This window comes from Amycolatopsis saalfeldensis, assembly GCF_900110575.1.
GTDB lineage: Bacteria > Actinomycetota > Actinomycetes > Mycobacteriales > Pseudonocardiaceae > Amycolatopsis > Amycolatopsis saalfeldensis.
Genome location: NZ_FOEF01000003.1, coordinates 113101 through 170771, shown reverse-complemented (window position 1 = coordinate 170771; position 57671 = coordinate 113101). Strand labels below are relative to the sequence as shown.

Below are 57671 nucleotides of genomic sequence, written 5' to 3'. Positions count from 1 at the left end.
ACCAATGCACCCGGCAGGCGGCGGGGCGGTACCGGATCGTCTACAACAAGCTGCCGCGGGCGGCGGACGGGCAGCGCGAGCAGATGGTGCGGCGGCTCGCCGCGGGGGACGACTCCATGGACGTGCTCGGGCTGGACGTCACCTGGGTGCCCGAGTTCGCCGAGGCCGGCTGGATCGAGCCGTGGACCGGGGCGGACCGCGCCGCGGCCACCAAGGACGTGCTGCCCGGGCCGCTCGCGACCGCCCAGTGGAACGGGAAGCTCTACGGCGCCACCAAGAACACCAACATCCAGCTGCTCTGGTACGACGACCGCCTCACCCCGGCGCCGCCGCGGACGTTCGACGAGATGATGGCGCAGTCCCAGCGGCTCAAGGCCGCCGGCAAGCCGTACGAGGTGGTCTTCACCGGCGCGCAGTACGAAGGGCTGGTCGTCTTCTACAACACCCTCGTCGCCTCCGAAGGCGGGCACATCCTCTCCGACGACGGCAAGTCCGTGGTGATGGACGACGGCGCCGTCCGGGCACTGCAACTGCTGAAAACCTTGGCCGGCACCGGAATCACCGACCCGTCGCTGACCAACCAGAAGGAGGACGAGGTGCGCCAGGCCTTCCAGCGCGGGCAGGCGGCGTTCCAGCTGAACTGGCCGTTCGTCTACGCGGCCTACGCGCAGGAGAAGCCCCAGGACGTCGGCCACATCAAGTGGGCGCCGTACCCGGCCGCCGCGCCCGGGCGCGAGGCGCACGGGACGATCGGCGGCTACAACCTCGCCGTCAGCACCTACTCCCCGCACAAACGCGAGGCGTTCGAGGCCGCGCTCTGCCTCCGTAACGAGGAAAGCCAGAAGTACCAAGCACTTCTCGACGGCGAGCCGCCCAGCCTCGCCTCGATCTACACCGACACCACACCGCTGGACCCGGCGAAGCCCGCCAACGCGACCGAGAATCCCACGATGGCGCAACAGTTCCCGATGAAGGACGACATCCGCACGGCGCTCGGCGACGCCGCCGTGCGCCCGCTCACCCCCGCGTACCAGAACCTCTCGACGGTGATCTCGAAAGTCCTTTCGCCACCGGCCGAAATCGACCCGCCGGCCACCGCCCAGGAACTGCGCGAACGCCTGGCCGACGCGCTCGAGTCACGCGGCATCATCCCCTGAGCGGCCGCCCTCAGATCTCGGCCAGCACCAGCCCGCCGAGGGGTTTCGGGGTGAAATAGGTGGCCTTGCGCGGCAGGCGCCGCCCCGCCGCGTGGACCTTCAGCACCGTCTCGAACGGCACGGGCGCGAGCTGGACCAACGCACCCGGCGGCACCGGGCGGCCCGCGGGCAGCGGCCGCACCGCGGGCCCGTCCGGGTCCACCCCCAGCGCCTGCGCGAACAGCAGCCGTTCGACCGCCTCGTGATCGATCATCAGGGAATCGACCACGGGCAGGGTGACGCGCAGGGCCTCGGCGCCGGCCAGGACCACCACCGTGCCGGGGCACGACGGCGGTGTCCGGTCCGCCGTCGCCTCGACTTCCAGGCCCGCCGCGCGCCAGGCGCTCGCCAGCTCGGCCGCGGAGAACCCGGTGAGGACGCGGTTGATCGCGCCGATCTCCAGCCGCGGCCCGGCCGTGACCAGTGCGAGGAGGGCGCCCTGCCCCGTGGCCGCGGCGGCCGCGACCCGGTGGTTGCCGTCCGCGACCAGCAGGTCCGACCGGGCCACGGCGGTGAGCAGGCGCCCCTGCACGGTCCCGGACGGCACCACCCACAGCTCGTGCCGGCGGCCCGCGAGGTCCACAGTGGACACATCCGGTCCGCCGAGCCCCGCGCACGCCGATTCGACGGTCTCGGTCAGCAGCGCCCCGCCCTCGGCCGGGACCAGCAGCGCCGCGCTCGTCGCGCAACCGAGGCCGGACAGCACGGCGGCGCGCTCGGCGACCACCTGCGGGTACACCTCCTCCGTGTGCCGCACGTGGGCGCCGCCCGAGTTCAGCTCGCGAAGGTCGACCAGGCACAGCACCCCGGAAGCCGCCCCGTCCGGGCCGTCGATGCGGTACGCCGCGACGAAGCCGGTCAGCGAGCGGTAGTGCAGCGCCCGGATGCGGGCCAGGGCGGCGCGCGCCGACGGCAGCGCCGTGTTCAGGTCCAGCCCGCGGGCGAGCGCGGCCGGCGTCCGAGCCGGATGCTGCACGGCCAGCAGCGTGTCCCCCGCCGCCTCCGGGGACGCCAGCGCGGCGACGACGGCGTCCGGCTCCGCGAACTCGTCGACATCCGGCCCCGGCACGCGATCGCGCACCACCCATCCGCGGCGGATCGGCCGCACCCACGTGTCCATCCCCCCATCATGTCGGGCCGGGCGTCCGCGAAAACCCTTCACTCGTTCGTGGAATGCTTGCGGAGGCGAAAGAGTTGAAGCCAGCCATGGGCACCCCGAGGAGCAGACCACCGATGAACCAGCCTGCCGACGTCACCGGGCTGGGCGCATGAGCACGGCGGTCCCGGCCACGACGGCCAAGAAGGGCGTCGGGCTGCGGTCCGAGCGCGGACCGGTTCTCGCGGCGGTCATGCTGAGCACCGGGCTGGTCGCGCTGGACAGCACGATCATCGCCACCGCCGTCCCGTCCGTCGTCCGCGATCTCGGCGGGTTTTCGCAGTTCCCCTGGCTGTTCTCGATCTACCTGCTGACGCAGGCCGTCACCGTCCCGCTGTACGGGAAGTTCGCCGACGTGCTCGGCCGCCGCCCGGTGATGTTCTTCGGCATCGCGGCCTTCCTGGCCGGCTCCGTGCTGTGCGGCGCGGCCTGGAGCATGCCGGTGCTGATCGCGGCGCGCGCGGTGCAGGGCATCGGCGCCGGCGCGGTGCAGCCGATCAGCATGACCATGGTCGGCGACCTGTACACGGTCGAGGAGCGCGCCCGGGTCCAGGGCTACCTGGCCGGCGTCTGGGCCATCGCGTCAGTGGTCGGCCCGACGCTCGGCGGCGTGTTCTCCGAGTACCTGAGCTGGCGCTGGATCTTCTTCGTCAACCTGCCGCTGGGCGCGATCGCCGCCTGGATGCTCTACCGCAAGTTCACCGAGCGCGTGGAGCGCAGCCGCCACCGCATCGACTACACCGGCGCCGCGCTGCTCACTTTCGGCTGCACGGCGTTGATCCTCGCGCTGCTGGAAGGCGGAGTCGCGTGGGGCTGGGCTTCGGCGCCGAGCCTGCTGATCTTCGCGGCCGGCGTGCTGGCGCTGATCGCGTTCGTGCTGGTGGAGCAGCGGGCGAAGGAGCCGGTGCTGCCGCTGTGGGTGTTCACCCGGCGCACGCTGGTGGGTGGCAGCCTGGTCGCGCTGGTGGTCGGCGCGGTGATGATGGGGCTGAGCTCATACCTGCCGACGTACGCCCAGGGCGTGCTCGGCACCGGCGCGCTCACCGCCGGGTTCGCCCTCGCCGCGCTGACGATCGGCTGGCCGCTCGCCGCTTCGCTGTCCGGCCGGGTCTACATGAAGATCGGGTTCCGCGACACGGCGCTGATCGGCTCCGCGTTCATCATCGCCGGTGGGGTGCTGACCACGACGCTCGGACCGGACTCGTCGATCTGGGCGGCGGCCGGCTCGTCGTTCGTGCTCGGCATCGGGCTGGGCCTGGCCGCGAGCCCGACGGTGGTGGCCGTGCAGTCGACCGTCGGCTGGGAGCGCCGGGGCGTGGTGACGGCGACCAACATGTTCAGCCGCTCCCTCGGCAGCGCGGTCGGCGCGGCGCTGTTCGGCGCGATCGCCAACGCCACCCTGGCCGGCCGGTTCGCCCATCCGCCCGCGGAGCTGGCCGGCAAGCTGCCGGACAGCGTGGACGCCACCAGCCTGGTGCTCGGCGGCCACGCCGACCATTCCGCCGCCGCCGGGTTCGTGCGCGGCGCCCTCGCGGACGCCACGCACAACGTGTTCCTCGCGCTGGTCGGGGTCGCCGTGCTCAGCGTCGTCGCGCTGGTCCTGATGCCCCGCAAGACCGTCCAGCTCGAGTTCTTGGACTGATCAGTTCTGCAACGGCAGCAGCTCGCGCTGGAAGCCGTCGAGGAACCGCTGGTAGTCGCCCGAGTGCCCGGGCCGCAGGACGAACTTCGACAGCCCCGCGTCGATGTGCTGCTCCAGCAGGCGCCGGGCCTCGGCCCAGCTCGTCGCGACGAGTTCGGTGATCGGCGTGCCCGGCTGCCGTTGCGCCGCGGCGGCGAGCATCCGTTCCGGCATGCCCTCGGTGGCCACGAGCAGGCTCAGGCCGAAGTGGTCGGCCTCGATCTCGCGGCCGGCTTCGGCGGCGGCGTCCTGGATGGCGACGCGGGCGGCCCGCGCCTGCTCGGGCGAGTGGAAGCTGCCGAGCCAGCCGTCGGACAGCCGTCCCGCGCGGCGCAGCGCGGCCGGGGCGCTGCCGCCGAGCCACACGTCCAGGCGCTTGGCCGGGCGCGGGCCGATGGTGATGCCGTCGACCTGGAAGAACTCGCCGTCGAACGACACGTCGTCCTGTTCCAGCAGCAGCCGCAGCAGGGTCAGGGACTCGTCGAACACCTTGGCGCGCTTGCCTTCCGGCACCGGGAACAGGGTGTGCTCGGCCGGATTCGCCGGGCGCAGGCCGAACACCGGCAGCACCCGTTTCGGCGCCAGCCCGGCGAGCGTGACCAGCTGCTTCGCGACGAGCACGGGGTTGCGGCCGGGCAGGATGGCGACGCCGGTGCCCACCTTCAGCTTGCTCGTGCGGGCGAGCGCGTGCGTCATGCCGATCAGCGGCTCGACCTCCGGCGCGTAGACCAGCTCGGACAGCCACAGCGAGTCGATCCCCGCCGCCTCCAGCGTCTCGGCCAGCCCCGCGAACTCCGCGGGACCCGTGCCCGGCGCCGGCGCGACCCCCAGCCGGACCTTCAGTTCCTCGCCCACACTCGCTCCTTCCGCCCGGTGCCCGTCTCACTGGCGCAACGCCGCGGAGGCCGCCGGTACTCCCGGCAAAACGAAAGCCCCCTCCCGGATGGGGGCCGGAAGGAGGCCTTCGGATCGCGGGACGCCCTCGCCGCTGCGGCGGCGCCCGCCCGCTCATCCTGGAAGATCGCCGTACAAGAGCCGTACACGAACGTTTATGCGGTCGCCGCGATCACCCGGCCCAGCGCGGTGTGCAGGGCCTCCAGCTCGGACAGCTCCATGCCGAGCGTTTCGACCACGCGGTACGGGATCTTCTCCGCCTCCGCGCGCAGCGCCCGGCCCTTCGCGGTCAGCTCGACGGTCAGCTGCCGCTCGTCGGAGCGGCTGCGGCCCCGCGTCACGTAGTCCATCGCTTCCAGCCGTTTGAGCAGCGGGGACAGCGTCGCCGGCTCGTGGCGCAGCGCCGCGCCGAGGTCCTTCACCGACCTCGGCGCCTTCTCCCACAGCGCGAGCATCACGAGGTATTGCGGGTGCGTCAGCCCGTGCGGTTCGAGCAGGGGCCGGTAGATCGCGATCACGCTGCGCGAAGCGACCGACAGCGCGAAGCACACCTGACGGTCGAGCTTCAACGGGTCCTCGCCCAGGTCGATCTCGGCCACGGTTCCTCCTTCTCGCGTCGCGCCACTTTAGCGGAGTGGCCTGGCCTACACTAATCGTTAGTGCACTAATCATTAGTGTACTCTGCAAGCGATAGGGGAACTCGGCGATGGAGGACGAGATGACACGTCCGGGAGTGCTCCGCTGGTTCTGGTACGCCGTGGGCGGCCGGCTGCCCGAGCGGTACCGCGACTGGATCCTGCACGACACCACGTCGAAGCACTGGAAAGCGCGGCACGTGCTGCGCAGTTCCGTCGGCATCGCGCCGCTCTGCCTGGTCTGGCTGCTGCTGCCCGGCCCGATCCAGCTCCGGCTGGCGATCGTGCTGATGGCCGCGCTGGTGGCGTACTTCTACTCCTGCGCGTACATGGAGGAGAGCATCGACCACCGGCTCTCGCGCAACGGCTTCGCGCCGGGCACCGGCAAGCGCATCCGCAAGGAGGCGTTCGACGCCGCCGACGCCGAAGCGAAGGCCCGCTACATCGCGATCTACCGGCAGCACAGCGGCGACTAGACTCGGCGTCCGATGAGACGCAAGCTCCCGGCCCCGCTGCCGCCACGCCACGGGCTCGACCCGGCGCGGCTGCGGCTGCCCGACGAAGGCCCGTGGGGCACACTGCTGGAGCACCTGGTCGAACGGCTGCCCCGCGTCGCGCCCGCGCGGATCGAAGAGATGCTGCGCGAGGAGCGGATCTTCGGCCCGGACGGCCCGCTCGGCGTCGGGACGGCGTTCGAGCCCGGCACGTTCATCTGGTTCCACCGCGACCTGCCCGACGAGGTGCCGGTGCCGTTCGACATCGCGGTCGTGCACCGCGACGAGCACCTCCTCGTGGTCGACAAACCGCACTTCCTCGCGACCATCCCGCGTGGGCAGCACATCCTCGAGACGGCGCTGGTCCGGCTGCGCCGCGACCTCGGCCTGCCGGCGCTGTCGCCCGCCCACCGGCTCGACCGCGTCACGGCCGGGCTGGTGATGTTCGTGATCACCCCGTCCGCGCGCGGGGCGTACCAGACGATGTTCCGCGATCGCCTGGTGCACAAGGAATACGAGGCGATCGCGCCGTACGACGCGGCACTGGGGCTGCCGCGCACGGTCCGGAGCCGGATCGTCAAGGAACGCGGAGTGCTGGCCGCCCAAGAGGTTCCGGGCGAGGTGAACGCCGAGACGTACGTGGAGCTGCTGGAGCACCGCGACGGGCTGGGCCGCTACCGGCTGGTGCCCGCCACCGGCCGCACGCACCAGCTGCGCGTGCACCTCAACGGGCTCGGCATCCCCATCCTCGGCGACGGCTTCTACCCCGTGGTCACCGAAACCCCGCTCGACGACTTCACGAAACCGTTGCAGCTGCTGGCGAAGACGCTCGAGTTCGACGATCCGCTGACCGGCGCGCCGCGACGGTTCACCAGCGGCCTGCGACTGTCCTCATGGGACTCACCGGCCGAGTGGGCGGCGCCCCCGGCGGGCACCGGGGACGCCGCCCGCGGGGTCACTTCGTCCAGAACTTGACGCCGCTCCACTGCACGGTGATCGGGCCGGCCCCGCTGGAGGTCCGGTACGAGCCGAACTTGTCGTAGTAGCTGCCGCTCGGGCTGTCGATGGTCTGCTTGAGCGAGCCGTTGATGTAGACCTTGTGCGTGCTGCCGACCTGGTTGATCGTGTTGACCCGCACGGAGGTCCCGACGGTGGCGCCGCCGGCGAGCGTCTGCCCGCCCTCCACCGCGTACATCCGCCCGCCCTTTTCGACCGCCAGCAGGAAATACGGGCCCGCGTTCGAGCCGTCGCGGAAGGTCTGCTTCACGCTGATGCGCGTGCCGCTCATGCTGGTGATCTTGAACGAGCCCTCGAACTGGTGCGTGCCGCCGGTGTAGGTGTCGTACCGCCGCTCGGCGCGCTGGTCGCCGCTGCCGGTGGAGCAGGTGAGCTGGAACGTGAGGCCGCTGATCTGGCCGCACCCGCGCTCCTGCTCCGAATAGCCCGGCGACCAGGGGTTCCACGGTCCGGTGCCCACCTGCGCACTCGCGACCGGGGTCACCACCGCCAGGCCGAACAGGGCCCCGCCAAGCACTGCACCGAGCCGTAATCTTCTGCGCACTAGCCAACCTCCAGGAACATCAGGGCGGCGGTAGCAGACAGGTCCAGACCACTGCCGGACCTGCGTGCTGACTGTACGAGCACGGGCGGAAACAGACAAGCACCCGTTCCGGGGCCCCTTGACGACTTTGTTTGTCACTGCTTGGCTCAGTGCATGTTCGACGTCGAGGTGATCGAGGACCCGGCCGCGGCGGCCGCCGCGCTGGACCCGGTCCGGGCGCGGCTGCTGGCGGCCCTGACCGAACCGGCTTCCGCCGCCGCGCTCGCCGCGCGCCTCGGGCTGTCGAGGCAGAAAGTGCACTACCACCTGCGCGCGCTGGAGACGCACGGCCTGGTCGAGCCCGCGGGCTCGCGGCGGTGGGGCGGGCTGACCGAGCGGCTCTTCACCGCCACCGCCGCGTCGTACCTCGTCTCCCCCGCCGCCCTCGGCGAGGCCGGGCGGAGCGCGGTCGAGCCGGACCGCCTTTCGGCGGCCTACCAGCTCGCCGTCGCCGGACGCACGGTGCAGGAGGTCGCCGGACTCGTCCGCCGCGCCGCGCGCGCGGAACAACCGTTGCCGACGCTGACGCTCGACACGGAGATCGCGTTCGGCTCGGCGCGCGACCGCGCGGCGTTCACCGAAGAGCTGACCGCACTCGTCGCCGGCCTCGTCTCGCGCTACCACGACGAAGCAGCCCCGGGGGCGCGCACGCACCGGCTGGTGGTGACGGCGCATCCGAAACCGGCTGCGCCCGCGGAAGAACTCAGCCCGTAGCGAGGCCCAGCGCGGCCACCACGAGCGCGGTGACGGCGGCGCGATGCTCCTCGGTGTCCCGCCAGCGCAGCCGGCGCCCGGCTTCGACCACCACACCGAAGCCCGCGTGCACCAGTACCCGGGCCTGGCGCGGGTCGAGGTCGGGCCGGGCCAGCCGCAATTGCTGTTCCCACACCGCGATGTGCTCACGCTGGGCGCGCACGACGGGCCCCTGCAACGCGGCCGGCATGCCGATGATCTCGGCCTCGGCGACGCTGGTGAGCGCGGTGTGGGCGAAGCTGTACGCGACGTACGTCGCCGCCAGCGCGATCACGGCCGCGCGCGGATCGGCCACACCCTCGAGGTTCCGGTCCACGGCCTGCGCCAGCAGCTCCGCGGCTTGCAGGCAGGCCGCGGCCAGGATGTCGGCCTTGCCGGGGTAATGGCGGTAGATCGCGGACGTCGTGACCCCCACCGCCTCCGCGATCCGGCCGTTGGTCACGGCGGCGAACCCGTCCCGTTCGAACAGCGGGATGGCGGCGGCCAGGATCTCCGCGCGCCGGGTCCGGGGCACCGGCAGCGCGGGCAGCTCGACCCGGCGCGCGCTGCCGGCCACGGCTCCGGTGGTGGCGGCCCGCACGGCGGAGGTCAGCAGCAGGCTTTCCACCCGGCGGTGCGCGATCGAGGTGTGGTGCATGGTGATCGACCCGATCACGCCGAGGGCGGCCACCGCGCGCAGATCGTCGCCAGGCATCGGGTGGTCGCGCCGCAGCACGTCGGCGACCCGGCCGACGACGTAAGCGAACTTCGCCTTGAGCCGCTGCCGGTCCTCGCGGTCGAGATACCGCGCCTCCCAGCGGTACACCCCGCCGGAGGCGCGATGGGCGACGGTGACCCGGGTGACGACGTCCAGCGTCTCCGCCAGCGCGGACTCGGGCGCCACCTCGTCGAGTGCGGCGACGAGCCGGTCCGCCATCACGTTCGCGCACTCGGTGAACAGCGCGTACTTGTTCGGGAAGTGCCGATACAGGGCCGCGGCGGTGATCCCGACGGCGGCGGCGATCTCCTCCATGGACGCGGCGTGGTAACCGCGCGTGCTGAACACCCGGCCGGCCGCTTCGACGATGAGCTGCCGCCGGTTGCGCGGCCGGACGGCCGGCTCGGAGGTCACCACGGCGCCCTGGCCGGCGCGGGAGCGGACAAGGCCATGCGCGCCAGTCAATCACGAGCCGGGCTTGCCGAGCCGCGCCACCGGTCGCTATGTTAATGAAGAATCACATTGCATGACGAACCCGCAACACCCTCGCATCAGCCTAAACGGCGTGATGTTCAGGCAACGTGGCCTCAGGGAAGCAGGTAAGTAAATGGAAGATCTCAGCAGGAGGAGGGTCCTCACCCTCGGTGCCGCACTGGGCCTCGCCGGTGCCGCGAGCGTCACGCCGGCGTGGGCGTGGGCGTCGTCGGGATCGGTGGCCGGAACCGGCACGGGCACCGATCCGTGGTCGGTCTGGGACGACGAGGCCGACCCGCTGCTGGCCGCGCTCCTCGACAACGGCCAGGTTCCGGCGGTCAACGCCGCGCTGCATTCGTGGCTGAACAACGGTGATCCGCTGCCGGCCGGACTGCCCGCGGACCTCGCCACCCACCTCGGCCGGGCCAACCGCCTGCCGTCCTGGGCCGACCCCGCCAAGCTGCGCCTGGCCGCCGATTTCAACCGCCGCAAGGACACTTACCTGTTCATGCTGTACGGCCTCGGCAGCGGCATCATGAGCACGGTGATCCCGCGGGAGGCCAGGTCGGTCTACTGGTCCGCGGGCGGCGCGAACATGAAGGACCGCGCGGCCAAGACTTTCACCTTCGGCTACGACCTGAGCGAGCTGACCGCCTTCGAGCCCGGCGGCCAGTTCGTGGTCACGGCCAACAAAACGCGCCTGGTGCACGCCGGGGTGCGGCACCTGCTGCCGCAGTCCGCGCACTGGCGGGCGGTCGCCGAGGAGAAGACCCCGATCAGCAACGGCGACATCCTGGTCACCTTCCACAGCCTGGGCACCTTCGTGCACCGGAAGCTGCTCGAATGGCAGGTCCCGATGACGGCCGCGGAGGAGGACGCGTTCCTGCACCTGTGGCAGGTCGCCATCCACCTGCTCGGCGTGCGGGACGAGTTCATCCCGCGGAGCTGGGCCGCCGCGGACGCGCAGTCGGCGCAGGTCCTCACCCCGATCCTCACTCCGACCACCGAAGGCAAGGAGCTCGCCCAGGAGCTGCTCGGGCTGACCGCGCAGCTCGATCTGGGCGTCACCCGCGGCTTCCTGAACGAGTTCGTGCGCTACGTGCTCAACGACCGGATCGCCGACTGGCTCGAACTGCCCCGCGACTACCTGGCCGCGGCCGCGGTCCGCACCGGCTGGCCGGCCTACATCGCCTTCCGGGAGGGACTGCTGCCCGTCGCGCCCGCCGGGTTCTACGCGTTCGACCAGTTCGTGCGGGCCATCGCGATGCTGTTCCTCGACAACGGCACCTCACCGACGCAGACGCCGATCGTGATCCCGGTCGCGAACCGCCCCGGGGCCTGAATCACGCACGGTCAGTGGGCACAATCAACGCATGACAACGACCCCGAACGTCGCCGTGGTCGGCCCGGGAGCGATCGGCACGACCGTCGCGGCGGCGCTGCACCAAGCCGGGCGCGCGCCCAGGCTGTACGGCCGCACCGCCCGTGCCCAGCTCGAGCTGCGTGCCGCGGCGGACCGCATCGTGGTGCCCGGCCCGGTCCGGGTCGACGCGGCCCAGGGCGCGGCCCCGGCCGACCTGGTTTTCCTGGCCGTGAAAGCCACTCAGGTCGAGGCGGCCGCGCCCTGGCTGGCCGCGCTGTGCCGGCCGGACACCGTGGTCTGCGTGCTGCAGAACGGGGTGGAGCAGGAAACCGTTGTCGCCCCTCATGTCCCCCATGGCCGGGTGCTGCCCAGCATCGTCTGGTTCCCGGCCCAGACCCAGCCCGACGGCTCGGTCTGGCTGCGCGACGAGGCCCGCCTGACCGTGCCGGACACCGAGCCGGGCCGCGCCGTTTCCGAAGCGCTGTCCGGAAGCCTGTGCACGGTCGAGCCGGCCGCCGACTTCACGTCGCTGGCGTGGCGCAAGCTCCTGCAGAACGCGATCGCGGGCCTGATGGCCCTCACCGGCAGGCGCGCGGGCGTGTTCGCCCGCGACGACATCGCCGGGCTCGGCCTCGCGTACCTGCGGGAGTGCCTCGCCGTGGCCCGGGCCGAGGGCGCCGAACTCGGCGACGAGCTGCCCCAGGAGATGATCGACGCCTTCCGGTCCTACCCGGCCGACATGGGCACGTCGATCCTGACCGACCGCGAGGCGGGCCGGCCGCTCGAATGGGACGTCCGGAACGGGGTCGTGTTGCGGCGCGGGCGGCAGCACGGCATCCCGACCCCCATCAGCGAGCTGGTGGTCCCGCTGCTCGCCGCGACCAGCGACGGTCCCGGCTGACGCGCTCGGTGCCGGTCAACGGCGGCGGGCGGGCGGGCCGCCGGATTGCGGAACCAGTCGGGATCCCTTGGCGTGCCACGGTTCAAGGCGAACACCACCAGGTCCGCACCGTCGGCCACGTCGGACAACGGAGTCGTCCTGGCTTCGCCGCCGCGCGCGCCGGTCGTGGTGAGCAGCAACAGGGGCCGGGCAGTCAGGTGACCGCCCACCGCGCCGTGCCCGACTTGGCCGGGTCGATGATCGTGGCGACCGCAGCGGAAATCACGAACAGGACCGCGCCGGCGACGGCGATGAGAGCGAGCCACATCGCGTCCGGGCGGATGTTCAGGTGAAATCGGGTCACGGCCACCGCGGCCACCGCGATCGGGAGGATCGTGCCGAGCAGGCCGGCCCGCAGGTAGCCGAAACGGACGTACAGCGGGTACTGAATGGAGATGTTGAGCGCGAACGCCGCCCAGGAGATCGCCAGCACCTCCGCGACGGCCGGGCCGGCGAAGGCGATGTTCTGCACGTGCGCCGATACCAGCGACGCGGCCATGCCGACGACTGAGTAGCAGACGAAGATCGCCAGCGACCACAGGTAACGCCCGAGCAGCAGGGACCGGCGGGTGACCGGCAGAACCGCGTACAGCGTCTCCAGCTTCGCCTTGTCGGAGACCTGGAACGGGTAGCTGGCCGTCCAGGACGCGGACAGGATGATCAGCGCCGGCAGGATGACCTCCGGCCGGTCGAAGAGCATGACCAGGACTATCCCGGTGGTGATGAGGGCTTGGCGGCGATAGGGCGCGATGACCCGCAGGTCCAGCACCAGCAGCCGGGCGAGAGTGGTCACTTGGTCGCCCTGCTTGAGATCGAACGGGCCGCCCGAGGCTCGGCATCACCCGGCGATTCGGCTCCCGGGCCGTGACCGGTCGCGGGCGCTCCGAGATGGACGGCGAGCTCCTCCAAGGTCGGAGCCTCGATGACCACCCGCGCGCCCAGCAGTCCGGCATCCTCGGCAGGTACCAGCGCCTGTGCCCCGATCGCGGTGCGGCGGGCGCCGATGAGCCGGACGCCGGGGGTGTCCGCCAAATCGTCCGGGCCGCCCCGCACGACGCGGTAACTGTCCAGGACCTCCTCCTTGGTGCCGGTGCAGATGATCCGCCCGCCGTGGATGAGCGTCAGGTAGTCGCCGATGCGCTCGAGGTCGGAGGTGATGTGCGTCGAGAACAGCACGCTGTGCCCTTCGTCGAGGAGGAAGTCCCCGAGGATCCCGACGAGTTCGTCCCGGGCCACCGGGTCCAGGCCGCTGGTCGGCTCGTCGAAGACGAGCAGCCGTGCTTGATGGGACAGCGCCAGCGTGATCATCAGCTTCACGGCCATGCCGCGGGACAGGTCCTTGACCCGGGCCCGCGGACTCAGCCCGAAGGCCCCGAGCAGCTGGTGGTACCGGTCGGTGTCCCAACGGTCGTAGAAGGGGCGGACCGCCCGCTCCACCTCGGTCAGCCGCCAGTCACCGACGAGATAGGTGTGGTCCAGGACGACCCCGAGGTCTTGTCGCTGTGCGACCGGACCGGGCACCGGGTGACCGAGCACCTCGATCTCGCCCTGCTGGATCTGCTGCATGCCCAGCAGACATCGGATGGTCGTCGTCTTTCCCGCGCCATTGGCTCCGATAAAACCCATGACGTAGCCCAGCGGAAGCGAGAAACTGATGTCGCGCAATGCGAATGAGCCGACTGTGGAGCTCACTCCACGAAGGGCGAACGCAAGGTCTGAATCCACGGACTGGCCCCTTCCTCCATCGTGTTGTCCGGTCGCGTTACTCAAGGCTGTTCGCCTTCTCGGCCTGGATCAGCGCATCGAGGATCTCGATGAGATCGCCACGGCTCAAGCCGGCCGGGCGGGCGGCATCCAGTGCGGCTTGCAGGCCTTCTTCCACTTGGCGGACCCGCTGCTCCCGCACGAGTTCCGTGTCCAATGGCTGAACGAAGGCGCCCTTGCCCGGGACGGTCGTGATGAATCCCTCGGCAGCCAGCTCCGAATACGCCCGCGTCGTCGTGATGACACTGATCCGCAGATCGCGGGCCAGGGCGCGGACCGACGGCAACGGAGTGCCCTCCGCGAGCTCGCCCGCCAGGATGGCCGCGCCCACCTGTTCCTTGATCTGTTCGTACAGCGGCGTGCCGGCACTGTTCGACAAAACGACCCGCACGACCCTCCTTCCCTCACTGAATATGTACAGTATATACAGAAAGGACAGCAGTGAGGCAAGTCCCGCCGTATGTTCGAATGATCGTGTAGGGTGGCCGCCATGACGCAGGCACTGCAGGGCTCGCTGTTCGGCGACTCCGGGCCGGCCGAGCTGGGCCCGCTCGGCGACGCCCGGCGCACGGAGCTGGGTGAAGGCGCGTGGGTCGACGTGCTGCCCGGCTGGCTGTCCGGGTCCGGGGAGCTGTTCACCCGGCTCGCCGCGGAGGTCCCGTGGCAGGAGGAGCGGCGGCAGATGTACGACCGCGTCGTGGCGGTGCCGCGGCTGTTGTGCTTCTACGGCGAGGAAGCGCCGCTGCCCGATCCGGTGCTGGCCTCGGCGCGGGAGGCACTGAGCACGCACTACGGCCCCGAACTGGGCGAGCCGTTCCGCACCGCGGGCCTCTGCTACTACCGCGACGGCCGCGACAGCGTCGCCTGGCACGGCGACAATCTGGGCCGCGGCCGCCGCGAGGACACCATGGTCGCGATCCTCTCGGTCGGCTCCCCCCGGGTTTTGGCCCTGCGCCCCCGCGGCGGCGGCGAATCCCACCGTTACCCCCTGGGCCACGGCGACCTGATCGTGATGGGCGGCTCCTGCCAGCGCACCTGGGAACACGCGATCCCCAAGACGGCCAAGGGGGTGGGGCCGCGGATCAGCATCCAGTTCCGGCCTCGCGGGGTCCGCTGAGCCCGCGGTGGTCCCGGGCGCCGCGATGCCACCGGCTCACGCGCGGCCGACCCGGTCGCGGCCACGCTCACCGCTGAGGAAGGCTCGCCCGTCGCAGGAGCCGCTGAACCTCCACCGGCCCGGACACCACCGACCCACACGCGGCCCGAGAACGGCCGCGCTCACCGCCGGAGAAGGCTCGCCCCTCCGCTGGGGCCGCCGAACCTCCACCGACCCCGGACACCGCGACAGCACAGCGGCCCGCACGCGGAAGGCTCGACTGCGGCCACGCTCACCGCCAGAAAAGGCTCGCCCCTCGCAAGGGCCGCCGAGCCTGTGGTGGTCCCGGACAACGCGCCGGCTCGTGTGGTCACAGCTTTCGGCAGCAGCACAGGCCCGCGCGGCCGAACGACCGAGCCCCGAGCCACCAAAGCCGAGCCACCGAGCCGCGGGTGACCGAGTCACCGAACCGGCGGTCAGTCCACCAGCACGGGCAGTGAATCGAGCCCGTAGACGATCGACACCTTGCGGAACGTCAGCTCCTCCGGTTCCACCGCCAGGCGCAGCTTCGGGAAGCGCCGGACCAGGGCCGGGTAGGCGGTGCGCAGTTCCATGCGGGCCAGTTCCGCGCCGATGCAGCGGTGGGCGCCGTAGCCGAACGCCAGGTGGGAGGTGGGCTCGCGGGTCGGGTCGAAGCTCTCCATGTCCGCGCCCAGGACCGCGTCGCGGTTGGCGCCGGAGAGCGAAGCCAGCACGATGTCGCCCTCGCCGATGCGGACGCCTTCGATCTCGATGTCCTGCTTGGCGAAACGCGGGAACGCCATCTGCACCACGGCCAGGTACCGCAGCAGCTCCTCGACGAACCGGTGCACCGCGTCGTCGTCGCCGTTGGCGGCGTCGAAGGCCGCCGGGTCGCGCAGCACGACCAGGGCGCCGAGGGCGAGCATGCTCGCCGTGGTCTCCAGGCCGCCGGTCAGCACGCCGTCGGCGAGGCCCGCCAGCTCCTGGTCGCTGATCTCGTCGCCGTGGTCCTTGATCAGCATGCCGAGCAGGCCGTCGCCCGGCTCCTCGCGCTGCTTGCGGACGACTTCCAGCAGGTACTCCAGCGATTCCGACATCGCGCCGAGCGAGGCGCCCGCCCCGCCGAACAGGTCGAAGCGCGCGGTGCTCAGCCGCTGGACGTCTGCGCGGTCCTCATAGGACACGCCGAGCAGCTCGCAGATCACCAGCGACGGGATCGGCAGCGCGAACTGCTCCCACAGGTCGACCGGGCCCTCGGTGGCGGCCATCGCGTCGAGCTGCTCGTTCACGATCGCGTCGATCCGCGGGGTCAGCCTGCTGAGCCGGCGCATGGTGAACTCCGCGGTCAGCAGCTTGCGCAGCCGCGTGTGCACCGGCGGGTCGGCGAAGCCCAGGCCGCCCGGGTTCTGGTCCTCGGTGACCCCGGCGTTGCCGACCAGGTTGGTGAAGTCGTTGCTGAACTCCGACACCTTGCCGAGGACGGCCTTGGCTTCCTCGTACCCGGTGACGAGCCAGGCGTTCAGCCCGAACGGCATGTCCAGCTTCCGGATCGGCGCCTCGTCCCGCGCGGCGCCCAGCTCGGCGACCGGGTCGAGGCCCTCACGGCGCAGCGGCATGAGCGCGGTGTCCGGCAGGAAGGCCATCTTTTCGAGGTCGAAACCCCGCTTCTGCTGCCGCGCCAGGTACCGGCGGCCGACCCAGGCGAGGGCACGCGAACGGAGACTCCCCATGGCGGCGAGACTACCCCACTGCCCCGAACGAGTGAGGACGGCGGAGACGGCCGTCACCCGTGGTTCGGCATCCCGACATCCGCCGTGACCAGGCCGTGATCAGTCGTGATGGCGTGCCAGTACGGCCGGCCGCGGTCGTCCACGCCCGCGTACGTGGTGCGGGAGCTGCCGTCGGACTCCGTGTTGACGCCGTTCGTGCGCGCCAGCACCCCGGACGAGCCGAGCCACTCGCGTGACGCCGAGACCGGGCGCCACGACCGCCCGTCACCGGCGAGGTCCGACAGCTGCATCGTCATGTCGACCGCGCCGGTGAGCCGGAAGTTCTGGTCGTCGACGTAGTTCGCCGCCGAGGCGTCCACCGTGAGCGGGTACGACCAGTCGTGCCGCGCCGCGGAGCGCGCCTTTCCGTCCACTGTGGACACCGAGGTCTGCTTTCCGGCGTCGGACTGCACCACGTGCTGGGTCAGGCCGGCGGCCGTCACGTCGTCGCTGTTGCGGTAGTCCCGCGTCCGCTCCACCCGCGTGTAGACGCGGCCAGCGGAGGTGTCGACGTAGCCCGCCGTCACGTCGTCGCGGCGCGCGGTCACGGTGGCGTTCACCCCGCCGGTGATGTCCTTCACCGCCGTCTGCTTCGCCGCTACCGGGGCGACGTCGTCCTGTGTCAGCGCGCCGGACGTGCGCGCGGCGTGCTGGTCGGTGTCGAGCAGCAGGGTCGCCACCACGCTCCAGGAGCCGCCGATGTCCGGCACGGTGAACGAAAGGTCGTGCGCGCCGCCGTCCACGAGCCGCCCGGCGAACGGTGTGAGGTCGAGCGTTTCGGCGTGCAGGCTGAACGTGCCGATGGCGACCACCGGCCGCCACAGAGTGGGCACGATGCCGCCGGAGTAGATGTGCGGGAACGTCTGCACGCCGCCGACCGGGGCGCCGTCGAGGGCCGCGTTCGCCTCGCGGAACGGGCCGTGCCCGCACATGTTCGCGGCCGGGTACTTCGCCGCGACCTCGTCGGGCACGTCGTCGAACCACTGCTCGTCGCAGGCGCCGCCCTCCAGCGTCACCTCGAGCCGGGCGCGGGTGATGTTGCGCGGCAGGTCTTTCGCGGCGAAGTGGACGGTCGCGGCGCCGGGCTGCGCGTCGGCGTGCGGGAAGCCGACGACGCGGTCGGCGGTCTCGGGCGCCGGGTGCGCGTGGTCGGCGCGGTAGTAGGTGAGCGTGACGGTCTGCGCGTACACGCCGGTGTAGACATCGGAGGTGTAGTTGCCGATGCCGCCGGTGAAGGGCTGCGGGGTGCGGAGCAGCGCGGTGTAGGGCGTCAGGTCCTTGGCGAGGTGGTACGTGATCGCGCGGTGGCCCTCGCCGCTGGGCTCCTCCGTGGTGCCCCACCACACCTCGGTGCCGCCGATCAGGAGGTCGCCGATCCGGTCGTACTGGCGGCCGCTGACGGTCACGGTCTGGTCCATCACGACCTTCGCCCACGGCCCGGGGCAGCTCTTCGGCGGCGTCACCGTGCCGGAGTACGTCTGCGGGCTGCCGTCCGCCGCGTTGGAGGGGAACTTCTCCGCCAGCGACACCGTGCAATGCGGGGTGTCCGGGCGGCTGACCGCGGGCGCGGGCGAGACCGGGTTGTCGGTGTCGCCCTCCAGCACGGGCCCGGCCGAGGCGACCGCCCCGGTCAGGAACCAGGCCAGCAGGACCGTCGACAGGAAAACGAGAATCCGCACCCGGGCTCCTCCCAGAATGAGCAAACCACGCTGATGCTAACCGCCGGCCCACCCGACGAACGGCGGGAACCTCGAACGGCCCCGGTCCGGGTCTCAGCCGGGCAGCAGCGCCTCCACCGCGGCCCGCGCCTGGGCGCCCGCCCCGGCGAAGTCCTTGCGCGCCAGGAACTCCGGCAGCTCGGCCGGGGCGAAGTCCAGGTACGGCGCGGCCCGGCGGGCGAGGTCGGCCGCGTCCGTGGCCAGCTCGAAGCCGACCAGCACGTCGGTGTAAGACGCCCACAGCGCCGGTGCGTCGATCAGCTCCCGCACCGTCCGCGGCTTGGCACCATCGGCGGCGCACGGGTCCGCCACCGTCCACGAGTGCCGCCCGTGCGTCACGTGCACGGGCTCCGCGCCGGGCACGTGCACGGTGGCCGAGGCACCCGCCGGGACGACGACGTCGAGCGTGAACCGGCCGTCCTCGCGCCGCCACGACACCGAGGCCTCGCCATAGGGCGTCTCGTGCCGCGCCCACGCGTGGGTCAGCGCCGCGTCCGGCCGCGGCCGGACCTCCAGCGAGCGGTAGCCCGGGGACGACGGCGCGAGCCCGGCGACCGTCCGGTGCAGCCAGTCCGCGACCGCGCCGAGCGCGTAGTGGTTGAACGACGTCATCTCGCCCGGGTTCACCGAGCCGTCCGGCAGCATCGAGTCCCAGCGTTCCCAGATCGTGGTGGCGCCCATGGTCACCGGGTAGAGCCACGACGGGTTGCCGCGTTCCAGCACCAGCCGGTACGCGAGGTCCGGACGTCCCGAAGCGGTCAGCGCGTCCGCGATCAGGGGTGTCCCGACGAACCCGGTGCCGATGCGGAAACCGCCGGCGCGCACCAGATCCGCGAGCCGGCCGGCGGCCACGGCGCGCTGCCCGGCGTCCGGCAGGAGCGCGAACTCCAGCGCCAGCGCGTACGCCGTCTGCGCGTCGCTCACCAAGCGACCGGAGACCGTGACGTACTCCCGCGCGAAAGCCGCACGCGTACGCGCGGCGATGTCTGCGTACGTCGCCGCGTCTTCCTCGAAGCCCAGTACGCGAGCGGCGTCCGCGACGATGCCCGCCGAGTGCGCGAGGTAGGCCGTGGCGACGACGTCCGGGTCGGCCTTCGCCGCGAACGGGTCGTCCGGCGGCGCGTCCGGGTCCAGCCAGTCGCCGAACTGGAAGCCGCCCGCCCACACGCCGCCGGTGGCCGCAGCCGCCATCCGGTCGACCCAGCCGCGCATGCTGGCGAACTGCCGGCGCAGCACCTCGACGTCGCCGTAACGCTGGTGCAGCACCCACGGCACGACGGTCGCGGCGTCGCCCCACGCCGTCGCGGCGGGTGCTTCGGTGTGCAGCACGTCGGGCACCACGAACGGCACCGAGCCGTCGCCGGACTGCTCCGCCGCCAGGTCCTTCAGCCACGACGACAGGAACCCGGCGGTGTCGAAGAGGAACGAGGCGGTCGGCGAGAACACCTGGATGTCGCCGGTCCAGCCGAGCCGCTCGTCGCGCTGCGGGCAGTCGGTGGGCAGGTCGAGGAAGTTGCCGCGCATGCTCCACACCACGTTCTCGTGGAAGCGCTCCAGCAGCGGTTCCGAGCAGCCGAACCAGCCGGTGCGGCGCAGGTCGCTGCCCACCACCACGGCCTCGACGTCGGCCGCGGCGAGGCCCTCGACGCCGGTGATCTCGGCGTAGCGGAAGCCGTGGAAAGTGAACTCCGGCGCCAGCACCGCCTCGGCCGCGTCGTCGAGCACGTACGAATCGGCCGCCTTCGCGCTGCGCAGGGGCCGGGTGCCCAGCTCGCCGTGTTCGAGCACCTCGGCGTGCCGCACGGTCACCTCTTGGCCGGCCCGCGCATCGCGGACCTTGAGCCGCACCCAGCCGACGAGGTTCTGCCCGAAGTCCACCAGCGTCGCGCCCGAAGGCGACGCCGAGACCGTCACGGCCGGCAGCACCTGCGTCACACGGACCGGCGGGCCGTCCGGGGCGACCAGCTCGCCGGGCGGGCCCGGCAGCACCTCCACACCGTCCACAACGGACTCGTGCGGGCGGAGGTCGGTGCGCTGGCCGTCGTAAATGTCGTTGTCCACGACGGCGCTCTCGTGCGCGGTCCACTGCTCGTCCGTGGCGACGACCTCGGTGGTCCCGTCGTCGTAGCGGACTTCCAGCTGCGCCAGCAAAGCCACCCTGTCGCCGTACACGCCGCGCTTGCCGGTCCAGCCGAGGCGGCCGCGGTACCAGCCGTTGCCCAGCAGCACGTCGAGGCGGTTCTCACCCTCGCCGATCAGCGCCGTGACGTCGTGCGTCCGGTACCGCAGCCGGTTCCGGTAGCTGGTCCAGCCCGGGCCGAGCACCTCGTCGCCGATCCGCGAGCCGTTGAGCGTGGCCGAGTGGACGCCGAGCGCGGTGACGTAGAGCCGGGCCGACGCGACGGCCGAACGCGGTGTCCACTTGCGACTCAGGACGGGCGCGCGCCCGCCGATCGTGCCGATGGCGCGCGGGCTGACGAACCGGGCCGTCCAGTCCCCCGCGTCGAGCAGTCCCGCCTCGACCGGCGACGGTTCGCTCCAGTCGCTCCAGTCCTCCCCCGAGGCCACGCGGACGCGGACGACCGCGCGGGCCCGGGAGGCCAGCGGCTCGAACGGCCACGGCACCAGCACCTGCTCGGCGGACTCGACGCGGACGGGGGCGCCGCCGTCGCGCTCCACCTCGTACGCGGTCTGCGCCCAGCCCGGGTCACCGGTCCGGACCTGCCAGGAGATCCGCGGTTCGGCCGTGCCGACGCCGAGCGCGGGGTCGAGGTGTTCGAAGCGGACAGCTGCGACGACGCTGACGGCCAAGGCGTCCTCCTTGACGCGGGCGGTTGTACAGTGCGCGAACCACCCTGACTTGAAACGTATCAACCATCGGGCCGGGCGAGCGTAACCAGTCGGAGCACGGAGAATCAACCCCCAGCCGCGCCACGCCGGGCGGGTTGGCCGCGCCGCGCCGTTTCGGCTACCTTCGTGGGATAGCCGCCGCCGGGTCCCGCTTTCCGGGCTCGCCCAAGCCTCGCCGACGCGCCGGGCACCCACTCGTCTGAAACGTTTCATATGCGTGTTACGCTGGCTTTTGAGTTCATCGAGGGGAGATGAGGGCCGTGGTCGGCATCAAGGACGTGGCCAGGCAGGCCGGCGTCTCGATCGGCACGGTGTCCAATGTGGTCAACCGGCCGCACGTGGTCGCCACCGCCACGCGCAACCGCGTGCTGTCGGTGATCCAGGAGCTGGGCTACGTCCGCGACGAGTCCGCGCGGCAGCTGCGCGCCGGCCGCAGCCGGATCCTGGCGCTGCTGGTGCTGGACCTCGGCAACCCGTTTTTCGTCGACGTCGCCCGCGGCGCCGAGGAGGCCGCGCACGACGAGGGGCTCAACATCATCACCTGCAACAGCAGCCAGCGGGTGGAGACCGAGGCGTCGTACCTCGCGATGCTCGCCGAGCAGCGGGTCCGCGGGGTGCTGCTGAGCCCGGTCGACACGGCCGGCGACGCGATGCAGGCATTCCGGCGAAGCGGGATCCCGTACGTGTTCGTGGACCGCAAGGTGCCGGCGGAGGACGCCAGCTCGGTGTCGGTGGACGACGTCGCCGGCGGGGAGCTCGCGGCGCGGCACCTGCTGGAGACCGGGCACCGGCGGATCGCGTTCGTGAACGGCCCGATGCTGCTCACCCAGTGCCGCGACCGCGACCGGGGCGTGCGCTCGGGGCTGGCCGGGTCCGGCGCCGAGCTGTCCGTGCTGGAGGCGATCGGCCTGGACGTCAGCTCGGGCCGCGACGCCGGCGCGCGCCTGCTCGGCATGAGCCCCCGCCCGACGGCGGTGTTCTGCGCCAACGACTTGCTCGCCCTCGGCGTGCTGCAGGCGATGGTCGGCGCGGGCGTCCGGGTCCCCGCTGAGATGGCGATCGTCGGGTACGACGACATCGAGTTCGCCGGCGCGGCGGCGGTCCCGCTGACGTCGGTGCGCCAGCCCGCGCTGCGCCTCGGCCGCACCGCCGCGAGCCTCCTGCTCGCCGAGACCGGCGACGAGCCGCCGCAACGCCGTCAGGTCGTCTTCACCCCGGAACTCGTGGTCCGCGAATCGACCCGGGTCCGCAAGGACTCGTGAGTGTTCACGCCGGTTAGAACCGGCGTAAACACTCACGAGTCCTAGAGCGCGAGCGCGACGGCGCCCAGCAGGGAAGCGTCCTGGTCGAACCGCGCCGGGACCAGCTCGGGCGGGAACGGCACGGCCGCGGCCAGGCGGTCGCGCAGGGCGGGCAGCAGCACGTCGGCCGAGCGGACCAGCCCGCCGCCCACCGCGACGCGTTGCGGGTCGAACGCGATCGCCAGGTTGGCCACGTGCATGGACAGCTCGTCGAGCGCCGCCGTGACCAGCTCCTTGGCCTGGGTGTTCTCCCGGGCCAAGGCGAACAGCTCGCCGGCGGTGACCGGGCGGCCGAGCAGCGCGCTCGCCCGGCTGCCCAGCCCGCGCCCGCCGACGGCCTCCTCCAGCGGCGCCGCCCCGCTGGCGAAACCGTCGGTGTCCGGCGGGGCGAGCAGGTTGTAGCCGATCTCCCCCGCGGCCCCGTTGGCGCCGGTCAGCAGCCGGCCGCCGACCAGCACCGCCGCCGCGATGCCGGTGCCCAGCGAGAGGAACACCGCCGGGTCGGCCCCGGCGAGCGTGCCCCACTTCCACTCCGCCAGCGCCGCCGCCTTCGCGTCCGTGCCGACCGCGATCGGCAGGTCCGGGAACTCGGCGGCCACCAGCTCCTTCAGGTGCAGCCGCTCCCACCCCGGCACGTTCGGCGCGAGGAGGATGCGGTCCGGCAGCACGATCCCGGGGCTGACCACGCCCACCGAGCCGAGGTGCGCGTACGCGTCCGAGACCAGGGACCTGGCCCCGGCGAGCGCGCGCGTCACCACCTGCTCGGCCCCCGCCGCCGCGTCGGTGTCCAGCCGGCGCGTGGCCAGCAGGGTGCCGTCGCGGCGGGCGAGGCCCAGCGCCACTTTCGTGCCGCCGAAATCGATGCCCAGGACCAGTTCTTCGGACGTCACTCGCGGGTCCCCTCGACCTTCGGCGGAACGGCCGCGTGCCCGCCGCCGCGCCCACCGGCCGGCACCACGACGCTGCCGGTGTTGAACCCGTCGACGCTGATCACGGCCGGCGCGCCGTGCAGGTCCGCCGCCTTGTAGCTGACGGTCAGCGTCTGCGACTGCCCGGGCCACAACGTGATGTCGTTGTCGTCCCAGGTCGCCGCGGCCAGCTGGTTGTCACCGGCGGCCTCGTGCCCGTCCGGGGTGCCCCGGCGGACGTCGGCCCGCAGGAAGAACCCGACGGCCGGGGTCTTCGAGGTGTTGGTCACCGTCACCGTGGTCGCGGTGTCGGCGCCGTCCGGCCCGGGCGCGGCCTTGGTCGAAGCGGTCACGCCGACCTGTGACTTCGGCAGGTCCTGCAGCGCCGTGAAGTCGCTGTACTGGCTCAGCGTCGCCTGCGGCTGGCCCAGGGTCTTGCCCCAGTCGACGACGTCCTTCTGCGTGGACATCCAGTAGACGTTGCGGTCGACGACCTTGCCGCCCTGGCTGACCTGCAGCTCGACGAAGTAGACCTGCGCCTTGGCCGGCGCCTTCGTCTCGGACGGCACCTTCGGCTTCAGCACGCCGGTCTGCACGCCCTGGCTGCCGAGCGAAACGTTCTTCGCGGTCTGGTCGTCGAGCACCTTGCCCGCCGTGTCGTAGACCTTGGCCTGCACGGAAAGCCCGGACTGCGCGGTGGCGCCGAGGTTGTCGACGGTCACCTGGCCCGTGTCGTAGCCGTAGATCGCGTGCAACGGCTTGTTGGCCTTCTTCGCGCCGAAGAAGGCGCCCGCCTGGTCGCCGTCGTCGTTGTAGAGCGACCAGAGCAGCGTCGGCCAGCCCTTGTTCAGCTGCCAGTAGACGACGCCGGTCGACGGGTTGTTCTTGTCGGTCGAGTGCGCCAGGAAGGACTCGAACTGCGAGCGGGTGTTCTCGTAGTTCGCGAGCTGCGCGGACTCCACATAGGACTCGAGCGAGTTCCAGGCGCCGTACCGGTGGGTGATGGAGTTGTCCAATGTGTACAGCGTGCCGAAGGCGTAACCACCGTGGTCGGGCTCGAAATTGGCGTGGTACTGGTTGTACGCCGGGTCCTGCCACAGCTTCGCCTGCTCGGCCGGGGAGAGGAACCGCTTGATCGAGTCCAGCGTCGGCACGGTGTGCCCGGCGCTCTGTTCGCTGGCGAAGCCCCACGAGCCGCCCGCGTTGGTACGGCTGGAATCGGTCTTGTCGAAGTGCGAGGTGTCGTACCAGTAGGACGGCGGGACCCAATCGTAAGGCCCCTCCTTCTCCCCCGAACTGCCCAGCGTCGGCGTGCTCTTGTACTCGGCCGAGGCGATCACCGGAACCTGGAAGTCGGCTTCCTTGAAGGCCTTGAGCGTCTCGCTCTCCTGCCGCGCGACCGGCTCGTTGTCGCTCCAGCCGTAGTTGAAGACGCTGGGGTGGCTGCGCTCGCGCTGCCCGATCGAGTAAGCCGAGTCGTGCATGATCGTGTAGTCGCGGTCGGTCAGCTTCGAGGCGTCCTCCGGCTGCCAGGCGTCACAGCACAGGAAGCCGCCGATCACCAGCAGCCCGGCGCGGTCGGCCTGGTCGTAGAAGTCCTGCGGCATGTCGTGGCCCTCGAGCCGGACGCCGGACAGGCCCAGGTTCTTGATCAGCGCGAGCTGGTGCGCGGTGTCGGCCTTGTCGTAGCGCAGGAACAGGTCCGGCGCGAAACCGCCGCCGCGGAACACGAAGTCCTTGCCGTTGACGGCGAACTGGCGCGCGCCGTCGGGCAGCGGGGTGGACTTGCCGACCAGCTTCGAGGTCACCGTGCGGATGCCGAACGTGTCCGAGGAGGAGGTGGACAGCACGCCGCCCTGGGAAACCGCGGTGCCGAGCGTGTACAGCGGCTGCGCTCCCATCGAGTACGGCCACCACACCTGCGGTCGGCGGATCTTCAGCTGCCCGAACTTCGCCGGGGTGAACGAGACGGTCTGCTTGGCGTGCGCGGGCACGGTGACACGCTGCTCGACCACGACCGGCGCGCCACCGCCCGGTGGGGTGACGGTGGCCGCGACGTCACCGGTCTGCGCGGTGGCCGCGTTGTTCGTGACGTCCACCTTCACCGTGAGCGACGACGTCGACAGGTCCGCCGCGTTGTCCTGCACCACGTGGGCGTTGCCGCCGGTGAGCGCGTCGGACAGCTGCAGCGTCGGCGGGTACTGGAGGCCGGTGTTGTTGTCCGGCGGGATCTGGCCCCAGTCCACCTGGTCGAGCGTGTACATCTTGAGCGGGTCGTTCGGGTAGACCTTGATCGCCAGGCTGTTCTTGCCCGGCTTGAGCAGCTTGGTCACGTCGAAGGTGTGCCCGGCGAACGCGCCGCTGACCACGTCCTTGCCCGCCACCAGGGTGCCGTTGACCCAGACGTCGCCCTCGCCGACGATGCCCGGGATGGTCAGCTGCCCGTTTTTCCCCTTGGTGAACGACGGGTCGAAGTCCGTGCGGTACCACCACGGGTCGGAGAACGGCTTCGTCACCACGGGGCCGACCTTGTCGACGTAGCCGAAGCACTTGCGCATGTTGTCGGAGTAGAAGACGTCCGGGCACTTGCCGTTCTGCACCAGCGCGTTGATCTCGGTGCCGGGCGCGCCGGCGTCGTCCGGCTTGACCGGCAGCCAGCCCGCGGTCGGATAGCCGGGGGTGGAGACCTTGGCGCCGCCGTCCTTGACGCTCGCGGTGGTGAGCACCTGCCAGCCGGCCAGGCCGATCGTGGACAGGCCGTGCGGCTTGGCCGTCGTGTGCTGCTCCGGCGTGACCTGTGCCGAGGCGGGCGCGGCCACGCTCAGCACGCCGGGCACCAGGATCAGCGCGGCGGCCGCGGCGATCCTGGCCATGGGCGGTTTCCTCATGCCTCAGCCCCTTCACTGGTGGTGTGCGGCGAAGCGAACGCCTCGCGGATGTCCTTCGGCCCGAACGGCCACGCCTTCTCGGCCGCCGCGTAGATCAAGAAGGCGACGACGCCGAGCACGATCCACGCCACGGACAGGATGATCGAGAGCCAGGTGGCCGAGACGTAGATGTACACCCAGCCGGCGAGCGCGATGATCGTCGGGACCGGGTAGAGCCACTGCCGGTACGGCCGGTCCAATCGAGGCTGACGGCGGCGCAGCACCACGATGGCGGCGACCTGCGCGAGTGACTGGATGATCACGAGCACCGTGACGGCGGCGTTGATGACGTCGGTCAGGGTGAACAGCGAGCCGATCGCGGTGATCACGCCCATGGTGAGCACGCCCGCGGTGGGCAGGTTCAGCCGCGGGTGCAGCTTGGCGAAGACCGGCAGGAAAACCTTGTCGCGCGCGGCTTCGAACGGCACGCGCGAGCCGCCGAGCAGACCCGCGAACACCGAGCCGATCGCCGCGATGACGATGAAGACGGTGATCACCTTCGCGGTGACCGTGCCCCACGCCTGTTCCAGCACGCTCGAGGCGACCGACGTCGCGCTCTTCAGCTCCTCCAACGGGATCGAGCCGAGCACGCCCACCTGGAGCAGGAAGTACAGCGACATGATGCCGAGGATGGAGTAGATGATCGAGCGGGGCAGCGTCCGGCCGGGGTTGCGCACCTCGCCGCCGAGGTAGGCGGAAGTGTTGTAGCCGAGGTAGTCGTAGATCGCGATGATCAGGCCGGCGCCGAGGCCGCCCCAGAACGCGCCGCCCGAGCCGAACGCGCCGGGCGTGAAGGCGAACGCTTGCGCGCCGCTGAAGTGCGAGAAGGCCGCGACGATCACGGCCAGCACGGCGAACAGCATGATGACGAACAGCCCGGTGGTGAGCTTGCTGATCTGCCCGATGCGGCGGAACAGCGCCAGCACGATCACCAGGACGACGGCGATGCCGATGACCTTGCCGAGCGGGGTGGTGCCGGCGTCGTCGGTCACGCCGGGGATCAGGTAGCCGAGGTACTGGACCAGCCCGATGATGCCGGTGGACATGATCAGCGGGATGAACAGCACCGCGCTCCACGCGAACAGGAACGGCATCAGCCGCCCGGTGCGGTACTGGAACGCCTCGCGAAGGTAGACGTACGTGCCACCCGCGCCGGGCAGCGCGGCGCCGAGCTCGGCCCACACGAGGCCGTCGGCCAGCGCGATGATCGCGCCGATGATCCAGCCGAACATCGCCTGCGGGCCGCCCATGGTCGCGACCATCGCGGGGATGGTGACGAACGGGCCGATCCCGCACATCTGCGTCATGTTGATCGCCGTCGCCTGCAGCGGCCCGATCTTGCGTTCGAGGCCGGTGGGCGAAAGGTCCGCCGCCCCCGGGCCCCCCGAACGGGTGGGTGAGCTCACGTCGTGCCTCCATCCGATAGTTAGTAAAGCTTCTTAACATAAGATGTACGGGGCCGGAAGGGATCCGTTTGTAAAGTTGTGGAAACACGAGCGAAGCGAGGACGGGGAGAGCGTGGCAGCGGACGGTGCGGGAGGGGACGAGCCGCAGGTGGCGGCGGTGACACGGGACCCAGTGTCACCCCCGGCCCCAGATCCGGCGGGCCGTGGCGGCGCGAATGGTGGAACGCAAGGCGGACGTAGGGCGCGGCGGGGGTTGGGTGGTGGCTCGGGCAACGGGGCACACGGCGGGCAAACGCCACGGACGCCCGGCAACGGCGCGAACAACGAGGCACAAGCCAGGCAAACGCCACGCAGCCCGGGCAGCGGCACAGACAACGAGGCACACGGCGGCCGGACAGCGCCGCGAGGGCCGGTGCCGGGTAGTGGCTCGGGCAACGGGACACAAGGCGAGCAAACGCCACGGACGCCCGGCAACGGCGCGACCACCGGCGCACAAGCCGGGCAAACACCGCGAAGCCCGGGCAGCGGCGCGAACAATGGGGCGCAAGAAAATGGGGCGCAAGGAGGACGCATGGCGCGCGAGCTGCGAGCGATCACCGCGACGGAGACGGGGCGGCCGCTCGGGCCCGCGCCGCAAGTCGGGACGCCCGCGAGTATGCGGGCGTTGAACCAGCGTCTGGTGCTGCAGCGGCTGCGCGACCACGGTGAGGCGACCCGCCCGCAGATCGCCGGGGACACCGGGTTGTCGAAGCCCACCGTCGGGCAGGCGTTGCTCGATCTGGAGCAGTACGGGCTCGTCCGGGCGGCCGGGCACAGCCTGTCCGGGCCGGGGCGGGCGGCCGTGGTGTACCGGGCCGCGCCCGAGGCGGGGCACGTGGCGGGGGTGGACATCGGGCGGCGCTCGATCCGCGTGGCCGTCGCGGATCTCGACGGCAGCATCGTCGCGCGGCTCGACGAGCCGAACCGCTGCCGTTCGGCCGGCGCGCTCGTGCGGACGGTCAGCGAGGCGGTCTCGCGGACGGTGGCGGCGGCCGGGCTGGCGCCGGGGGACGTCGTCGCCACGGTCGTCGGCACACCGGGCATCCCGGACGCGCGCACCGGCACCGTGCACCGCGCCCCGAACCTGCCCGGCTGGGAGCGCAAGGGCCTGCTGCACGAGCTGGCCGACGAGCTGGGCGCGCACGGCTCGCAGCTGGTGGTGGAGAACGACGCGAACCTGTGCGCCGTCGGCGAGCACGCGCTCGGCGCCGCGCTGGGGGTCGACGTGCTGGTGTGCCTGACCGTCGGCACCGGCATCGGGATGGGCGTGCTGGTGGACGGCAGGCTGTTCCGCGGCGCCCACGGCGCGGCCGGCGAGATCGCGGACCTGCCGGTCGGCTCCGGCGGCGCCCGCGCCAAGCGGCCGGGCCCGATGGAGGACGCCGCGGCGGCGCACGCCGTGGTCGCGCACGCCCGCGAGCTGGGGGTCGGCAAGGCCCGTACGGCGAAGGACGTCTTCCGCCTCGCGCGCGAAGGCGATCCGCTGGCCCGGCAGGTGGTCGAGGCCGAAGCCGTGCACCTGGCGCACGTGGTGGCCGCGGTGACGGCCGTGCTCGACCCCGGCCTGATCGTCCTCGGCGGCGGCATCGGCGGCAACGCGGACCTGCTCGCCGAGCCGATGCGCCGCACCCTCGCCGCGACGACGCCGTTCGCCGCGGAGATCATCGCCGGGCAGCTGGGCTCGGAGGCCGTGCTGGCCGGCGCGATCACCACCGCGCTCGGCACCGCCCGCGAGCTGGTGTTCGACCGCCGCGAGCCGCGCCGCGCCTGAAGACTCGTGAGTGTTCCGCCCGGTTGGAACCGTCCGGAACACTCACGAGTCCCGCAGGGCGGCGGCCTCGACGACGCCCAGCAGGGCGGTCAGGTCGTCGCCGAACTCGGTGTCCCAGGCGACGTCCGGGTCGAGCCGGGTGCCGAGGCGGTGGTGGCCCGGCAGGTCGGCGGGGGCGAAGCGAGCCCGGCGCGACCGTGCGGCCCGGCGGGCCGCGGCGAACCGCCCCTCGACCTCGGACAGCACAAACCCCGCCACGAACGTGGTCAGCAGCCGCTCCAGGCGGGGCACGTCCGCGGCCGGCACACCGGCGTCGAGCAGCGCCGCGTACCAGCGGTCGGTGACCACCAGCGCCTCGTCGGCAGCGGACGCGCCGGCGGTGAACAGCAAGCCCGCCAACGCCGGATGCGCCCGGGCGAGATCGCGCAGTCCCCCGGCGAGCCGCCGCAGCCGTTCCAGCGGCGGGAGTTCCGCGCCCGGCTCGGGCAGCAGGCCCATCAGGTGGCAGGCGACGGCGTCGAGCAGGTCGTCCTTGCCGCGGAAATAGCCGTACAGCGCCATCGGCGTGAGCCCGAGCCGGGCCGCGACCGAGCGCATCGACACCGCGGCCGGACCGCGTTCGGCGGCCAGCTCCACCGCCGCCCCGACGATCTCCGGCCGGCGGGCGGCCTTGAGTTTCCGCACGTCCCCGAGTCTGCTGGGCGGTTCCCGAACCCGATCGAGCGACCGGCAACCACCGACAGTCACCGTCAAGGCCGGACCGATACACCGGAACGGACCCATCCACGACTGTCCACTGTGGTCACTGAACACTCGGCGTACCGGGGCGTTCCCTCGGGACGGCCCCTCCGGGCAAGCGGGCGGAACCGATTCACCCCGGCGCGCCGCGGAGGCGGTTGGCGGCGCCGATCGGGGACCCCATAGTGTTGCCGCGCCAGCCATCCGGAGGTGGAACGCGTCGTGCCCGAAGTCGACTACTACGCGGTGCTGGGCGTGGGGAAGACGGCCTCGCCCGCGGAGGTCAAGGCGGCCTACCGGCGGCTCGCCAAGACGCTGCACCCCGACGCCGGGGGCACGGTCGGCACGTTCCAGCTGCTCCGCGAGGCCTACGACACGCTGAGTGACCCCCGCCGTCGCACCGGGTACGACGCCGGCATCCCCGCCGTGCACACGCGCCCGGCCGCGCGGCCGAAGCGGCGGCGGTTCAGCGAGGAGCCCGGCTTCGTGCCGGAGCCGCTGGACCTGGCCCCCGAGGACCTCGACTGGTGGGTGTTCGCCGGTGAGGACACCCGCATGCGGCACGGCCGCCGCCGCGGGCCGGGGCACACGCCCGTGGTCGCGGCGGTCGCCGGCATGGTGCTCGTGCTGCTGCCGCTGCTCGCCGGGGTGGACTTCACGCCGCCGGTGCTGATCGTCTGGCTGCTGCTCACCGCGGGCACCGCGCTGCTGGTCCAGCGCCTCGCCCGCGGTTACCTCGCGGCGCGCAAGGCCCGCAGCGAATTCGCCGAGGAGTTCGGCGGCACTCCCGTGTTCGGCCACCCGGGCGTGGAGGCCGACGAGCTGGCGGAGCGGCTCACCGCCGACCTGCTCGAGCGGTACCTCACCCGGCTGCCCGGGGCCCGCATCTTCCACGGCCTGTCCTGGCCGGGCTCGGTGTTCGCCGACGTCGACCACGCCGTGCTGTGCGGCAAGCGCCTGGTGCTCGTCGAATCGAAGCTCTGGCTGCCCGGCCATTACGAGACCGCCGAAGACGGCCGCCTGCTGCGCAACGGCCGAGCCTTCCGCGGCGGCGGCAGCCACCTGGCCGAGAGCCTCGACGCCTACCGCGAACTGCTGCCCGGCGTCGCCCTGCGCGGCGCGATGATCGTGTACCCCAGCCGCGAGGGCGAGGTCACCACAGCCGACCCCGACGGCGAACCCGGCCCGCCGATGACCCCGGAGCAGTTCCTCCACGAGATCGGCGGCTGGCTCTCCGCCGAACCGTCCACTGTGGACCACAACGCCCTGCGCACGGTCCGCGGCCAGGTGGTCGGAAGCGGACGGGCGGCGTAACGGGCGCGGTCTCGCTCTGGACCGGCGCTCTCGCCGCAGACCGGCCGGGCAGCGCGAGCGGCGGCATCCCCGCTCAGCCGCGAGCGGGACCATCCCGCGCAGGCCGACCGAGCGGAGCGAACAGGACCCTCGGCACACAGACCAGCCGAGCGACACGAGCGGCACCCTCGCGCCCAAGCCAGCCAAGCGACACCCTCGCGCCCAAGCCAACCGAGCGACACGAGCGGGACCCCCGCGCCCAAGCCAACCGAGCCACGCGAGCGGGACCCCCGCGCCCAAGCCAACCAAGCCACACGAGCGGCACCCCCGCGCCCAAGCCAACCAAGCCACACGAGAGAGACCCCTCACGCCCAAGCCAACCAAGCCACGCGAACAGCACCCCCGCGCCCAAGCCAACCGAGCCACGCGAACAGCACCCCCGCACACAGACCAACCGAGCCACACGAGCGGCACCCTCGCACCCAAGCCAGCCGGGCCACACGAGCGGCAGTCCCGCTCGGACACGACCTGGCAGCACGAGCGGACCCGGTTCCCGCCCCACGGCTCCCGGCTCCCGGCTCACGGCTCACGGCTCCCGGCCGAACGGATCTTCCGCTCACACGGACCCGAACCCGGCTTGGCTAATCTCGGTGGATGACCGCCCTCGCGCAGGATCGCCGTCCGGATCGGCTCGCGATTGCCGGGATCGTCGCGCTCGGTCTCGGCGCGGTGGGCGTGCTCGTGCTCGGGCTTGTGCCGCCGACCGACCAGATCAGCGTCACCCGCCGAACGATCAGTGAGTACGGCCTCAGTGAGAACAAATGGGTCTTCGACCTCGCCGTGGTGCTGGTGGCCCTCGGCTCGGCCGTCAGCCTCGCGGTCCTGCGCCTGCAACGGCGGCTGCCGACCGTCTCCGCGATCTTCGGGGGGCTGTGGACGATCGGGCTGCTGGTGATCGTCGCGTTCCCGAAGACCGACTGGGCCGCGGGCGCCGATTCCGGCGCCGGCGGCACGCTCCACCGGGCCGCCAGCGTGCTCGCGTTCGTCTGCCTGCCGCTGGCCGTCCTGCTCGCCGCGCGCACGACGTTCCCCCACTCACCCCGGCGGCGCTTCGCCGCCCGGCTGCTGGCCGTGCTTTCGCTCGCCTGGTTCGCGATCATCCTCGGCGCCATCGCCGTCGCCGCCACCGCCGGCGGGCGCTGGTGGGAGATCATCCCGCTCGGACTGGTCGAACGCGGGATGGCGCTCACCGAGCTCGTCGCGCTGGCGGCTCTGGCCGCGCCCGCGCGTCAACGCGGCTGAACGGCGCTCAGAACGCGTCGGCCTGGGAGAGCTCCTGCTCCAGCTCGTCCGCCCGGGTCACCACCGACAGCAGCGGCCGTTCGAACTCCAGCTCCAGGTCCAGCGCGCCCAGCGGCACGGTGTGCTTGACCAGCGCGATCCCGTCCACCACGGCGGCCCCGCCGACGTTCGACGAGCCGACCAGCTCCAGCAGCCGCCGCAGGTCGACGCGGTCGGCCCAGCCGACCGGCGAGGAGATCTCGGCCCACGCCGTCCCGTCGAGGTCCGGCACCAGGTGCACGGTGACCTGCTGGGTCCGGCCGTTCCCGGTGTCGAGCCGGAACCGCACCCAGCTCTCGACCTCTTCCAGGACCTCGTAGCGGAGCCGCACGTAACTGACCACTTCGGCCCAGCGCGCCGCCGTCACCGTCTCAACCCCATCGCCCATGGCGCCAGCTTAACCGGACAACCCGGCGAACCTACCGCTGCGGGGCGATGGGCGCGCCCTGCCACCGGCTGTGCCCGGGCACGGCTTCGGCGGCCATCACCAGCGAGCCGGCGCCGATCGTGGCCGCGGGGCCGACGTGGCTGCCCGGCAGCACGATCGTGCGCGGGCCCAGGGTCGAGTCGGGGTCGAGGGTCACCGGCTCGAGGCGCATCACACGGTCGTGGAACAGGTGGGTCTGGAGCACGCAGCCGCGGTTCACGCTCACCCCCGCGCCGATGGCGATCAGGTCGGGCTCGGGCAGCCAGTGGCTCTCGCACCAGACCCCGCGGCCGATCCGGGCGCCGAGGCTGCGCAGCCACCAGTTCAGCACCGGCGTGCCGGAGAACGGCTGGACCAGCGAGGGCACCGCGAGCGTCTCGACGAACACGTCGAACAGCTCGTTGCGCCACACGAAGGAGCTCCACAGTGGATGCCGCCCGGCGCGGAAACGCCCGACCAGCAACCACTTCGCGCCCGTGGTGATCAGGCCGGCGCAGAGGCCCGACACGGTCAGCACCAAGCCGCCGGCCGCGGCGGCGAGCCAGAAGCCGGCGCTTTCGTACAGGTAGTCGAACGCGGCGAAGGTCGCGGTGCCCAGCAGCCCGGCCACGATCAGCGGGACGATCCGGCACAGCTCGACGGCGGCCCTGGCGACCCGCAAGACCTTGCGCGGGGCGAAAGTCCGCGCCGGGTCCGGGGTGTCGGCCTCACGCCGCAGCCGCATCGGCGGGCGGCCGAGCCACGAGCTGTCGTCCGGGACCTGCTCCGGGGTGTCGGACAGCACCCCGATCAGCGCGCCCCGGCCGACGGACCGGCCGGGTCCCACGATGCCCGAGTTCCCGACGAACGCGCGGGCGCCGACCTCGGCCGGCCCGACCCGCAGCCAGCCGCCGCGCAGCTCGTACGGCGCGGCGAGCACGTCGTCGGCGAGGAACGCCGAGTCCGCCACCCGCAGCATCCCGGGCAGCGCCAGCACCGTCGACGCCTCGACCGAACGGCCGACGCGCGCGCCGAGGCAGCGCAGCCAGACCGGGGTGAACAGGCTGGCGTAGAAGGGAAAGAGGGTCCGCCGCGCCAGGTCCATCAGGTCGTGCACGAGCCAGGCGGCCCAGCCCGCGCGGCTGTGCACCGGGTGCACCCCCGGCTTGACCGCGGCGCCGGCGAGCCGGGTCAGCGCCAGCACGAGCAGCGCGTGGCCGAGCAGCCCGGCCAGCACCATCAGCGGCACCCACCACAGCAGGTCGGCCATGGCGGTGCCCAAGGTCGTGCCCGAGGGCAGGGCCAGTACCGCGAGCACCGCGGGCGGCACCGCGGCGGCGGTGAGCAGCAGTGCCCGCAGTGCGCCGCTGACCAGGTACAGCGCGGCCCACCCGCGGGAACGCGAGGGCGGTGCGGCCGGCCAGAGGTCGTCGGACGGGCGCTCGTGCGACGCCGCGGGCGAGCCGCCCCAGGTGGCTCCGTCCGGCACGACGCCGCCGAGGCAGCTGCCGGGCAGCAGCGTGGCGTCCGCGCCGAGCGCGGCGCCGGGCAGCAGGGTGCTCCGCCCGCCGACCCGGGCCCGGTCGCCGACGCGGACTTCGCCGACGTGCAGCACGTCGCCGTCGAGCCACCACCCGGCCAGGTCGGCCTCCGGCTCGACCGCGCAGCCGTCGCCGAACGTGGCCAGCCCGGTCACCGGCGGCGGTGAGTGCAGGTCCGTGTCGGCGCCGACCGAGCAGCCGAGCAGCCGCGCGTACCGGGCCGCGAGCGGAGTTCCGGTGATCGCGGCCGGCCCGAACGACGCGGCGAACCGTTCCGCTGCCCAGAGCCGCAGGTGCGCCCGACCACCGCGGCGGTACTCCCCCGGCACGATCCGTCCGCGTAACACCCGTGCCCCGAATGCGGCGAGCAGCATCCGGCCGGCCGGGCTGAACAGCACCAGCCACGCCGGGATCAGCGCCCACCACGACATGGTCGGCAGCCAAGACTCGGCGACGACCAGGGGCAGCAGGTTGCCGATCAGGGCGATCACCAGCAGCCACCGCACGCCGCCGAAACCGAGCAGGACGAGCTGGATCGCGCACTGGATCCAGCCGGAATACCGGGGTGTCCGGTCGAAGGTCCGGGACGGCCCGGCCGTTTCGCCGGACCCGGCACCGAGCACAGTGGACAGCCGGGCCGGGGTGGGATGACGGTAGACGTCGGCCACCGAGATCCCGGGATGGTGCTGACGCAGCACGGAAACGAGCCGCGCGGCGGCGAGGCTGGTCCCGCCGAGGTCGAAGAAGTCGTCGTCCGGGCCGGCCTCGACGCCGAGCAGCTCGCTCCAGACGGCGAGCAGCCGGGCGGTGTCGCGGTCGAGATCCGTGCGGACGGCCGCCTCGCGCGCCCGCGGCAACGGCCAGGGCAGCGCGTCCCGGTCCACCTTGCCCGAGGACCGCGTCGGCAGGTCCGCCAGCACCGCCAGGCGCGGCACCAGCGCGGCCGGCAGCCGGTCCCGCAGCAGGCGCGTGGCCGCCGCCTGGTCGAAGGCGCCCTTTCCGACGACGTAGCCGACCAGGACGTCGATTCCCCCGGCCGTCCGCCGCACGGCCGCGGCCGCCGCCGCGACCGAGGGCAGCTCCAGCAGCGCCGCCTCGATCTCACCCAGTTCGATCCGCCGGCCGCCGAGCTTGACCTGGTCGTCGGCGCGGCCGAGGAACACCAGCCCGTCCGGCAACGCGCGCACGAGGTCCCCGCTGCGATAGCCGCGGTTCCAGCCGAGCGCGGGCAGCGGCACGAACTTCTCGGTGTCCTTGACCGCGTCGAGGTACCGGCCCAGCCCGGCGCCGCCGATCACCAGCTCGCCGGTCTCGCCCCAGCGCACGGGCAGGCCCGCCGCGTCGACCACGGCCAGCCGCCAGCCGTCGAGCGGCAGCCCGATGCCCACCGGCTCGCCGGCCCGCAGCCGGGCGGCACAGGAGACCACCGTGGCTTCGGTGGGCCCGTAGGTGTTCCAGACCTCGCGCACGCCGTCGTCGAACCGGCGCACCACCTCCGGCGGGCAGGCCTCACCGCCGAGGATCACCAGCCGGACGGCGGCGAGGTCGTCGACCGGCCACATCGCGGCCAGCGTCGGCACCGTCGAGACCACGGTGATGCCGCGGCGCCGCAGCCACGGGCCCAGGTCCGCCCCGGTGCGCACCAGCGCGCGCGGCGCCGGGACCAGGCAGGCCCCGTTGCGCCAGGCCAGCCACATCTCCTCGCACGAGGCGTCGAACGCGACGGACAGCCCGGCCAGCACGCGGTCGCCGGGGCCGATCGGGGCGGACGGCAGGAACAGCCGGGCCTCGGCGTCGACGAACGCGGCCGCCGCCCGGTGCGTCACCGCGACGCCCTTGGGCCGGCCGGTGGAACCGGAGGTGAAGATGATCCACGCGTCGTCCTCCGGGCTCGGCGTGGCTCCGTTGCCACCGAGCTGGTTTCCGTGCCGCAGCTCGACTTTCTCGCCCGCGCCGAGCACCGCGTACACCTGAGCCTCGCGCCAGACCAGCTCGGCCCGCTCGTCCGGATCGTCGGCGTCGACCGGGACGTACGCCGCTCCGGCGGCCAGCACCGCGAGGATGGCGACGTACAGCTCGGCCGTGCCGGACGGGATCCGCACCCCGACGCGATCGCCCGCCCGCACTCCCGCGTCACGCAGCACGGCCGCGCGCCGCCGGACTTCACGATCCAGCCCGGCGTAGGACAGCAGTTGTTCACCATCGTCGAGCGCGGGCGCTTGCGGGTACCGGGAAACCGATTCGCCCAGCACGCTCAGCAGGGTCCGCGACGGCGGCGGTTCAACACCGGAATAGACCGCGGAACCACTTTCCCCAACCCACTCGGCGGGTGCGGTATCCAGCCTTCTTTCCCGCTCTTCAACCGACACGGATTACCTTCCCTTGAACAATTCTCCCCCAGGACCGGCCACCGACGGTAGCACCGGAGCTAGGGGGAATCACCCAGATCCGACGCCGATAATCCTTTGGTCACAGGGAAAACGGACGATCGGCCCCAGACCCGGTCGACGACTCCGCAAAGCCATTTCGGTTGCCGTGATGCTACGCACACCAGCGTATCCACTAAAGAGTGAACGGCGACCAGCGGAGCATACTCTGCGATTTTGCCCGTTCTTACCCGGCCGCCCGGCACACCTGGCTTTCACTCAGCGTCCACTCAGGAACATCCGTATATCGTCGCTCCGTGCCCATTTCACGCCCGGCCGGTATGCGCCGTGAACACGGCCGTGACGTGGTTTTCGGCACACCTCCCGCGCCGCCGGCCCCGGCCCGCCGGGAAAAGGGGAAGCCCGCCGAAAGCGGGCCCCGCGCCATCCCCGCGGCCCTGACGGCGTGGCTTTCGCGCCCGCTCGCCTCGTTCCACCTGATCCTGGCCCTGTGCGGGATGCTCGTGCTGCTCGGCGTGATCATGGTGCTGTCGGCCTCGTCGGTGTCCTCGGGCAATCCGCTGACCGGCGGCGGGGTCTACTCGCAGTTCCTGAAGCAGCTGATGTTCGTCGGCTTCGGCGGGGTGACCTTCTGGATCGGCCTGCGCCTGCCGCTGCGGCGGCTCCGGCGGGCCGCCTCGAGCGCGATGGTGGCCGGTCTCGCGGGCCTGGTGCTGGTGCTCACCCCGCTGGGCGCCAGCGCGGACGGCGCGCAGCGGTGGTTCGTCCTCGGCCCGTTTTCCCTGCAGCCGGTGGAGATCGCCAAGGTCGCGCTCACCCTGTGGGGCGCGCACATCCTGGTCACCAAGGCCGCCGTGCTGCACCAGTGGCGGCACCTGCTGGTCCCGCTGGTGCCCGCGGCCCTGCTGACCGTGGCGCTGGTGATGGCGCAGCCGAACCTGAGCGGCACCATCACCCTGGCCGTGGTGGTGCTCGCGCTGCTGTGGTTCGCCGGCGCCCCGAAACGGCTGTTCGCGATCCTGCTGGCCGGCGGCCTCGCCGGCATCCTGGTGCTCGCGCTGGTCGCGCAGTACCGCCTGGCTCGCGTGCTGTCGTTCCTCTCCCCCGACCAGGACTACAGCGGCGCCGCCTACCAGGCCCGCCAGGCGCAGTACGCCCTCGCCGACGGCGGCCTGTTCGGCCTCGGCCTCGGCCAGGGGCAGTCGAAGTGGAACTACCTGCCGAACGTGCAGAACGACTTCATCTTCGCGCTGATCGGCGAGGAGCTGGGCTTCGTCGGCTGTGCGGTGGTGCTGGCGCTGTTCGCCGCGGTCGCGGTGGTCGGGCTCCGGATCGCGCTGCGCAACCGGGACCCGTGGATCCGGATCGTCACCGGCACCCTCACCGTGCTGCTGACCACCCAGGCGGCGATCAACATCGGCTACGTCGTGGGCCTGCTGCCGGTCACCGGCGTCACGCTCCCGCTGGTGTCCTACGGCGGCACTTCACTGGTCGTCACCACACTGCTGTTCGGGATCCTGGCCAACGCCGCCCGCCACGAGCCCGAGGCCGCGGCGGCCCTGCGCACGCTCGGCCCCGGCCGGCTCGGTGGCCTGCTGCGCCTGCCCGCCCCCGAACTCCCGCGGCGAGCCCCGTCGTCCCGGCCCCGCCGCCGCCCCGCCCGCCCCTGACCGGCGCGCGTCTGTCCACAGAGGAACACGACGGCGGCGGAAAGGTCAGGGCTTGCGGCCGATGCCACCGGCGATGATGCGGTGCGCGACGCCGATGGGCTTGAGCTGCGGGCCGTCCGGCCACCACTGGTACAGCGGCACGATGCCCGGCGGGACCAGCTCCAGCTCGCCGAACAGCTCCGCGATCTCGGCCTGGGTGCGCCAGGTCGCGCCGCCGAGCGAGCCGCGGGCGACGGCGTCCGAGAGCTGGTGGGCGGCGTCGCTGTCCGCGGGCTCTTCCGGGTCGAGCAGGTGCGAGATGACCACGTACGAGCCCGACGGCAGCGCGTCGATGTACTCGCGCATGACCTCGGCCGGCGCGTGCCGGTCACCCTTGTGGTGGTGCAGGGTCGCCACGAACGACAGCGCCAGCGGCCGGTTCCAGTCCAGGTGGCTGCGCGTGGTCTCGTTGTCGAGGATGCTGCGCGGGTCGAAGACGTCGCCCTCCACGTAGCGGGTGAACTCGTTCTCTTCCAGCAGGGCCCGGCCGTGCGCGGTGACCAGCGGGTCGTTGTCGACGTAGATCACCCTGGTCAGCGGGTTGATCCGCTGCGCGACCTGGTGCACGTTCTCCGCGGTCGGCAGGCCGGAGCCGCAGTCGAGGAACTGGGTGACGCCGGTCTGGTTGGCCAGGAACCGCACCGCGCGGACCAGGAACATCCGGTTCTCGCGGGCCACCTCGATGACGTCCGGCAGGGCCGCGGCCATCTCGTCGCCGGTCTTGCGGTCGATCTCGTAGTTGTCCTTGCCGCCCAGCAGGTAGTCGTAGACGCGCGCGACGCTGGCCCGCTTCTGGTCGACGCCGACCGGGGTGTTCGGGTCGGCGACATCGTTCGACGGCATTTGCAGGACCCTCCTGAGTGCGTGACAGCAGTCGCACCGAGAGTAGCCCCGCGGGGCAACCGGGCGAACCCGGACCCGCCGGGCTTTCAGCCGAACGCAGTAGCCGCGGACGGGGGCTCGTGCGGCTCTCAGTGCTTCGCCGAGAGCCGGTCGCGGCTGGTCCGGTCGCGGCCACCCGGCCGGATCAGCAGCCGGACGGTGAGGACCGCGCCCGCGGCCAGCGCGGCCAGGACGTAGGCGTTGCCGAGGACCATCTGGATCGGGCTCCAGGACAGCTCGCGGTGGCCCCCGCCGGGCACCGAAGCCGTCGCCAGGCCGGTGAAGACCGCCGCGGCCCCGGCCGGCGCCGCCCGCCGGCCCGCGAGGTAACCGGCCAGCGCCACCACCCAGATCCAGTGGTGCGTCCAGGAAATCGGGCTGACCAGCAGTGCGCAGCCCGCCGTCACGAGCAGCGCGGCCCGCGGATCGCCGCGACGGTGGAACTCGCGCACCAGCAACGCGCCGAGCAGGAGGCACAGCGCGGCCAGCGCGGCGTACCAGGCCATCGACGTCACGCCGAACCGCGCGAGCATCCCGTGCAGCGACTGGTTGCCCACCCAGCCGACGGAGCCGGCATTGCGGTTGTCCACCACCGCCGAGGTCCAGTACCGCGCCGAATCGCCGGGCAGGACCAGCGCCCCGATCGCGCTCGCGCCGGAAAACGCCGCCAGCGCGCGGAATCCGTCGGCGCGGCGGCCGGTCAGGAACAGGTGCGGGATGAAGATCAGCGGGGTCAGCTTCACCGCCGCGGCCAGCCCGATCAGCACCCCGCCGTAACGGCGGTCCCGGGACGGCAGCACATCCCACACCACCAGGGCCATCAGCAGCGCGTTGACCTGGCCCAGCCCGATCGAGCGCCACACCGGTTCCAGCACGGCCAGCAGGACGAGCAGCAGCACCGGCCGGGTCCCGGAAAACCGGCGCAGCACCGACCACAGGGCGAGCACCGTGCCCACCGCGAACAGCAGCCACACCAGCTGCGCCGGGAACAGCGCCAGCGGCAGGAACAGCAGCGCCGCGCTGGGCGGGTAGGTGAACGGCAGCTCGAGCGCCGATTCCGGGTCCAGCGCGAGCAACGGGTCGTAGAGCGGCTGTCCACGCAGGACCGCCAGCGCCCCGGCGCGGTACACCGTGCTGTCCACGCCCAGCGGGAGACCGTACAGCCAGCGGCAGCCGGCGATCGCGGTCAGCCCGGCGATCACCGCGAGCAGTGCGATCGAAGCCTTTTTCCCTTGGTCCACAAGGGAAAACTAGGCAGGAACGGCCGTCCGGTCGTCGGGCCGGAGAGCCATCTTCGGCTGCCTCCCCGGTAGCATGCCCCGCGGCTCGTGCTACCGGGGTATCACTCGCCCGGCACCACCAGCTTGGCCTCGTAGGCCAGCACCACCGCCTGCGCGCGGTCGCGCAGGCCCAGCTTGCCCAGCACCCGGCTGACGTGGGTCTTGGCCGTCTGCTCGGCGATCACCAGCCGCCCGGCGATGTCCACGTTGGACAGTCCCTGCGCGATCAGCCGCAGCACCTCCAGCTCGCGCGCGGTCAGGCCGGCCAGCCGGGTCACGTCCTGGGTCCGCGGCCGCCGCCCGGCGAAGCCCGCGATCACCCGGCGGGTGACGGCGGGGGCGAACAACGCGTTGCCCGCGGCCACCATCCGCACCGCGGCGACCAGGTCGTCCAGCGGGGAGTCCTTCAGCAGGAACCCGCTGGCGCCCGCGCCGAGCGCGCCGTAGACGTACTCGTCCGCGTCGAAAGTGGTCAGCATCAGCACGCGGGGCCCGGATTCGCGGTCCCCGCCGAGGAGCTGCCGGGTGGCGGCCAGCCCGTCCAGCTCCGGCATCCGGATGTCCATCAGCACCAGGTCCGGCCGCAGCCGCCGGCACGCGGCGACGGCCTCGGCGCCGGTGGCCGCCTCGCCGACCACCTCGATGTCCGGCTGCGCGTCCAGCACCGCGCGGAAGCTCTGCCGGACCATCGTCTGGTCGTCGGCGATCACGACCGTCACGGCCATCGTTGTCTCCCCCTGGGTCCGGCTAGTCGAGCGGGACGGTCACGGTGACCGCGAACCCGCCGCCGTCCCGCCGCCCCGCGGTGAACGTACCGCCGAGCGCCGCCGCCCGTTCGCGCATGCCGAGCAGGCCGTGTTTCTCGCGGCCGGCGGTGTCCTCCGGCACGCCCGTGGCCGCGCCGCTGTCCCGCACGGTCAGCCGCAGCTCGCCCGGGCCGATGCGCACCGACACCTCGACCGGCGCCCCGGGCGCGTGCCGCACCGCGTTGCTCAGTCCTTCCTGGACGATCCGGTACGCGGAAAGCGCGACCCCGTCGGGCAGGCCGCCGTACTCGCCGCGGCGCTCGAACCGGACGTCGGTGCCCGCCGCGCGGACCCGTTCCACCAGCTCCTCGATCCGCTCGGCGCCGGGCTGGGGCTCGGTTTCCGGCTGGGCCCGCCCGTCCCGCAGCAGGCCCAGCAGGCGCCGCATCTCGGTCATCCCGGTGCGCGCGGTGTCCTGGATGGCCTGGAACTCCTCGCGCAGCCCGTCGTCCAGCCCGGGGAACCGGTACCGCGCGGAGTCCGCGCGCATGGCCAGCACCGACATGTGGTGGGCGACCACGTCGTGCAGCTCGCGGGCGATCCGGGTGCGCTCCTCCAGCACCGCCCGGCGCGCGGCCTCTTCGGCCAGGTCGCGCTGGGTGCCGCGCAGCCGCGAGACCAGCCAGCCGAACGCCAGCGGTATCGCCAGCAGCACGGCGATCGGCGCCAGCTCGTCACGGACGTTCGCGTGGAGGGCGCTGACCCCGGCCGAGATCAGCCACACCCAGGCCAGCACCCCCGGCCGCTGGTTGCGGCCGACCGCGGTGAGCACCGGCACGGCCGCCAGCGCGAGGCCGCCGGACCACGGCCAGCCGAACCGCGCGTGGTCCCCGTAGAACTGGTTCGCCAGCGCCACCACGACGATCAGCACCCGCCAGGCCCACAACGGGTGCACCAGCGTGAGCGCCACGGAGAACGCGGTGAGCGCGACGGCCAGGAACAGGGCGCCCACCTCGGCGCGGCCGTGGGGGAAAAACGCGAGCACCCCGGCCAGGACCGCGATCAGCCCGATCAGCGCCCGGTGGGCCCGGCCGGGCGCCGCCGCCGGCCCGCCGCCCCCGGCGACCGTCTGCCACAACGCGCTCGCCGCCCCGCGCCCCGCGGCGGCCAGGGGCGCACTCGATATCTTCATCGACGGCGACCTTACTCGTACCGGTATAGTTATACCGATAACTGCTAAGGTGCTCGGTATAACTATACCGACACCCTGAGGTACGCGAGGTTTTCGTGATCGAAATGAAGACGCCGGCGGAGATCGAGCGCATGCACGTGACCGGGCGGTTCGTCGCCGAGGTGCTCTCGGAGGTCGGCCGGATCGCCGACGTGGGCGTCAACCTCATGGACCTGGAGCACCACGTGCGCGGCATGATCAAGCGGCGCGGCGCGGAGTCGTGTTACTGGGACTACTCGCCGTCCTTCGGCGAGGGCCCGTTCCGCAACGTCATCTGCCTGTCGGTCAACGACGCGGTCCTGCACGGCCTGCCCCACGACTACGTCCTGCGCGACGGCGACGTGCTCACCGCGGACTTCGCGGTGATGATCGACGGCTGGGCGGCCGACTCGGCGCGCACGGTCATCGTCGGCACGCCGGCCGAGGAGGACCAGCGGATCGTCCGCGCCACCGAGGAAGCGCTGGAGGCGGCGATCGAGGCGGCCCGCCCCGGCAACCGGCTCGGCGACATCTCCGCGGCGATCGGCGCGGTGGCGGAGGATTACGGCTACCCGGTCAACACCGAGTTCGGCGGGCACGGCATCGGCCGCACCATGCACGAGGACCTGCACGTCTCCAACAAGGGCCGGCCGGGCCGCGGCCTGAAGCTCCGGCCGGGCCTGACCCTCGCGCTCGAACCGTGGTTCGCGCGCACCACCGACCGGATCAGCTACGACGAGGACGGCTGGACCATCCGCTCGGCCGACGGCTCGCGCACCGCCCACTCCGAGCACACGGTCGCCATCACCGAGGACGGGCCGCTGGTGCTGACCCGGCGCGAGTCGGAAGAGCCGCCGGTCAGCCGAAAGTGAACGAATAGGCCTGCAGCCCGGGGCTCAGCGTCAGGGTCACGGTGCCCTGGTTCGGCGTCGGCGTCTGGACGACCGGGTGGATGTCCGGGGTGCCGGACACCGCGAAGCTGCGGGTGACGCCGCCGGCCGTGGCGGTCACGGTGCCCGTGCCGCCGACGTCGAGGTAAACCGTGGCGGCGTTGTAGTCCAGCGTGAGTGAGGCGCCCTTGCCGGCGGCGAGGTACTCCTCGGTGGCGGTCCACTCCCCGTGCCGCGTCACGTCTTCGCTGCCACCACGACTGGATCCCAGGTAGATTTCGGGCGTCTGCAAGGGATTCGCCGGGGTGGTGTCCGGGAGGTCCGTGCGGGGCGGGAGGGTCTGCGCCGGCTGGGCCGCGGTGAGCAGGTCGCGGATGAGGGATTCGGTGCCGTCGTAGTCGCCTTCGCCGACGGACACGTGCCGGACCTGGCCGGTGGCGTCGGAGAGGTATTCGGCCGGCCAGGACTGGTTGCCGAACGCGTTCCAGGTGGCGTAGTCGTTGTCGATCGCCACCGGGTAGGAGATGTGCTGGCGCGCGACGCTGTCGGCGACGTTGGCCGGCACTTGCTCGAACGCGTACTCCGGGGTGTGCACGCCGACGATCTCGAGGCCCGCGTCGTGGTAGCGCTGATACCACGCCTCGACGTGCGGGATGGCGCGCTGGCAGTTGATGCAGGAGTAGGCCCAGAAGTCGTAGAGCACGACTTTTCCTTGCAGCGCCGGGGGTTTCCCGCCGGGGGTGTTGAGCCACCGGCTGATCCCGGCGGTCCGCGGAGTGGTCCCGCAGTCCTGGAGGTCGTCGGAGGGCCGGCACTGCTGGAGGTTGCCGCCGCCCAGCCGGTCCGCGCCGAGCGCCTGGTTGAGGCCCGCGGTGTAGTCGGGCACGGCGCGCTGCAGCACGTCGGTGATGTTGAAGGTGAGCGCCACGGCCAGCGCGATCACCACCAGGCCGGAGACGAACCGGACCCGGCGCTGCCGGTCCCGGAACGCCTTGACCCGCTCGGCCACCCGATGCCCGGCCAGCGCGAAGAACAGCAGCGGAATCGCCGTGCCGACAGCGAAAGCGACGGTCAGCGCGACCGTGGAGGCCCCGATGGTGCGGGTCGCCCCGGCCACCGTGATCGCGGCGAGCACGGGGCCGGCGCAGGGCACGTACACCGTGCCGAGCGCGAGCCCGAGCACGAACGCGCCCCGCTGCCCCGGCACCGATTTCCGGCCCAGCCGCACGAACGGCCGTTCCAGCAGGTCCTGCACGCGCGGGAACATCATCGCGACGCCGAGCACGACCAGCACCGTGAGCCCGGCCCACCGCAGCACGTCCCCGGGCAGGTGCAGCGCGGCGAGCGCCAGCGTGCCGAGCAGCGTGACGAAGGTGAAGCTCAGCGCCAGCCCGGCGACGATGAGGAACGGCCGCCGCCGGCTCGGCTCCGCGCCCGCGCCGCCGGTCATGAACAGGACCGGCAGGACCGGGAGCACACAAGGGGAAATGCCCGTGATCAGGCCTCCGACCAGCCCGATCAGCGCTAACGTAAGCAGGGTGACCTCCTCGGACGACCACCGGAGCCTAAGGGTCCGGAGGGGTCCGGCGGCGGGTCGCCGCGAGGCGGTCAGGGATTCGTAACAACCACGGCGTCGCCGACCCGGACCAGCCCGCCTCGGACGACTTCCGCGTAACAGCCGGCGCAGGGCAGGACACCGAAGCCGGGCACGTCGACCCGGTTGCCGGCCAGCAGGGCGCGAACGGCGTGCGGGTCGCGGGGCAGCCCGCCGTGCTCCAGCGTGGGCACCGCGCACCGCGGCGTCGGCAGGACGATCCGCAGGACCACCTCGCCGCCGAGGCGGACTTCCCCGCCGACCCAGTCGTTTTCGACGTGCGGGCGGGTGCCGGGCGGGGTTTCGATCAGCAGGTTCGGCCGGTACCGCACGTGTTCGGTGCCGACCTCGCCGACCGTGGCCGTGGTGATCAGGTGCACCGGGGCGTAGTCGACGAACGTCGACCCCGGCGAGCCCTGCCCGATCTCCAGGGTCGCGGCCGCCACTTCGGCCTCGACCCCTTGCGCCAGCACGTCTTCCGGCGCGGGACGCTCCACGGTGGCGGCCTCGGGCCGCTCGGCGGACATCCGGACCGATCGCCCCAACGCGGTCGAAAGCAGTCCGTCCACCGCGGGGTCCCCGGCGTCGAGGGTCCAGCCCGACGGGGAAGTGATCCGCGCGCCGCCGCCGCCCGCCGCGGCCGAGAACTTGAGCAGGTCCCGCCACAGCCGCGGATGCTTGGCCGTGGCGACCAGACCCGTCACGTCGTCGATCAGGGCGAATCGGCGGTCGCCGTCGACTCCGCTCGCCGCGAAGCCGGCCTCCGCGACCTCTTCGCCGAGCATCGACTTCACCGGATAACGCCACATCTTCGCGATCTGCATCGGCCTTCTCCCGGCTCGCCCCGGGATCAAGGGTGAACCTACCGACTTAACCTGTCAAGTTATATCGAGAGGTTAGACGAATCGGCCGGGGCACTGGCCGGTCACCAGCCCGCGCCGCTAGCCTCGAAGGCCGGCGACGGGGGGTTGACGGTGAGCGGTCTCGAAGGCGTCCTGCTCGCGCTCGGGGCATCGATCGTGAAGAGCGCGGCGAAGGTCTGGATGGGCGATCGGCAGGTGGCCGCCGACGCCACGGCACAGGCCGTCGACCTGCTGACCGCCCGGGTCACCGGCGCGGTCGAGCAGCGCCGGCTGCGGCGGACGTTCGAGCAGATGGAGGAGATCGTCGCCGAGCGGCTGGCGCCGTTGGCAGAGCACGAGTTCCGCGGGGTCCCGGAGTCCGAGCGGCTGGCCGCGCTCGACGCGGTGACCGAAACCTTCACCGGCGCCGCCCTGTCCGACCTCGACCTCTTCACCGCCGACCTCGACGCCCGGTTCCTGTACCGCTCCCTGGTCCGCGCCGTGCCCGGCGTGCCCGAACGGGCGCTGCTGTCGGCCGACGCCACCGAGTTCTACCAGCGAGTGCTCCGGGAGTGCTGCGCTTACCTGGTGCAGATCGTCACCACGCTGCCGCGGTTCGAGGCCGGGGCGCTGACCGAGCTGCTGCGGCGCGACACCCAGGTCCTCGGCCTGTTGCGCGAAGTGCTGACGCGATTGCCGCAGTCCCGCGACGGCGAGGACTTCGAGGCCGACTACCGGCGCCAGGTCGTCACCGCGCTGGACCGGATGACGGTCTTCGGCGCCACCATCGGCGAGTCGAGCCGGCGGTACCCGTTGTCCGTGGCCTATCTCAGCCTGGGCGTCCTGGCCGAAGGCGCGCTCCCGGCGCCGGCTGATTCCTTCGACGAAGAGCAGCCGGCCGCCGGGGGCGTCACCCGGATCGAGGAGCTGCTGCCGCGGACGAAGCGGCTGTTCATCCGCGGTGACGCGGGAGCGGGCAAAACCACGCTGCTGCAATGGATCAGCGTCCGCTGTGCGCAGGGCGACCTGGACGGCGTCGCCGGCTGGGGCGACGTCGTGCCGTTTTTCCTCCGGCTCCGGCGTTACGTGTCGGAGCCTTTCCCGGCTCCCGAACAGTTCCTGACCGGGGTCGGGCGCCACATCGCCGACGAGATGCCGGACGGCTGGGTGCACCGGCAGCTGCGCTCCGGGCGCGCGGTCCTGCTCGTGGACGGCGTCGACGAGCTGGCGCCGTCCCGCCGGCAGGAGGCGGCCGAGTGGCTCAAGGAACTCATCAACGCGTTCCCGGCCGCCCGGTACGTGGTGACCTCGCGGCCCGGCTCGGTCGACGCGAAGTGGCTGCGGGAAGAGCACTTCGTCGGCGCCGAACTCCAGCCCATGGAGCAGCGCGACGTGACCGCGTTCGTGCACCAGTGGCACGACGCGATGCGGGCGCAGTCCCTGGACAACGAGGAGCGGACCGCGCTCGACGAGTTCGAGCGGCAGCTGGTCGCGGCGATCGCGGCGCGGCGGGGACTGCGCCGCATCGTGCAGAACCCCCTGTTGTGCGCGCTGCTGTGCGCCCTGCACCGCGACCGCCGGGCCGAGCTGCCCGAGAACCGCATGGAGCTCTACGAGATCTCCCTGCACCTGCTGCTGGAGCGAAGGGACAAGGAGCGCGGGATCGTTCCGCCGAACGGGCTTTCCCGCATCGAGCAAACCCTTCTGCTCCAGGACATCGCGTACTGGCTGGTCCGAAATGGCTGGTCCGGCGCCGGGAGCGCCCGCATCGTGGACCGGGTCCGGACCAAGCTGGCGGGGATGCCGCAGGTCCACGCCGGCCCGGACGAGGTCTTCCGGCACCTGCTCGAACGCAGCGGCCTGCTGCGTGAGCCCACCGTCGGCCAGGTGGACTTCGTGCACCGCAGCTTCCAGGAGTACCTCGCGGCGAAGGCGGCCGTCGAGTCCGACGACATCGGGGTGCTGGTCGGCAACGCCGGCTCCGACCACTGGCACGAGGTCGTGGTCATGGCGGCGGGACACGCGAGCGCGCGGCAACGCGAAGAGCTGCTGTACGGGATCCTCCGCACGGAAAGCAGTACCCGGCAACGCAATCAGTTGCAGCTTCTCGCGCTCGCCTGCCTGGAGACCTCGCCCGAGCTGAGCGGGACCCTGCGCGCGGAGATCGAACGGCGTACCGCGACGCTGTTGCCGCCGCGCAGTTCCCGCAACGCCCGCATGGTGGCGTCGGCCGGCGAGTTCGTGCTCGACCTGCTCGCCAAGACGGAGCCGGAGACCCCCGGCGCCATCGCGGCGACCATCGAGGCCGCCGCCGAGATCGGCGGTGACGCGGCGCTCGCCCTCATCGCGCGGTTCCGCGGCGACACTCAGCGGCCCGTCCGGATCGAGCTGATCCGGGCCTGGCCGCGGTTCGACGTCGACCGCTACGCCCGGCAGGTGCTGGCCGAATCACCGCTGGGCACCTCGCCGCTGGGCCACGGCTACCTCCGCATCGACGACCCCGTGGTCACCCCGGCGCTGCACCGGCTGAGCGCCTTGCGACAGCTGGTCTGCCAGTTCGGCGACGGGCACGGCGACTGGGAATTCATCCGGTCGCTGCCCCGGCTGCGCGGTCTCACCGTGCTGGACCCCGCGCTGACCGATCTCACCCCGCTCGCGTCGGCCAACCTGGAGTTCCTCGCGATCCTGCACGGCGGCCCGCGCGCCGAGCCGCTCGATCTGACGCAGCTCGAGCCGGCGCGCACGCTGACCCGGCTCGATCTGCTCACCCCCGCCACCGGCTACGCCGCACTCGGGGCCCTGCCCCGGCTCACCGGGCTGCAACTCGCCCGCTTCGGGGACGCGGCGATGCTCCCCGAACTCGGCCGGCTGACCCGGCTGGAGCTCGTCGGCCTGCGCGACGTCGACGGACTGCGAGACCTCGCCCCGCTCGATTTCCTCGACCACCCCCAGTGGTTCGGCCTGCACCGCTGCCGGGACCTGTCCGACATCACGCGCCTGCCGCGCTGGGCCGGCACCCTGCAGCGGGTCTGGCTGCGCGACAGCCCCGAACTGGACCCGGCGCCGCTGTCCGCGCTGGCCGATCTGGAACTGCTCGACCTTTCCGGCTCGGCCGTCGAAAGCCTCGAACCCCTCCGCGGGATGAAGGCGTTGCAGACGCTCCGCCTCACCGATCACCATCCGCTGCCCGACCTCGCGCCGCTGCGGGATCTTCCCGCGCTCCGGCACCTCTGGCTCTACGACAGCACCGACGTCGACCTCGCTCCCCTGGCCGGACGGGAGGACCTGGCCGTGTACCTGATGCGCGGCCAGGAGGCCGGCGGGATCGAGCTTCTCGAGCCCAGCTGCCGGATCCACCGCAAGTAGCCGCACCGCCGCGGCGAGCCGGAAGCCCTCGCGCAAATCGCATGATAAGCGTACGCTTACCGCCGCTGCCCCGGGCGACGGCGGCGCCGGTTGGCTACGATCCGGGCACCACGACCGCGGCTCGCGGGGCGGGGCACCGGAGGACCCTCCCGGCCGGCGTGCCCGGTCCCGGCAGCAGCGGAAACCGCTCTTTCTCAACGACGAGGAGTTCCCCGTGACCGATTCCCCCTCCCGCGTGGCCATCGTGACCGGGGCCGGCCGTGGCATCGGCGCCGCGGTCGCGCGCCGGCTCGCCGCCGACGGGTTCGCCGTCGGCCTGCTGGACCTGGACGAGGCCGGGGTGAAACAAGGCGCGGAAGCGATCGCCGCCGACGGCGGGAAGGCCGTCGGCGTGCCGCTCGACGTCAGTGACGCCGAGCAGGTGGACGCCGCCGTCACCCGCGTGGCCGAAGAGCTCGGCGCGCCGACGGTGCTGATCAACAACGCCGGCATCACCCGCGACAACCTGCTGTTCAAGATGACCGAGCAGGACTGGGACTCCGTGCTGGGGGTGCACCTCAAGGGCTCGTTCCTGATGGCGCGCGCGGTGCAGAAGTACCAGACGCAGGAGAAGTGGGGCCGGATCGTCAACCTGTCCAGCACCTCCGCGCTGGGCAACCGCGGCCAGGTCAACTACTCCGCGGCCAAGGCGGGCATGCAGGGCTTCACCAAGACCCTCGCCATCGAGCTGGGCAAGTTCGGCGTCACCGCGAACGCGATCGCGCCGGGCTTCATCGCCACGGACATGACCGCCGCGACGGCCGAGCGGATCGGCATGGGCTTCGAGGAGTTCAAGGCCGCGGCCGCCGCGCAGATCCCGGTGCAGCGCGTCGGCACGCCCGAGGACATCGCGAACCTGGCCTCGTTCCTGGTCAGCGACGGCGCCGGCTTCATCTCCGGCCAGGTTATCTATGTCGCCGGCGGGCCGAAGGACTGATGGCCGTGCGCGTGTTCTCCGACATCTCCGAATTCGCCGGCGCGGTCGGCGAGCACCTCGGCGAGAGCGACTGGCACACGATCGGCCAGGACCGGGTGCAGCTGTTCGCCGACGCCACCGGCGACCACCAGTGGATCCACCTCGACGCCGAGAAGGCGGCGCAGGGCCCGTTCGGCGCCACCATCGCGCACGGGTTCCTCACGCTGTCGCTCATCCCGATGTTCGGCCCGGAGATCTACCGGGTCGACGGCCTGAAGATGGGCATCAACTACGGCCTCAACAAGGTGCGCTTCCCGCAGCCGGTGAAGGTCGGCTCGCGGGTGCGCGGCAGTGCCGACCTGGCCGAGGTCACCGACGTGCCCGGCGGGAAGCAGGCCGTGGTGCGCTGGACCGTCGAGATCGAGGGCGAGGCCAAGCCCGCCTGCGTCGCCGAGATGGTCGCCCGGCTGATCGCCTGAGCCGGGCCGTGGCCGGGTCCCGATCCGGCCGCTGTACGACATACCGACTAGTCGGTACCGTGACTCGAAACCCTGAGGAGCCTCGATGACCCCGACCGACCCGCCCGGCCTCGACCTCGGCCGGCTGCGCGCCCACCTGGACGGGCAGCGGCCCGGTCTCGTCACCGGTGAGCTGAGCGCCGAGGTGGTGCAGGGCGGCCGGTCGAACCTCACCTACATCGTCACCGACGGGGCCGGGCGGTGGGTGGTGCGCCGCCCGCCGCTGGGCCACGTGCTGCCGACGGCGCACGACATGGCCCGCGAGTTCCGCGTGATCTCGGGCCTGCACGACACCGCGGTGCCGGTGCCGGAAACCGTCGTACTGTGCCAGGACGCCGACGTGCTCGGCGCGCAGTTCTACGTGATGGAGTTCGTGGCGGGCACGCCGTACCGCAGCGACAAGCAGCTGGCCGAGCTCGGTCCCGCGCGCACCCGCGCGATCGCCGACGCGCTGGTCGACACGCTCGTCGACCTGCACGCGGTGGACCCGGCCGCGGCCGGGCTCGGCGATTTCGGGCGCCCGGACGGGTTTCTGGAGCGGCAGCTGCGGCGCTGGAAGAAGCAGCTCGACGGCTCGCGCAGCCGCGACCTGCCCGGCGTCGACACGCTGCACGACCGGCTGGCGGCGAAGCTGCCGGTCTCCGGCCCGCCGTCGATCGTGCACGGCGACTACCGGCTGGACAACGTGCTCGTGGACGGCGACGACCGGATCACCGCGGTGCTGGACTGGGAGATGTCCACCCTCGGCGACCCGCTCACCGACGTCGCGCTGCTGGTCGCGTACGCCGAGCGGGACAAGGTCTCGCTGCAGATGGTGTCCAACGCCAGCTCCGCGCCCGGCTACCCGAGCACCGACGAGGTCGTGGCCCGCTACGCCGAGCGCTCGGGGCGGGACGTCTCCGCGCTCAACTGGTACGTCAGCTTCGCGTTTTTCAAGCTCGCAGTGATCCTGGAAGGCATCTACTTCCGCTACAGCAAGGGCCAGACCGTCGGGGCGGGCTTCGAGAACGTCGGGTCCGGCGTCGTCCCCCTCATCGCGCACGGCAACGAGTCGCTCAAAGAGGAGAAGTAATGGAGTTCGCGTACGACGCCGTCACCGAGGAGCTGCGGGGGAAGCTCCTCGAGTTCATGGACTCGCACATCTACCCCGCCGAAGCCGTGTTCGAAGAACAGCTCGCCGCGAGCGACGACCCGTGGACCACCGCGCCGATCGTCGAGGAGCTGAAGGCCGAGGCCCGCAAGCGCGGCCTGTGGAACTTCTTCCTGCCCGGCGAACAGGGCGCGGGGCTGACCAACCTGCAGTACGCGCCGCTGGCCGAGATCACCGGCCGCAGCCCGCGGCTCGCGCCGACCGCGGTGAACTGCGCCGCGCCGGACACCGGCAACATGGAAGTACTGCACATGTTCGGCACCGAGCAGCAGAAGAAGCAGTGGCTGCAACCGTTGCTGGACGGCGAGATCCGGTCAGCGTTCGCGATGACCGAGCCCGAGGTGGCCTCCTCCGACGCGCGCAACATCGCCACCAGCATCCGGCGTGACGGCGACGAGTACGTGATCAACGGCCGCAAGTGGTACATCTCCGGTGCGATGAACCCGAACTGCAAGATCTTCATCGTGATGGGCAAGACCGACCCCGAGGCCGCCCCGCACCAGCAGCAGAGCATGATCCTGGTCCCGCGCGGCACCCCCGGCCTGACGATCAAGCGCGGCATGCGCGTGTTCGGCTACACCGACGGCGACCACGGCGGGCACGCCGAGGTGCTGTTCGAGGACGTGCGTGTGCCGGCGGAGAACCTGATCGCCAGCGAGGGCGCCGGGTTCGCCGTCGCGCAGGCCCGCCTCGGCCCGGGCCGCATCCACCACTGCATGCGCGCCATCGGCATGGCCGAGCGCGCGCTGGAGCTGATGTGCCGCCGCACGCTCTCGCGGCAGGCGTTCGGCAAGCCCATCGCCGACCAGGGCGTGGTGCAGGACTGGATCGCCGAGTCCCGCGTGCGCATCGAGCAGCAGCGGCTGCTGGTGCTCAAGACGGCGTGGCTGATGGACACCGCGGGCAACCAGGGCGCGCACACCGAGATCCAGTCGATCAAGATCTCCACCCCGATCCAGGTCGAGTGGATCCTGGACAAGGCGATCCAGGCGCACGGCGCCGGCGGCGTCAGCCAGGACTTCCCGCTGGCCGAGCTGTGGGCGGGGGTGCGCACGCTGCGCCTGGCCGACGGCCCGGACGAGGTGCACAAGCGCTCGCTGGCCCGCCGCGAGCTGAAGAAGTACCGCACGGAGACCGCTCGATGACCGTCACCGCCGAGGACCTGCGCGCCCACGTCGAACGGTTCCTCGCCGCGCACGACCCGAAGACCGCCGACCGGCTGGAGTTCCTGCGCGCCCGCTTCGACGCGGGGCTGGCCTGGGTGCACTTCCCCGAGGGCCTGGGCGGGCAAGGTGCCCCGCGCGCGCTGCAGCCCGGGGTCGACGCCGCGTTCGCGGAGGCCGGGGCGCCGGACAACGACCCGCGACGGAACGTGATCGGCCTCGGCATGGCCGCGCCGACCATCCTCGCCTTCGGCACGCCGGAGCAGAAGCAGCGCTACCTCCGTCCACTGTGGACCGGTGAGGAGGTGTGGTGCCAGCTGTTCAGCGAGCCGGGCGCGGGCTCCGACCTCGCCGCGCTGGCCACCCGCGCGGTGCGCGACGGCGACGACTGGATCGTCACCGGGCAGAAGGTGTGGACCTCGGGCGCGCACCACGCGCAGTGGGCCATCCTGGTCACCCGCACCGACCCGGACGTGCCGAAGCACCAGGGCATGACCTACTTCCTGTGCGACATGACCGCGCCCGGGGTCGAGGTGCGGCCGCTGCGCCAGATCACCGGCGAGGCCGAGTTCAACGAGGTGTTCCTGACCGAGGTCCGGATCCCCGACAGCCTGCGGATCGGCTCCGTCGGCGAGGGCTGGAAGGTCGCGCAGACCACGCTGATGAACGAGCGCGTGGCCATCGGCGGCAGCGCCGTGCCCCGCGAGGGCGGCCTGATCGGGCTGGTCGCGCAGACCTGGCGGGAGCGGCCCGAGCTGCGGACGCCGGAGCTGCGTGACCGGCTCGTGCAGCACTGGGTGGAGTCGGAAGCGTTGCGGCTGGCGGGATCGCGGTTGCGCCAGCAGCTGGCCGCCGGCGCGCCCGGGCCGGAGGGCTCGGCGATGAAGGTGGCGTTCTCCGAGCTGAACCAGCAGCTGACCGGGCTGGAGATCGAGCTGCTGGGCGAAGAGGGCCTGCGGTACGACGACTGGACGTTCCGCCGTTCCGAGGTGGTCGATTTCACCAGCCGCGAGCCCGGTTACCGCTACCTGCGCGCGAAGGGCAACTCCATCGAGGGCGGCACCTCGGAGGTGCTGCGCAACATCATCGCCGAGCGTGTGCTGGGGCTGCCGTCCGAGCCGCGGGTCGACAAGGACGTCGCTTGGAAGGACCTGCCCCGATGACTTCGACCGAGTTACCCACGCCGGATCTGCTGTATTCGGACGTCGAGGAAGACTTGCGCTCGTCCGTGCGTGATCTGCTCACCGACCGGGTCGCCCCGGCGGCGCTGCTGGCCCGGGTGGAGACAGCCGAGCCGTACGACCTGAAGCTGTGGAAGACCCTCGCCGCCGACCTCGGCGCCGCCGGGCTGATGGTGCCCGAGGAGCTGGGCGGCGCCGGCGCCACGGCGCGTGAGGCCGCCGTCGTGCTGGAAGAACTGGGCCGCAGCGTCGCACCGGTGCCGTTCCTCGGCAGCGCGGTGCTCGCGACGACGGCGCTGCTCGGCGCCGACTCGGCCGACCCGGTGATCGGCGAGCTGCTCCCCCGGCTGGCCGGCGGCGAGCTGACCGGGGCGCTGGCCGTTCCCCTGACGACCGCGCCTGGGGCGGAGTTCCCGGCGACAGTCACGGTCAACGCGGACGGCACGCTCAGCGGCCGCGTCGGCACGGTCGTCGACGCGTCCGTGGCCGAGCTGCTCGTGGTGCCGGCCACCGGACCGGACGGGCCGGGGCTGTACGCGGTGGAGGCGGCTTCGGCCACGGTGACGGAATTGGTGTCGCTGGACCTGACCCGCCGCGTCGCCGACGTCGTGCTGGAGAACGCGCCGACGCGCCGGTTCACATCCGGCGACCAGGCGGTCGCGGCACTGGACAACGCCGTGACCACGGCGGCGGGGCTGCTGGCCTCGGAGCAGACCGGGCTCACCGAATGGGCGCTGACCACGACGGTGGCGTATCTGAAGGGCCGGTACCAGTTCGGCCGCCCGGTCGGCGGGTTCCAGTCGCTCAAGCACCGGCTGGCGAACCTGTACACCGACCTGGTCAACGCCCGCGCGACCGCCCGGTACGCCGCCGACGCCCTCGCGGGCGGCTTCGACGTGCCGATCGCGGTCGCCGTGGCGCAGGCCCGCGCCGCGCCGATCGCGGTGCACGCGGTCGAGGAGGCGATCCAGCTGCACGGCGGGATCGGCATGACGTGGGAGCATCCCGCGCACCTCTACCTCAAGCGCGCCAAGAGCGACGAGCTGGCGTTCGGCACCCCCGGCCGGCACCGCGCGCGGCTGGCCGGCCTGGTCGGCCTGCCGGCCTGAGCCTGTTACGGATGACGCTTTCCTTGCGCCGTGCGAGGAAGGCGTCATCCGCCGCGGGACGTTTGTGGCTATTGTGGACAGTGGTGGGCACTGCCCGTCCGAACAGGCGGCAAGACTGCACTTTTTCCGGTAGCGCCACCGGCCCGGGGTTCGTAGCCTGGCGATCATGGTCACGGATCTCGAGCGGCTGACGATCACCGTCGGCACGCACCGGCACAGCGCGCTCGCGGCCGGTCCGGAGGCCGGGGACCTCGTCCTGTTGCTGCACGGCTGGGCGGAATTCGCCGATTCGTGGACCGCGGAGCTGACCGCGCTGGGCGAAGCGGGCTACCGCGCGGTGGCCGTGGACCAGCGGGGGTACGCCTCGGCCGCGCGGCCGCAGGACGTCGACCAGTACTCGGTCCGCCACCTGGTCACCGATGTCATCGCGTTCGCCGCCGCGCTCGGCACCGACCGGTTCCACCTGGTGGGCCACGACTGGGGCGCCATGGTCGGCTGGGCGCTGGCCAGCGCGCACCCCGACCGGCTGCGCTCGTTCACCGCGCTGACCTCCCCGCACCCGGCCGCCCTCCGCCAGGCCGCGGAGGTGGACGAGCAGCAGCAGCAAACGCTGTCGTACCTCAAGTTCTTCCGCCGCCCCGACGGCCGCGCCGAGGCCTACCTGCTCTCCGACGACTGCGCCCAGCTGCGCACGCTGTACGGCGATCGCCTGCCCGCCACCCAGGTCGAACGCAACCTGGCGCGACTGACCGAGCCGGGCGCGCTCACCGCGACCCTGAACTGGTACCGCGGCCCGGACGGCGAGTTCGACCTCCCGGGCGGCCGCATCGCCGTGCCGACGCTGTACCTGTGGGGCGCCGAGGACCCGCGCTTCGGCCGCACCGCCGCCGACCTCACCGCGGGTTTCGTGGACGGGGAGTACCGCTTCGTGGTGATCGAAGGCGCGAGCCACTGGCTGCCGCAGGAGTCGGCGGACGCGATCCTGCCGTTGCTCCTGGATCACCTCAAGCAGCACTGAAGCCGCCGTTTTCTGTCGGTGGCCGCCGGTAACGTGCGCGGGGTGACCGATCCTCCGCCCTGGGCCTTCGAAAAACCCGAGATCCACCCGCCCGACCCCTCGTGGGCGGCGCGGGGCGCGGCCGTGCGCGCACGGATCGCGGACCTGCTCGCCCCCTGGCTGGCCGAAGGCGTCGACCACATCGGCTCGACGTCGGTGCCGGGCCTGGCGGCCAAACCGGTGCTCGACGTGATGGCTTCGGTGCGCGACCTCGACGAGGTGGTGGCCGCCGCCCGCGCCCGACTGGAACGCGAGGGATGGTGCTACGTCCCGCCGGACCTGGATGTCGGCGCCCCCTGGCGGCGCTTCTTCGTCCAGCCCGACGAAACCGGCCGGCACCGGCGCGCCCACCTGCACGTCCTCCCGTCCGGCCACCCCCGCCGAACCGCCCAGCTGACCTTCCGCGACGCCCTCCGGGCCGACCCGTCCCTGGCCGCGGAGTACACGGCCCTGAAACGGGAATTGACCCGCACCGCGAGCGACCGGGAGGCTTATACGCAAGGGAAAACCGAGTTCGTGCACCGAGTTCTGGCCCTGCGGCGGGAAGATTAGGGCGCGGGGCGCCGATGCCGGCGATGCGAAGGGAAAGCCGAACGACAGGCCACCGACGCGGGTGGAGGGCGCCGACGCGGGCAACGGCCACTGATGCGACAGGACGGCCGAACCCCACCACGCCGATGCAGGCAACGGCGCGGCAATGGCGCGGGCAGCGGCGCGGCAGAACCACCGAACCAAGTCCACCCCACGCGGCCGGACGACCGAACCACGTTCACCGATGCGGCCGAACACCCGAGCCGTCCCCGTCAAAGCCCCGGAAACCCTTGGGCCACCGGCAAAAAGGAGCGCCGCGCGGGATCCGG

General features: G+C 72.2%; 46 protein-coding genes and 1 pseudogene (1 of these 47 running past the window's edge). 23 read left to right on the top strand and 24 right to left on the bottom strand.

Going from position 1 to position 57671, the window contains the following annotated elements; genetic code table 11:
- Positions 1 to 1157 carry the 3' portion of an ABC transporter substrate-binding protein gene (locus tag BMY97_RS08460; protein ID WP_091615068.1) on the top strand. The gene continues 142 nt to the left of window position 1, outside the view, so 1157 of the gene's 1299 nt are visible here — the last part of the coding sequence; its start codon lies off the left edge, out of view; it ends in the stop codon at positions 1155 to 1157.
- Positions 1158 to 1167: 10 nt separating this feature from the next.
- Here BMY97_RS08460 and BMY97_RS08455 read toward each other — a convergent pair whose 3' ends face one another.
- On the bottom strand, positions 1168 to 2316 hold the full coding sequence (locus tag BMY97_RS08455; RefSeq protein WP_091615066.1) for a DUF1015 family protein: 1149 nt from the start codon (positions 2314 to 2316) through the stop codon (positions 1168 to 1170).
- Positions 2317 to 2464: 148 nt separating this feature from the next.
- Here BMY97_RS08455 and BMY97_RS08450 point away from each other — a divergent pair, with 148 nt between their 5' ends.
- A complete protein-coding gene (locus tag BMY97_RS08450; protein WP_091615063.1) occupies positions 2465 to 3994 on the top strand; it encodes an MDR family MFS transporter in 1530 nt (509 codons plus the stop codon).
- Here the strand turns inward: BMY97_RS08450 and BMY97_RS08445 are convergent, their stop codons facing one another.
- Complete coding sequence (locus BMY97_RS08445; protein WP_218156722.1) at positions 3995 to 4888, bottom strand: TIGR03854 family LLM class F420-dependent oxidoreductase; 894 nt, start codon at positions 4886 to 4888, stop codon at positions 3995 to 3997.
- A 194-nt stretch (positions 4889 to 5082) separates the two neighbouring features.
- The gene (locus tag BMY97_RS08440) at positions 5083 to 5526 is read right to left on the bottom strand and encodes a MarR family winged helix-turn-helix transcriptional regulator (protein WP_091615060.1); all 444 of its coding nucleotides are present in this window, start codon (positions 5524 to 5526) and stop codon (positions 5083 to 5085) included.
- 119 nt (positions 5527 to 5645) lie between these two features.
- On the opposite strand from BMY97_RS08440, the gene BMY97_RS08435 reads away from it, so the two are divergent.
- Positions 5646 to 6038: a DUF5313 domain-containing protein gene (locus tag BMY97_RS08435; protein WP_091616175.1), complete on the top strand. Its 393-nt coding sequence runs from the start codon at positions 5646 to 5648 to the stop codon at positions 6036 to 6038.
- Positions 6039 to 6050: 12 nt separating this feature from the next.
- Positions 6051 to 7031 (top strand): RluA family pseudouridine synthase, encoded by a 981-nt coding sequence (locus BMY97_RS08430; RefSeq protein WP_091615057.1) that lies wholly within the window; start codon positions 6051 to 6053, stop codon positions 7029 to 7031.
- Here BMY97_RS08430 and BMY97_RS08425 read toward each other — a convergent pair.
- On the bottom strand, positions 7012 to 7590 hold the full coding sequence (locus BMY97_RS08425) for a hypothetical protein (RefSeq protein ID WP_091615055.1): 579 nt from the start codon (positions 7588 to 7590) through the stop codon (positions 7012 to 7014). The two genes, BMY97_RS08430 and BMY97_RS08425, sit on opposite strands and share 20 nt — an antisense overlap.
- Positions 7591 to 7770: 180 nt before the next feature.
- Between BMY97_RS08425 and BMY97_RS08420 the strand changes: the two genes are divergently transcribed.
- A complete protein-coding gene (locus BMY97_RS08420) occupies positions 7771 to 8370 on the top strand; it encodes an ArsR/SmtB family transcription factor (RefSeq protein ID WP_091615052.1) in 600 nt (199 codons plus the stop codon).
- Here BMY97_RS08420 and BMY97_RS08415 read toward each other — a convergent pair.
- On the bottom strand, positions 8360 to 9520 hold the full coding sequence (locus tag BMY97_RS08415; protein WP_091616173.1) for a TetR/AcrR family transcriptional regulator: 1161 nt from the start codon (positions 9518 to 9520) through the stop codon (positions 8360 to 8362). The genes BMY97_RS08420 and BMY97_RS08415 overlap by 11 nt on opposite strands.
- Positions 9521 to 9713: 193 nt before the next feature.
- On the opposite strand from BMY97_RS08415, the gene BMY97_RS08410 reads away from it, so the two are divergent.
- Entirely contained in the window at positions 9714 to 10922 is a 1209-nt protein-coding gene (locus BMY97_RS08410) for an oxygenase MpaB family protein (RefSeq protein ID WP_091615050.1), read from the top strand.
- Between the two features lie 31 nt (positions 10923 to 10953).
- Positions 10954 to 11844 (top strand): oxidoreductase, encoded by an 891-nt coding sequence (locus BMY97_RS08405; protein WP_091615047.1) that lies wholly within the window; start codon positions 10954 to 10956, stop codon positions 11842 to 11844.
- Positions 11845 to 11906: 62 nt separating this feature from the next.
- Here the strand turns inward: BMY97_RS08405 and BMY97_RS49530 are convergent.
- The 4 genes and pseudogenes from BMY97_RS49530 to BMY97_RS08385 form a co-directional block, all read right to left on the bottom strand.
- Positions 11907 to 12053: pseudogene (locus tag BMY97_RS49530) on the bottom strand (nitroreductase/quinone reductase family protein); the annotation flags it as partial.
- Entirely contained in the window at positions 12038 to 12676 is a 639-nt protein-coding gene (locus BMY97_RS08395; RefSeq protein ID WP_091615044.1) for an ABC-2 transporter permease, read from the bottom strand. The pseudogene BMY97_RS49530 and the gene BMY97_RS08395, both read right to left, overlap by 16 nt.
- On the bottom strand, positions 12673 to 13575 hold the full coding sequence (locus BMY97_RS08390; RefSeq protein WP_281246887.1) for an ABC transporter ATP-binding protein: 903 nt from the start codon (positions 13573 to 13575) through the stop codon (positions 12673 to 12675). The genes BMY97_RS08395 and BMY97_RS08390 overlap by 4 nt, the downstream gene beginning before the upstream one ends.
- Before the next feature lie 70 nt (positions 13576 to 13645).
- On the bottom strand, positions 13646 to 14038 hold the full coding sequence (locus BMY97_RS08385) for a GntR family transcriptional regulator (protein WP_091615039.1): 393 nt from the start codon (positions 14036 to 14038) through the stop codon (positions 13646 to 13648).
- A 99-nt stretch (positions 14039 to 14137) separates the two neighbouring features.
- Here BMY97_RS08385 and BMY97_RS08380 point away from each other — a divergent pair, with 99 nt between their 5' ends.
- Entirely contained in the window at positions 14138 to 14764 is a 627-nt protein-coding gene (locus BMY97_RS08380; protein WP_091616170.1) for an alpha-ketoglutarate-dependent dioxygenase AlkB family protein, read from the top strand.
- Positions 14765 to 15219: 455 nt separating this feature from the next.
- Here the strand turns inward: BMY97_RS08380 and BMY97_RS08375 are convergent, their stop codons facing one another.
- From BMY97_RS08375 to BMY97_RS08365, 3 genes are all read right to left on the bottom strand, one after another.
- Positions 15220 to 16494 carry a cytochrome P450 gene (locus BMY97_RS08375; protein WP_091615036.1) on the bottom strand — a complete coding sequence of 425 codons (1275 nt, stop codon included), beginning with the start codon at positions 16492 to 16494 and terminating at the stop codon, positions 15220 to 15222.
- A 53-nt stretch (positions 16495 to 16547) separates the two neighbouring features.
- On the bottom strand, positions 16548 to 18212 hold the full coding sequence (locus BMY97_RS08370) for a peptide-N4-asparagine amidase (protein ID WP_091615033.1): 1665 nt from the start codon (positions 18210 to 18212) through the stop codon (positions 16548 to 16550).
- A gap of 93 nt (positions 18213 to 18305) precedes the next feature.
- On the bottom strand, positions 18306 to 21062 hold the full coding sequence (locus BMY97_RS08365) for a glycoside hydrolase family 78 protein (protein ID WP_245787220.1): 2757 nt from the start codon (positions 21060 to 21062) through the stop codon (positions 18306 to 18308).
- Positions 21063 to 21361: 299 nt separating this feature from the next.
- Between BMY97_RS08365 and BMY97_RS08360 the strand changes: the two genes are divergently transcribed.
- Entirely contained in the window at positions 21362 to 22363 is a 1002-nt protein-coding gene (locus BMY97_RS08360) for a LacI family DNA-binding transcriptional regulator (protein WP_091615027.1), read from the top strand.
- Positions 22364 to 22404: 41 nt separating this feature from the next.
- Here the strand turns inward: BMY97_RS08360 and BMY97_RS08355 are convergent, their stop codons facing one another.
- Genes BMY97_RS08355 through BMY97_RS08345 form a run of 3 tightly spaced genes read right to left on the bottom strand, consistent with a single transcriptional unit; the run spans position 22405 to position 27643 of the window.
- Positions 22405 to 23292 (bottom strand): ROK family protein, encoded by an 888-nt coding sequence (locus BMY97_RS08355; RefSeq protein WP_091615025.1) that lies wholly within the window; start codon positions 23290 to 23292, stop codon positions 22405 to 22407.
- Positions 23289 to 26183 carry a glycosyl hydrolase 2 galactose-binding domain-containing protein gene (locus BMY97_RS08350; RefSeq protein ID WP_091615023.1) on the bottom strand — a complete coding sequence of 965 codons (2895 nt, stop codon included), beginning with the start codon at positions 26181 to 26183 and terminating at the stop codon, positions 23289 to 23291. Before BMY97_RS08350 ends, BMY97_RS08355 begins: the two co-directional genes overlap by 4 nt.
- An 11-nt stretch (positions 26184 to 26194) precedes the next feature.
- Positions 26195 to 27643: an APC family permease gene (locus BMY97_RS08345; RefSeq protein WP_091615021.1), complete on the bottom strand. Its 1449-nt coding sequence runs from the start codon at positions 27641 to 27643 to the stop codon at positions 26195 to 26197.
- Positions 27644 to 28214: 571 nt separating this feature from the next.
- Here BMY97_RS08345 and BMY97_RS08340 point away from each other — a divergent pair.
- A complete protein-coding gene (locus BMY97_RS08340; protein ID WP_245787219.1) occupies positions 28215 to 29453 on the top strand; it encodes an ROK family transcriptional regulator in 1239 nt (412 codons plus the stop codon).
- Positions 29454 to 29495: 42 nt separating this feature from the next.
- Here BMY97_RS08340 and BMY97_RS08335 read toward each other — a convergent pair whose 3' ends face one another.
- Positions 29496 to 30137 (bottom strand): TetR/AcrR family transcriptional regulator, encoded by a 642-nt coding sequence (locus tag BMY97_RS08335; protein WP_245787218.1) that lies wholly within the window; start codon positions 30135 to 30137, stop codon positions 29496 to 29498.
- Positions 30138 to 30413: 276 nt separating this feature from the next.
- On the opposite strand from BMY97_RS08335, the gene BMY97_RS08330 reads away from it, so the two are divergent.
- Both BMY97_RS08330 and BMY97_RS08325 read left to right on the top strand, forming a co-directional pair.
- Complete coding sequence (locus tag BMY97_RS08330; protein WP_091616163.1) at positions 30414 to 31505, top strand: J domain-containing protein; 1092 nt, start codon at positions 30414 to 30416, stop codon at positions 31503 to 31505.
- A 633-nt stretch (positions 31506 to 32138) separates the two neighbouring features.
- Entirely contained in the window at positions 32139 to 32786 is a 648-nt protein-coding gene (locus tag BMY97_RS08325) for a DUF998 domain-containing protein (RefSeq protein WP_091615016.1), read from the top strand.
- Between the two features lie 7 nt (positions 32787 to 32793).
- Here BMY97_RS08325 and BMY97_RS08320 read toward each other — a convergent pair whose 3' ends face one another.
- Both BMY97_RS08320 and BMY97_RS08315 read right to left on the bottom strand, forming a co-directional pair.
- A complete protein-coding gene (locus BMY97_RS08320; protein ID WP_091615013.1) occupies positions 32794 to 33213 on the bottom strand; it encodes a hypothetical protein in 420 nt (139 codons plus the stop codon).
- Between the two features lie 31 nt (positions 33214 to 33244).
- Positions 33245 to 37021 (bottom strand): Pls/PosA family non-ribosomal peptide synthetase, encoded by a 3777-nt coding sequence (locus BMY97_RS08315; RefSeq protein WP_425425249.1) that lies wholly within the window; start codon positions 37019 to 37021, stop codon positions 33245 to 33247.
- A 458-nt stretch (positions 37022 to 37479) separates the two neighbouring features.
- Here BMY97_RS08315 and ftsW point away from each other — a divergent pair, with 458 nt between their 5' ends.
- A complete protein-coding gene (ftsW, locus tag BMY97_RS08310) occupies positions 37480 to 38829 on the top strand; it encodes a putative lipid II flippase FtsW (protein WP_091615006.1) in 1350 nt (449 codons plus the stop codon).
- A 45-nt stretch (positions 38830 to 38874) separates the two neighbouring features.
- On the opposite strand, the gene BMY97_RS08305 is transcribed toward ftsW, so the two are convergent.
- From BMY97_RS08305 to BMY97_RS08290, 4 genes are all read right to left on the bottom strand, one after another.
- A complete protein-coding gene (locus BMY97_RS08305) occupies positions 38875 to 39711 on the bottom strand; it encodes an SAM-dependent methyltransferase (protein WP_091615003.1) in 837 nt (278 codons plus the stop codon).
- Between the two features lie 128 nt (positions 39712 to 39839).
- The gene (locus BMY97_RS08300) at positions 39840 to 40991 is read right to left on the bottom strand and encodes a glycosyltransferase 87 family protein (protein WP_091615000.1); all 1152 of its coding nucleotides are present in this window, start codon (positions 40989 to 40991) and stop codon (positions 39840 to 39842) included.
- 101 nt (positions 40992 to 41092) lie between these two features.
- Complete coding sequence (locus BMY97_RS08295) at positions 41093 to 41755, bottom strand: response regulator (RefSeq protein ID WP_091614997.1); 663 nt, start codon at positions 41753 to 41755, stop codon at positions 41093 to 41095.
- Positions 41756 to 41777: 22 nt separating this feature from the next.
- Complete coding sequence (locus tag BMY97_RS08290) at positions 41778 to 42968, bottom strand: sensor histidine kinase (RefSeq protein ID WP_091614994.1); 1191 nt, start codon at positions 42966 to 42968, stop codon at positions 41778 to 41780.
- A gap of 95 nt (positions 42969 to 43063) precedes the next feature.
- Here BMY97_RS08290 and map point away from each other — a divergent pair, with 95 nt between their 5' ends.
- Positions 43064 to 43858: a type I methionyl aminopeptidase gene (map, locus tag BMY97_RS08285; protein ID WP_091614991.1), complete on the top strand. Its 795-nt coding sequence runs from the start codon at positions 43064 to 43066 to the stop codon at positions 43856 to 43858.
- Here the strand turns inward: map and BMY97_RS08280 are convergent.
- The gene (locus tag BMY97_RS08280) at positions 43845 to 45389 is read right to left on the bottom strand and encodes a cytochrome c biogenesis protein CcdA (protein ID WP_483860478.1); all 1545 of its coding nucleotides are present in this window, start codon (positions 45387 to 45389) and stop codon (positions 43845 to 43847) included. The genes map and BMY97_RS08280 overlap by 14 nt on opposite strands.
- Positions 45390 to 45484: 95 nt before the next feature.
- Positions 45485 to 46294 carry an MOSC domain-containing protein gene (locus tag BMY97_RS08275; protein WP_091614988.1) on the bottom strand — a complete coding sequence of 270 codons (810 nt, stop codon included), beginning with the start codon at positions 46292 to 46294 and terminating at the stop codon, positions 45485 to 45487.
- Between the two features lie 150 nt (positions 46295 to 46444).
- Here BMY97_RS08275 and BMY97_RS08270 point away from each other — a divergent pair, with 150 nt between their 5' ends.
- The 9 genes from BMY97_RS08270 to BMY97_RS08230 all read left to right on the top strand — a co-directional run bounded on the left by BMY97_RS08270 (position 46445) and on the right by BMY97_RS08230 (position 57363).
- The gene (locus BMY97_RS08270; protein ID WP_245787216.1) at positions 46445 to 49678 is read left to right on the top strand and encodes an NACHT domain-containing protein; all 3234 of its coding nucleotides are present in this window, start codon (positions 46445 to 46447) and stop codon (positions 49676 to 49678) included.
- Between the two features lie 214 nt (positions 49679 to 49892).
- Positions 49893 to 50654: a 3-oxoacyl-ACP reductase FabG gene (fabG, locus tag BMY97_RS08265; protein WP_091614985.1), complete on the top strand. Its 762-nt coding sequence runs from the start codon at positions 49893 to 49895 to the stop codon at positions 50652 to 50654.
- Entirely contained in the window at positions 50654 to 51112 is a 459-nt protein-coding gene (locus tag BMY97_RS08260; RefSeq protein ID WP_425425240.1) for a MaoC family dehydratase, read from the top strand. Before fabG ends, BMY97_RS08260 begins: the two co-directional genes overlap by 1 nt.
- Before the next feature lie 85 nt (positions 51113 to 51197).
- Positions 51198 to 52223, top strand: coding sequence for a phosphotransferase family protein (locus BMY97_RS08255; protein ID WP_091614983.1), 1026 nt, complete (start codon positions 51198 to 51200; stop codon positions 52221 to 52223).
- Positions 52223 to 53446, top strand: coding sequence for an acyl-CoA dehydrogenase family protein (locus BMY97_RS08250; RefSeq protein ID WP_091614980.1), 1224 nt, complete (start codon positions 52223 to 52225; stop codon positions 53444 to 53446). The genes BMY97_RS08255 and BMY97_RS08250 overlap by 1 nt, the downstream gene beginning before the upstream one ends.
- Positions 53443 to 54627, top strand: coding sequence for an acyl-CoA dehydrogenase family protein (locus tag BMY97_RS08245; protein ID WP_091614977.1), 1185 nt, complete (start codon positions 53443 to 53445; stop codon positions 54625 to 54627). Before BMY97_RS08250 ends, BMY97_RS08245 begins: the two co-directional genes overlap by 4 nt.
- Complete coding sequence (locus BMY97_RS08240; protein ID WP_091614975.1) at positions 54624 to 55754, top strand: acyl-CoA dehydrogenase family protein; 1131 nt, start codon at positions 54624 to 54626, stop codon at positions 55752 to 55754. The genes BMY97_RS08245 and BMY97_RS08240 overlap by 4 nt, the downstream gene beginning before the upstream one ends.
- 166 nt (positions 55755 to 55920) lie before the next feature.
- A complete protein-coding gene (locus tag BMY97_RS08235; RefSeq protein WP_091614973.1) occupies positions 55921 to 56772 on the top strand; it encodes an alpha/beta fold hydrolase in 852 nt (283 codons plus the stop codon).
- Positions 56773 to 56814: 42 nt separating this feature from the next.
- A complete protein-coding gene (locus BMY97_RS08230; protein ID WP_091616154.1) occupies positions 56815 to 57363 on the top strand; it encodes a GrpB family protein in 549 nt (182 codons plus the stop codon).
- Positions 57364 to 57671: the final 308 nt, after the last annotated feature.

Coding starts and splice junctions, on each gene's coding strand:
- BMY97_RS08430 (WP_091615057.1), top strand. CDS start 6,051: ATGAGACGCAAGCTCCCGGCCCCGCTGCCGCCACGCCACGGGCTCGAC.
- BMY97_RS08450 (WP_091615063.1), top strand. CDS start 2,465: ATGAGCACGGCGGTCCCGGCCACGACGGCCAAGAAGGGCGTCGGGCTG.
- BMY97_RS08250 (WP_091614980.1), top strand. CDS start 52,223: ATGGAGTTCGCGTACGACGCCGTCACCGAGGAGCTGCGGGGGAAGCTC.
- BMY97_RS08375 (WP_091615036.1), bottom strand. CDS start 16,494: ATGGGGAGTCTCCGTTCGCGTGCCCTCGCCTGGGTCGGCCGCCGGTAC.
- BMY97_RS08410 (WP_091615050.1), top strand. CDS start 9,714: ATGGAAGATCTCAGCAGGAGGAGGGTCCTCACCCTCGGTGCCGCACTG.
- BMY97_RS08350 (WP_091615023.1), bottom strand. CDS start 26,183: ATGGCCAGGATCGCCGCGGCCGCCGCGCTGATCCTGGTGCCCGGCGTG.
- ftsW (WP_091615006.1), top strand. CDS start 37,480: ATGCGCCGTGAACACGGCCGTGACGTGGTTTTCGGCACACCTCCCGCG.
- BMY97_RS08305 (WP_091615003.1), bottom strand. CDS start 39,711: ATGCCGTCGAACGATGTCGCCGACCCGAACACCCCGGTCGGCGTCGAC.
- BMY97_RS08405 (WP_091615047.1), top strand. CDS start 10,954: ATGACAACGACCCCGAACGTCGCCGTGGTCGGCCCGGGAGCGATCGGC.
- BMY97_RS08420 (WP_091615052.1), top strand. CDS start 7,771: ATGTTCGACGTCGAGGTGATCGAGGACCCGGCCGCGGCGGCCGCCGCG.
- BMY97_RS08240 (WP_091614975.1), top strand. CDS start 54,624: ATGACTTCGACCGAGTTACCCACGCCGGATCTGCTGTATTCGGACGTC.
- BMY97_RS08235 (WP_091614973.1), top strand. CDS start 55,921: ATGGTCACGGATCTCGAGCGGCTGACGATCACCGTCGGCACGCACCGG.
- BMY97_RS08260 (WP_425425240.1), top strand. CDS start 50,654: ATGGCCGTGCGCGTGTTCTCCGACATCTCCGAATTCGCCGGCGCGGTC.
- BMY97_RS08325 (WP_091615016.1), top strand. CDS start 32,139: ATGACCGCCCTCGCGCAGGATCGCCGTCCGGATCGGCTCGCGATTGCC.
- BMY97_RS08455 (WP_091615066.1), bottom strand. CDS start 2,316: ATGGACACGTGGGTGCGGCCGATCCGCCGCGGATGGGTGGTGCGCGAT.
- BMY97_RS08245 (WP_091614977.1), top strand. CDS start 53,443: ATGACCGTCACCGCCGAGGACCTGCGCGCCCACGTCGAACGGTTCCTC.
- BMY97_RS08435 (WP_091616175.1), top strand. CDS start 5,646: ATGACACGTCCGGGAGTGCTCCGCTGGTTCTGGTACGCCGTGGGCGGC.
- BMY97_RS08320 (WP_091615013.1), bottom strand. CDS start 33,213: ATGGGCGATGGGGTTGAGACGGTGACGGCGGCGCGCTGGGCCGAAGTG.
- BMY97_RS08340 (WP_245787219.1), top strand. CDS start 28,215: ATGGCGCGCGAGCTGCGAGCGATCACCGCGACGGAGACGGGGCGGCCG.
- BMY97_RS08290 (WP_091614994.1), bottom strand. CDS start 42,968: ATGAAGATATCGAGTGCGCCCCTGGCCGCCGCGGGGCGCGGGGCGGCG.
- BMY97_RS08275 (WP_091614988.1), bottom strand. CDS start 46,294: ATGCAGATCGCGAAGATGTGGCGTTATCCGGTGAAGTCGATGCTCGGC.
- BMY97_RS08255 (WP_091614983.1), top strand. CDS start 51,198: ATGACCCCGACCGACCCGCCCGGCCTCGACCTCGGCCGGCTGCGCGCC.
- BMY97_RS08295 (WP_091614997.1), bottom strand. CDS start 41,755: ATGGCCGTGACGGTCGTGATCGCCGACGACCAGACGATGGTCCGGCAG.
- BMY97_RS08380 (WP_091616170.1), top strand. CDS start 14,138: ATGACGCAGGCACTGCAGGGCTCGCTGTTCGGCGACTCCGGGCCGGCC.